The sequence below is a fragment of the Celerinatantimonas marina genome (assembly GCF_046054165.1).
In the GTDB taxonomy this organism is placed as follows: Bacteria; Pseudomonadota; Gammaproteobacteria; order Enterobacterales; family Celerinatantimonadaceae; genus Celerinatantimonas.
Map to the genome: position 1 here is coordinate 57,672 of NZ_JBFNXK010000003.1, position 57,671 is coordinate 115,342.

Consider the following 57,671-nt stretch of genomic DNA (forward strand, 5'->3'; position numbering starts at 1 on the left):
TATTTTTTATAATACAATCTATAGAAATTATTTTTTCAATTGGCAGTCACATTAACAGTCTATATTATATTTCAAATATTATTCTACTCGTTTGTGGAATTCAATTAACAAGTATTGGTGTTATTGGTGAATATATATGGAAAATATATAATGAATCAAGAAATCGCCCACGATACTTTATAAAAAATAAATGAGAACAACAATGAATTCTGATAAACAAAAGTATTATACTTATTCAACTATTATAGCACTTTGTTATTTCTTTGGATTTTTCACCAAAGATTTTTATTTCATGGATGATTTTTATCGAAGTGCTTCAGGCGTTTTTTTATGGAATCAAAATGGACGTCCCCTTACCGATTTTATTTTTAAATTATTATCGGGAGATAAAATCATCGATTTTTATCCCTTAACATTAATCGTTGGGATCGGTTCTATTATTATCGCTGCCGATAAGCTCCGAAATCAGTTGTTTGATGGTCAAATATGGCCTGGAGTCATTGCTACATTTTTGATTATTGCAAATCCTTATCTATTAGCAAATGCCTCTTTCAGATATGATTCATTAACCATGTTTTTGCCGATGGCTTTCGTCATCTGGGCCGTATCTATTCAATCATCTAAAATAATTTCATGGCAAAATGTCGGAGTCCTATTATTACTCCTATTAAGTTGGACAACTTATCAGCCGGCAATTAGTCTATTTATTGTTTTAGAATGTATTTACTTTATTCATCATCGCTTATTAAAACGTAATCAAACCTACTACATTCAATTTTTTAGTCATATTCTTGCTTTGATTATTAGTTATTTAATCTATAGTTTTTTTGTTCATCATCTCATAGCAGGACTTTATAGTCTAAAACACAGTCAGTTATTAGCATTGAATAGCCATGTATTTTCTGGATTCATGGATAATATATTTAGCTTTTTATATATTATTCATCTTTTATTTATGGGGCATTTTCGTTACATATTTTATTATCTATTTTTTGTGGTTTACATTGGGATTATTTATATTGATTTAATCCATATTCGGAATAAAAATAATCATATAAGTAAATTATATTCCTACATTTTCTTATTTTCTCCAGTTATCTTAACATTATTTTCTTTTCTTATATTTTGTATTCTAAAAGAGCCTGTACTTCGATATCGGGTAATGCTCGGATTTTCTGGTGTATTGCTATATGCCTTTTATATTTTATATAAAGTATTTGGTCGAAAAATAAGTATTTATCTCACACTCCCTATTTTATTAATTTTATTTATATATTCAAATAGTTATACAAAGGCTCAAGAAAATAGATATCAGCTATATATGAATGTAATTGCGAGTATTGGGCAAACTTTATCGGAACATCCATCACAAGAGAAGATACTCTATGTTGCAGGTGATATTCCTATTCAGAGCATTAATACTTCTATCACTCATGCCGTTCCTCTGATTGATCAGGTTATTAAACGCTATTTTATCCAGCAGTATACTCAGGAAACTCCATCCGGGATGTATAGCAGTAGCTTATATGTTTTCAAGCACAGCTTTTTAACTCATAATTACACTATAAAATTTGTGAAAAAATCAGAAATTTTAAATGCTAATAACTTTAGTGTTATATCACAGAATGAATATTACTCTTTAGGACAAAAAGGTTCTGCCTTCGCAGTTGTCTTTAGCGGAGAAGACTGATAACGATATTCCCTATCATAAGTTATATCTAATCTAATCCACCCAGTCATTTTCTAGGTGGATTTCATTAGTTCTAATGACTTAATCATTCCATTCATATTATATATATTTAAATTTACACATTTTTATATTTGTCAAAAAATGTAAATAATTCAAGTATTCCTAGAAATTACGACCAAGATGTAATCAACTTGGTCATAAAAATAGTTGAAATCCCCGAAAATCTGACCAATTAAGCCAATTATGACACCCCTATCTCATCTAGCCTAACCTTAATAACATAGTGATTAATAAAGGGGTTTGTATGGATCATATAATAGATTACAACGTTTTGTCTAACTATCATGGAAAAGATTCGCCTTATAATTTTTCGCATTACCCTATCATTGGTAGATCAAAATTAATCTCTCAACTTCGGCAAGAAATATCCCGCTTGAGTTCTTTAATATGCCCTATAGTCATTATTGGTGAAAAGGGTTGTGAAACAGGATCGATTGCACTCAAGATCCATGAATTAGATCACAGTAGAATTGGAACGTTTGCACGAATATCTCCCAATATTCATGATGCTCAAAAATATCGAGATAATGTTTTATATAGTATAGAAAATTGTATTAATGGAACTTTATATTTAGAAGATATTGATACTATCGGAATCGATAAGCAAGATCAGTTAACGACTTTATTTTCACTGTTTCACCTCTATCAAAAAATCCAGGATAATAATATTCGGATTATGCTTTCAACAAATTCAATAGATCCTTCTTTCTCTAATGAAAATCAATTTATTAACTATCTAACTAGCCAAGGGTTTTCTTACTCTACCTTATGGGTTCCTCCGCTACGAGACCGAATTGAAGACCTTCATGAACATGTTACTTATCATATCAGTAATTTAAGAAACTCTATTCATATTTCATCTGAAGCCTTGCAAATGCTCATGCAATATGACTGGCCTGGAAATATTAGAGAATTACAAAATTATCTCTTCGAATTTATTTCACATGCTGATGATATCATTGATAAAGAATTATTGATAATACATAAATTCCCCATTCAATCAGAAACAACCTCTTCTTTAGCAACTAAAATACTCAATAAAGACTTTGACTATTTTAACTGTTTTCATCCGGGGCTAGTTAAAGTAGTGCACTATATGAGTGACCATTATCACGAAGATTTAAATCTGATAAAACTTGGAGATATTTCATTTATTAGCCCTTCACATCTTTCATATTTATTTCGTTTCTACTTACATACGAATTTTAAATCTCTTTTAAATGAAATCAGAATTGTTTCGGCTCAACATCAATTAGAGCAATACCCAATGGCTAAGATTACCGATATTGCCTATAACGTTGGCTTTGGTGATTTAAGCCATTTTGAAAAAATGTTTAGGCGCTATGCTCGAGTTTCCCCACGTCAATTCAGAAAACAACAGCGTAATCAAAAATCTTTTGTGACGTCACCTCCCAGCACCCTGTAAAACACCGAAACATCCCTTAATTCGGCCAAGTTAGTCATATAACAACACTTCTAAAATAGGAACTATCAAAACAATGGAATGAACATTTGCTATGAATATCGATCGCAAACAACTTATCGAGAGGTTTTCACCCTCTTTATCCCGATCCATGTTGATTCATCAAGAATCACTTTCACTGGGACGTTCAGCTGAAAACGCGACGCAGGTACAGCAACAATTGCAAACCATTTTAATTACGAATACTGCGCTAGGTTCCGGTGTTATTTATGCCATCGCTGCTAAAGCAAGTAATTAATGAATTGCATGTTTTAAATAGCCGTTTCGCTATTTTGAGCACTGCAGTAATACCGTAAATAAGTAAGGAGTGGAGTTATGCCGATGAATGAAGTGGTTACGGACTCCGTAACCCAGGTCAATACCCAAGTAATTGGTGATACCCCTGCTATGGCCGAAGGCAATCTGTTCATGGCAACAAGTCAGGCACTGGGAATCACTGCGCTTAACAGTATTGGCGCAAACCAACAGGGAACAATCGTCCATCAGACGGCAACCGTTCAGGGGGTTAATTCCCTGTTTGCAACCAATGTTGCAATCCTGGGCCGAGGTGTCGAAGCCATTGATGGCAACCAGGCAAGTAAGAAGAAGTAAATAGCTAACTAGAGGAGAAAGACAATGCCAGTAAATGAACAAATTACTGATTCTGTCACACAGGTCAATACCAAAGTGGTGGGGGAAACTCCGGCAATGGCGATGGGCAACTTATTGATGTCCACCAGCCAGGCCTTGAGTAACGCTGCCCATAACGCAACCGCAGCTCAGCAACAGGCTCAAATTACCATGCAAGCGGCTACGGTTCAGGGTGTTAACTCATTGATGGCGATTGGATCATCAGTGATTGGCCGGGGTGCCGAAGGCATCATCGAAAAAGGCTAAGCATGTTTTAAAGCCGCTAACTAACTTTACGAAATCATAACAAAAGGAAATTACTATGCCAGTAAATGAACAAGTCACTGACTCTGTTACACAGGTCAATACCAAGGTTGTGGGTGAAACTCCGGCGATGGGTATGGGCAACTTGCTGATGTCAACCAGCCAAGCGCTGGGTACTGCCAGCCATAATGCGACAAGTGCCCAACAGCAGGCTCAAATCACCATGCAGGCTGCTACGGTTCAGGGAGTCAATGCGTTAATGTCTATCGGTAGTTCGGTGGTTGGTCGTAGCGCCGAAGGGATCATCGAAAAAGACGACTAGATCAGACTAAGCCTTTGTCCATGGCTATGGGCAAAGGCTTTTTCAGGAGAACAAGATGACTAAAATCCTTCAGCCTCCGGATCCAGAACGCTCAGCCTATTATTCGGCTCATCAATCAATTGCTCAGTCAACCGCACTCGCTCTGGCCGATGCAACCGACAATCTTCGGAACATCAATACCATCAGTACCACAGCGATCAGTGCCGCCCTCAGCCAACTGATTGAAACAGGCGATCTCCGTTATATCGATATGATCAATCATGCCCAGCAGCTCGTGGCTAATGGTGCGGATAACTTCGGAGCCGTCGGTGAAAAAATTGCTACCGTACTTTTTGATACATCAAATAAATAATTTCTGAGCAGGCTCAACGGCCTGCTCTTGTTTTTGCATTCCGGCCAAAAAGCCGTTTTTAACAGCAATCAGACCAAGTGAGAAAGGTATTTCCGCCCTAAGCTAAGGAATCAATCGTCTCCAGTGGAGCTTTAAAAATGAGTGATGAATCTAAGCAACATGTTGAAAACGGATCTCAATCGGCATCACTGCCTGAGCATTCATCCGATTATTATTCAACATTACAAGCGTTCTCAACGCAACCGACAACACTGCTTGAAACCACATTGTCAGACACATTAGGGCTATCCATGCATAACGCGATAACCAACCAGCAGCAATCGCAAATGACCACCTCGGCATCAGTGACCAATGCTTGCGCCCGGCTACTCAAGACCCCGATGTTAACCAATCATTCATCAGCTACAACGGCGAAAAATAGCGCCATCGTCCCAGATGAAGATGAGATCAATGCCAGCGATGAAATCGAGCAGCCTACCCCAAAAAGACTCAATCTATTTCGTTTTTTAAAGCGTAAAAAGAATTCACCGGCAGCAGAGAGTACGCCATCAAGTAAGGATAATGAGTCATGAAAAACACGCCAGAGCCGTTTGATAGCAGTGCCTCTTTAGATGTGATTGCAAAAAATGTTGAAAAACAGCAACAACAGGCCCAGTCGTTGATCGATGAAAATATGCAAAAACTGAAACAATTTAAAGGGTTTGAGCAAGCAGAACAGCTTGGAACCCAAGTCGGAGAGATGCTGGATAAAATCCAGCAACAACTCGAGCAGGATATTGGGAAAATTAACCAACAACTGACTCAATCAGCGTCTAATACTAACAACCAGGAATGAGGTTTCATATGGCCACAAAAACAGTGAATGAACAAATTACCGATTCCATTACCCAATCGGGAACACAAGTTCTGGGAAGTAACCCAGCCACAGCAATGGGAAATCTTTACACCGCGATCGGCTCAGCGTTATCGCTCATGAACCATAACGCGGCCTCAGCGCAGCAGCAGGCACAAATCACCATGCAATCGGCAACCGTTCAGGGGATCAATTCGCTCAACTCAATGGGCACCGCGGTGCTAGGTCGAGCAGCGGAAAGTGTGGTCGATAAAGACGATTAATGCCCCTATCCAGTTGGCTCGGTCCGGAGCCAACTTTCTATACCGGAGCCACTCCCATGTCCGATGATACCAAACAACTCACTCAGCAAACCAACGATCTCATCCAGCAACTTGCTGAAGCCGCGATGACCGATACCATGGGTCTACATATGCAAAACGCCGTCACGAATCAGCAAGGCACACAGACAATCAGCACGGCAATTACCTCTACGGCCTGTGCCTTGATCCTGAAACAGGGTTAGACAGGTTGGTTAAATGGCCAGTTCATCTGCTATCGAAAAAGCCAAACAATCGGTTGCCCAGTCCACGGCCATTGCCATTCAGGACTCCGTCGATAATTTACGTAATCTGAATACCATCAGTACCACTGCTATTGGGGTTGCGTTGTCTCAGCTCTTAGCAACCGGCGATCCTAAATATGTTCAAGTGATTGAACAGGCTCAAAAGATCATGTCTAAAGGAACAGAGAATTTTTCAGAATTAGGCAATAAAGCCGCTGAGATCGCCCAAAAATTTAGTTAACCTTCATCTCTATTTCATTCAATTAGCCCATCGAATATCACGCATTCTGATTGTTATTTAGTCATGTATCGAGTTAGAATATTAGTATTTTCTAATATTAATAAATGAGGTGTATCCATGTCTAAAAATTATCCCGAAATAACTAGCCGGCTGTCTAAAGAGCTGGCGGCGTTAGGAAAAGCATCTCCCGAAACCTTAAAAGGATTTCAATCTTTGATCGATACTACCAATGGTGATGGTGTATTAGATAACAAAACGAAAGAACTCATTGCGTTAGCCATTGGGATCACCCAACACTGCGATGGCTGCATCGGTTTCCATACCAAGAAATTCAAAGCTCTGGGAGGGACTTCACAAGAGCTGAGCGAAATGCTCAACGTCTGTATTTATATGGGCGGCGGTCCGGCCTTAATGTATGCCGCCGATGCTTTTGAAGCCTATCAGCAGTATTAAGACTGATCGTTCTCATTCACGATCACTATCGCAAATTTGAGCACTATTGGATCGAACCAATCCTATTGAGATCATTCGACCTTTATCGAATCTAAGAACAATGGTGCTCAATAATGCCAAAGCATCAACACCCACGTTAATTCGATGCTGTTTTTAACGCGGCCGTTAACTTATCAAAAATTTCTTTCTGACTCTGATCATGTAAAAAGGCTTTGGCTTTCGAGACATAAATATGTCCCTGAGTATCTAATGTCAGCAAGCGTACATTTCCGGTTCCGCCCCACAATGTATAAATTAGTCGCCGTTCATCACTGGAAAATTCGGCCAGTAGCGGGGTTCTAAACACAATAATTTGAGTTGAATACGCAGGGATTTCCGCCTGACTTCGATAATCATCCATCTTTAGAGGCAAATTTAGATAGTTAGACTGACCAAAATCAATTCGAAGCAATCCATCCATTTGCATCGAAGCACTCACACGGCCGACATTAGAGGCGACAACCATAATCTTAAAGTAGGAATACTCTTCATTTTGTTGGCGGGACAACGATGCCAAATGAGAGGCAATCGACTGAATATTGTTGCGTAATTTATTTAACTGACTATTTATATTTTGAATCGCATCCTGTAGATCTTCTTTTAAATCCTCCAATAGAAATGACAGTCCTTTACGATTAATCTTCGGCTCTCCGGATGCATGAAACGTCATCGATGGATAATCTCGAGTCAGCGCTAACACTTGGGTCTGATAATAGTCCACCTCTTCGCGATCCAAATAATCATCCAGATGCCACTCTTTTAACGTCAGAACCCGAAACTCGGTCAGCAGATAATGATGATTTTGAGGATCCAGATACGCATTAATCGTCGCAATATGTTCTTGCAGTTCAGCGATAATATTCGATTGATTAGCCAAGTGTCGCAGCGCTCCCCGATAGGCCTCCTGTAGCTCATCTAAGGTATAGAGCGGATAATCATCCAATTCGGTCGGTTCACTCAGGATCGCTTTCGAACCCGGCAGATAAGGCCCTAACAACTTCAGTGCATCACTGTTTAAAGCAAAACGATGATCCGGTTGATGTACAAGCTGAATACTACCAATCTCAGCTTTTACATCAGCCACATTCACATAATACACTTGCCACAGAGGAATGATTGCCGTCGCAAGTCCCCCAGCCAATCCGATGATGAGTCCTTTCAATTGAGGTTTAGATAGCCACTGCAACCATGCCGTACGCCCATGTCGATCCGTGTTTAGTTTCTTCTCCATACACAATCCTAAGCTAAGGCATAAATGCGATCAGACAAAAACGAGGCTGACCTGCGCGCTGAATATGGCTCAATCGAGCCACCTGACTACTGCCACTTAAGCGACTATCCAAGACGTAGCTAATCCGGACATTATTGTCAAAGGGCCGAAACAGCTGAATGTGTTCAGGTTGCAGGCTCCCCCAAAAACCGACCAGCAGTAATCCCTGATCCATTGGTAACTGCTGATGTAATCTTTCTACCCGCCGAAAATCCTGCTCCAATCGCCGAAAGGCACTCGCCAGCCCCAACTCATCCTGATGGAAGACCTGGACCTCCGTCCATACTGAATGCTGATGCCATTGCAGTTTGATATCGGCTTTGGAAGCATGATTTCTGTCACTGGTGCGGATGCCGAAAGGCTTCATCTGATAACGCCAGAACTGCTCATCATCCTGATAAGGCGCACTCAGCTCCAGAGCATCGACCTCCGAGTTTTGCCCCAACAGATAGCTCAGCGATAATGTGAGCCACGGTTTAAACAGCGCTTTATAACAGCTCTGCGCCAGGTATTTATTGGCTTCGGCAAATAAACCCGGATCAACCAACTGCCGAAGTAGCGATTGAACAAGCATAGGCAACCCTCCTTAAAACATCCCTATAGCCCCAAAAAAGTGACTGCATCCCTGCCATCACCCCAAGTGGGTTAAGTATTGTTGCAATTGCAACCAGGCATTTCTTAGCCTTGCCGGGAAGGACTGCCAGCGGAGATCATCCGGCTCCTGAAGCCAATCTCTCCGATAGCGAACCCCTAACCACATCAGCTGCACTTGAACTGTTCGGGAACAGTGTTCAATGAATTGGAGTAACAGCTGTCGACGAGATGGCTCACTTTGCCTTTGCGCCATAAGTTTGATCAACGCCGAATAGATCCGAGCTTGGGGATAGGATTGCTGTCGAATCGAGATAGGGCTGCAGGTATGCTCATTCCAGTAAAAAGGATCACCCCGATGTAAACAGTGAAACACCTGAAATAACAGTTGCCCACTGGCATCATTCAACGTCTCAAATACCGGCTGATTCAGGGCCATCAATTTTGCAAAAATAGCACACAGCAATAGATAAACATCCGGTTTTCCCCGATGGTAATATTGAATTTGCTGATGGATCAGTTGATTCAATTGCGCCTGATAGATCATCGACCAGTCCACCGAAACCGAATCAGAGGGCATAGAAAAAGACGGATCACATTTAAAAAATTGCTGATACCAGCGGCGATTCAACTGCCCGCCCCCCTGCCAATCGATATGACTGAGCGGATTCACCGGACGCCGTTTCTGGCGCTCATATTGGGAACTTGGCCGGGGTGTTGCTTCATCAGGGAATAACGGAGGCAGTCCACTCGCCTGCTCCGCCAGATAACTCATTTGATAGGCAAACTGCTGGCTATGCGGTGCATCCCACCCCGCCAGCAAACAGGCACAGAGGCAGGCATCATATAGATCTCCTGCCCTCATAAATCTCCTGCCTCAGGATCATTAAATCCATGACTGGAATCCGGGGCATTGAACCCATGGCCGGCCTCTGGAGGAGCGTTAAATTGACTATCGGAATCGGGTGCGTTAAAACTACCCGGATCACTACTTTGCCCCAAACGTTTCACCTCTGGTCCATTTTGATTCAGCTGCGTAATCAGCTCGGCAAAACGATTCAGGGCCTGCTGGGCCACTTTATCATCCACGTTTTTTTCAGCAATATAGTGATCTTCTTCACTACGGATATGACCGCCGTTCAACGCATCACGTTCCCGCTGCAAGACAATGGCATGGATGGCCTGACAAAAAGCAAAATGATCGGTTTTACTATAGATCCGATGTTGCTGAGCAATTTTCTGGCCCGTCAAATACCGCGGAGCGGCGTAAGAAACCATATAAGGCTGGGTAGTTGGATCATTACCAACCAATTGATCGCAGGAAAACAACACAAAATCCGTCGACCGATAGCGATCCATCATGTTATTACAGATAGGAAGATCGGCCTCAATTGCTAAGTTATAATCACAAAAAAAGACATCGACCCCGACGATCAATTGCGCAATCATGATATCAAACGCTTTCTGAACAGCTTCAGGCAGTTCCTCAGCTTCAGCCAACGCCTCAAACTCAACGGACTTCACCGAATAGGCTTGATACCAATGAGCTAATTGCTCGAGTCCATTCGAACGATCCCGATACTTGTACGCAATTTTATAACCACTATCAAACCGGTCTTCGACTTCCGGTTGATCCGTTAAAAACGCAAAATGTTGTCCGTCAGATGACTGACAAAGCCGAAAAAGCAGCTGTCGCATGAGTTTTCTCCAATCCAAGATTCACGCGTTCAGTGTAGAAAAAAGCCTCCGCTCCAACTTGGTGAGATCGCGTATCTTTAAGGATGAACCAAGCGAACCCTGATTTTCGCTTCAAGAAGACCGTTAAAATATAATGGATGGTAAAACCGTTGATGATCGTGAAGCATCACTCTCAAGGTGCGGCCGTTACCGATCATCAACGATGTTTAGACAGACTGGCTCTCAGGCAGGAAGGAACCCCTGGAAGTCGCCGTAAATGAGGTCCGGTAATCGCGGCCGAACGGGGTTTTAGAGTCTTGCTAACCACAGCAGGCTCTGGATCCGATGTCCGCTCAGGTTGAATCGGCTCAGCCGACGCTGCCGTCATCTGTTCAACAGCCGATGCTTCCGGGGGCTCGAAAGGCTCTGGGGGATTGGATCGGAACGTGGATCCTGTTTCGAAAGACTGAAGTGTCGCAGGGTGATAACTGTGCGGATACACTGGCGTTCCCATGCTCACGCTGGGAAAGCGTAATGTCGGAACAGATGAGAGTCTCTCATCACGTAACCTCGTCGTATTCGAATCAACTTGTGTATCAGAAACAATCGGCTGAGGAGACAATACGGGAGCTGGCTCCGTATCTCCACTCCGACACGTCCGCGAAATGGTGGTAGCCAACGAAGCTTCAGCCTTTTTCGAAGACAATACAGACCGTTCGCCGGCGTCCGCTCCGGGAGTTAGCGGGGTAGGTTCGGGGTCAAGACTCTCTTGTGATAAATTCACTGGTGTCGAGTCTGGTTCATCTACAGATAACCCCGCAGCCGATTCAGCGGCTTTCGTTTCGTCTTCCAAATCTGCTGCGGCCCAAAACACCTCTTTTGGCATATCGGTCAATAATTCGGGCAATCGCTGCACAAAATCCAAATAAGGATTCACCGTATTGGCCGGCCATTGAACCACCGGCCCCTGATTAACCGCCGGAGCGGAATCTGTGGCCGAAGCGGGACGATGAGATCCACTCCCCTGAACTTGCACATTTTTTTTCATCGTTTTTTTTCGGTGAGTGGTCGCATTCGCAGTAGAGCGATGGTGAATGCGTCTTCGACGCCGGATAATCATGAGCATGAATAAGCCCCCTGAACTTCCCACACCCGGTGCGGGAAGTCGATCTTAAAGAGCCATTTTAACTAACAAGCCAAACGCCTCATTGACGATTTTCTGGACTTCAACTTTGCCAGCGATCGCCTGAGTCAACAATTCCGCCTCCGCGATCTGCTTCTCCCGCTCAAGTTCGACCTGAAACTCTTCGGCACTCAGTTCACCGTTGTTTTTAGCCTCAACCAGCATCGATAAATTCTCACCCTGTTGATTCAGACACTGTCCCAGCCCTTCACAGAGCGCCTGTTTTACGGGGGAATCCGCCAGCCCATCACTCACTGTATTCAAAATTTGTTCTATTGGAAGTGCCATCATTTAAGCTCCCTGATGAGGTTTAAGTGATTCACCTTTCATCAGGGTCGATAGCATCCGCTGATACTGAGACTGACGAAGACGAATGATTACGTTCGATAAAGTGCCTTTACTCTGATGTTCTTGCCGACCACTCTGCCATAAATTTTCCAGGATCTGTGATTGCTTCAACGTTTCACTATTATTTTTTCTGAACATTTGCAGCCGAACCAAGCTACGGATCTGGACCTGAATATCCAAATATTGACTGGCAAATTGTGAATAGTTTCGGTGATCCTGCGGTTTGGCACTCATCGATAAATAAAGTTTATCGATGGAGCGGTCAATTTGCTGCATCAACTGAAATGATGATGGATCATACGTGGCAACCTGAATGACATTACACCCTACGAGTGAAAATCCGACCAGGCAGAGGATCACGCCCATCAGATGCCGATATGCCCTGCTAAAAACGGCCATAGTCTCTCCTTGATGAATTGAAAACATAATGAGTGTAATGGTCACAACATCATAGAACTGCGCATTATCGCGGCATTTTTGCTGCATTTAACGCGTTATTCATCCTCAAGGTGACTTATGGTGATGAAGCTCACTCAACGATAACGGAGTGTCATATGAGCGATCTGAGCCAAGCCTTAAAAGCGGTTCGCAAAGCACTGGCCCCGCAACCGCAAAAACCCAAGTTGACACCTAAACAGTTTATTCAAAAACAAAAAATTTCGGCACGGGTCCAACAAGTTCTCAAGAACCAACGCCCCCTCAGTACGTTGATCAAACCGGTACTCAAATTTAATCAGTCACGGCTTAAAAGCATTACGGATGAAATTCAAAAAAATCTGCAACAAAAACCGAAAAAGTAACAGCGAGTGGGTCTAGGCAGAACACGGGAATTTAATTATTGGTATCACCGGAGGTATTCCGGCGAATGCTTTCTATAATCTTATCTAAAATAGCAAACAGGACCTCAATGCTGTACCCGGCAATGAACGCGATGGCCATTGGCGAAAGCTGAGCCGCACCACTAATCATATCCGGTTTTAACACCCAGCCGGTGATCATGCCCGCCAGCGATCCTAACGTCAGTCGCAACCGATAACCGATCTCCCGCCCCGGGGTATATGTTAAGTCATGAATTTGTTGCAGCAGACTACGCAATACAAAAATAAACGCGCCTAACAGGCCATATAGCAACGGCAACACATAACTCTGGAGCATATTCAGTGCTGATTTGGCCGCAATAATATCCGCATAATAATCCAGCATATCCTGAGAACGCAGCAGCGCGTGACTTCCTGATAACTGGTTTTTGACATGTTGGGGCAATTCCATATGAAAATGTTGACCCAACATCCAGACCGCATTCCAGCCTTGTAATAACCGGTAATTGGCATCCCGTTCCAGCAACGCATCATCGTAATTCCCAGAATGGACGGCCGTTTCCACCGCAGGACTGGATTGTTTTTGCGTGAGGCTATGGGTGATTTCAGAACCAAAGATGTAAAACATCTGCACTAAGAGCAGACAAAATAAAGTCGCGACAGTATAACGGCGATACCAACAGATAATTTTCCCAGCCTGAGGCGAACTGAGCGTTCCTGTTTCAGCATCCGGGATCACCGCTTTAATACTCTCAACCGTCACCGGATAAACTTGCCGTGCCAGTTCATCAAAGCAGCTCAATAAGGCCACTTCGTCATCGCTATTCCAGTATTTAGAACCGTAGCGCTCACAAGTTTTACTGAAACTTTCGACCAGTTGCTGATCCAGCTTTAAGTTTCCATGACGGGCGACATAATGCAGCAGCCGCATCCCATCCTGAATAATCTGTTCGGTCGGAGCTTTAGGTTCCAAAGCCGTTGCGGCCGGAATAGCACCATTTCGATGAATATTAAACATAGCGATCCATCACTCCGAAACTGAATTTTCCGTCAGATTAAACCGATATCAATAGGCTCGTACTGCTGTTATCGAAGCAGAACTCAACGCCCAAGCGCTATTTCTGTAACGGGCCAGCCCAAAGGCTGGCCGAAAAAGCGTTTCTAATACTGATACGAGACAACAGTTTGGCCTTGTCTGTTGAGCAATACGCCACAGTCACCATGATTATTCCAGACGGCGGTTGGGCTATCAAAGCTAAACTCATCGGGGCCACAGTCTGGTTTATTGGTATACACTCGTATCGAGTGATAGGGCCTGACAATACTCTGTTCGGGGAAAACAAATTGCTTCTTATTTCGCTCGGATAACACACTCCAGCCACCGAGATCTAACACCGCGGCACTTATATTGACCAGTTCAATAAACTCATCGCCCTCGGATCGAAACTCCTGACCATCATAGTGAATATGTGAGATGCATAGCGAATTCTCGGCGGTGCCGTTATAACGATATTCGCTGCAAACCTCACCGTCAGGATCGATCAGTTGAGCCACATCACCGTTGTTATTCCAGATAGGCCGCTTATGATCAAAACTCAATTCGCCCTCCCTTGGCGCCGTATAAATACGGGCACGACTTTGAGCCGTTAACAAATAACCTTTCGGGAAAATGAAAACCTGATTCGGATCGCCGGCATCAATTTTCCAGCCACTTAAATCAACGATCAGTTCACTTTCATTAACGACTTCAACGAATTCATCGGCCAGTTGATCATTGCCCTGATAATTCAGATAGCCAATCATGAGCTGAGTGTGGATCTGTAATTCATTCAATTGATGCCACAAAGCCTGCAAGGGTTCAGGATCCATCTGCCGTTCATCTATCCGAACGGAATAAACAATGCGCTGTATGGCGTCTAACACTTCATAAGGTTTCATCACTTTCACTATGGGGCTCCTTGAGGATTAATTATGAACCAAACCACTCCAATTTCGACTATCAATATAGCCTTGTTTTAAATAGTTTCATCCTTTAAATACAGCCACTTATCTTATAAGGTTTCACATCAAGCTGAATGGTGTTCATACGCATTTTTTAACTTTTCGTCATAATGATTTTGCGCATAGTCCGGACCATTATAATGTTTGGCAAAAGTAGCCCAATCGCACTGGGCCAACGCTTCTTTCATCGCTGTATTTGAATCAATAAAATGTGTAAAAGCTTTCAGATGATTGGCTTCACTGACAAACATATCACGGACAAAGCTAAAGACATCCTCATATCCTGCCAACTCATAATTAAAGCCCATAATTTGATAACGGCCATAAGAAGCAGAACTTAGCGCGGCAGAGCTATTCAAGGCCATCGCTTTTTGCAGACGCTGGTATTCTCCGTCACCGCCGACATATAAACTGCGATCCCAATGTAGCGACGAAATATCCGGATGCGATTCATCATATTGGTGATCGGTTAAGCGGGAGAACTGCTGCGCTTCAAATAACAGACAAGGTAAACCGGATTCGAAAAAGCCTGCCCCGGAAGACTCCACATCAGAGACCGCTTGAATCGCTGCCACTTCACATCCCAACAGCGCCGCGGCCTGCGAAAAATCATCCTCACTAAGACCTTGTTCGGGAGTCAGCCCTATCAGAAAATACCAAGGGATCATCTGCTGTGCCGGGGATGGCAACGTTTTTAGCGTCTGGCAAATTGAGTCGTAGGTTTTACCCGGATAACTAATACACATATCAGGGTTTTGAAAATGTAGAATTTTCTGCTGATAAAGCGCGATCGCGGCACACGTTTTGGACTGAGCCGGATCATCCCCAAGACAGCCATCTTCGGTCAATTTTGGCTCAAGCCCAATCAGAGAGGCCAGTTGATTCAGCGCTTGCTGCACCGCCTTCACATCATCCGCATGATTCTCACCCCCAATGCCAACCGATGCTTGCAATGTCAGAGTACCCATAAAATTGCTCCTTAATCGTAAATGCTCTTTTAAGATTAAGGAGTATTGCTCAATTGCGATGGGGGAATTTCAGCAAAATATGTGACAAACTGCGGATAAAATCGGTCTTTATCATGATAAAAACCTATCGTCTGCGCCTTGATTAACTCTTTAGATGCATCACTGTTATGCATCGATTTTTCATCGATGTGGCCACACAATCCAGTACAATATTCAACACAGCGAAAAAACGTTCTGCATCAGAGCTGCTTCAGAACACACAATGATATCAGCTCAATCCGTTCGCGTTTTTGTAAACAATGTTGATGATGGGAGTATCGTTTGTGCTTCATAGCTATCAATACCGCCCCCGTTTCACCGTATTTTGTTTCAAACTCGTCACGAGACACCCAATCGGAGACCATCATGGAAAATTTTAGTTTTCATAATCCAACTCAGATCGATTTTGGAAAAGAAAAAGAGAAGTTAATTGGCGAGCATCTAGCCAAACATGGAATTAAAAAAGTTCTGCTATGTTTCGGTAGTGATCGGATCAAACGTGATGGTTTATTCGATACCGTAGCCGACAGTTTGGCTCAATTTAACATCAGCTATGTGGAATGTGGGGGAATCGTCAGCAATCCGATCATGGCCAAAGTCTATGAAGGGGTACAGCTGGCTAAAACCGAAAAAGTTGATGCCATCTTAAGTGTCGGCGGCGGCTCCGTTCTGGACAGTTCAAAAGCCATTGCCGCCGGAGCCTTATATGAAGGGGATACCTGGGATCTTTTCATCAGAAAAGGAACCATCGAAGCGGCTTTGCCTATTTTTGACATTTTGACGATGGCGGCCACCGGCAGCGAAATGAATTGTGGCGCGGTCGTGACTAATGAAAAAACCCAACAAAAATATTCAATCAACTCTCAACATACGTATCCGATTGTATCGATCATCAACCCGGTATTGATGCAGTCTGTTTCTAATGATTATTTGGTTTATTCGGCCGCTGATATTATTGCTCATTCTATCGAAGGTTATTTCACGGCATCGATTCATCCGCACTTCCAATCACGGCTGGTGGAATCCATCATTAAAACCGTTATGGAAACCACTGAGATCCTACTCCGCGATCCCAAAGACTATACGGCACGTGCCGAATTTGCCTGGGCATCCACACAAGCCTTAAACGGCCTAACCTATTCAGGAACAGCAGGATCGAGTTATCCGAATCACATGATCGAACATTCACTATCCGCTATCTATAATGTGCCTCACGGTGGAGGGTTATCGGTGATTATTCCCGCTTGGATGAAATGGTATCATCCTCAAAACCCTGAACAGTTTGCCCGTTTTGCGAAAGAAATCTTCAATCTGGAAACAGCTGAAGAAGGCATTGCAGCATTAGAAAACTGGTTTAACAAGGTTGGAACCCCAACTCGATTAGGTCAGTTCGCTATTCCGGCAAGTGACTTGGAAAAAATCACCCGCAATGTATTGGGGAACGCCGAATACTTCGGCATTGGCACAATCTATACCGAGGATGTGATTACGACCATATTAAACAACGCATTCTAAGGTCTGTTGATCTGTTAGGATTGAATTGGCTTCAAATTAAACCTTATTTGGACCAAGGGCGGCCATGTGACGTGTAGCATACTCCATCAATCATGGCCTAGCCTTACTATCGTGACAACCAAGTCACCAGATCGCTTAGCTCTGCGGCACTCACCTGATGCCCCATTCCTGGGTAATAACAACTCTCGACCGTGACGGACTGTTGTTGCAGACAAGTCACCGCCTGATGGGCATATTGCACATCAATCACCGGATCCTGTTGTCCATGCAAAAATAAAAAACGGGGTGGATGAACCAGCGTTTGGGGTAACGCGGCAAAACGCCCAGATAGTGACACAATACGACCGGCCAACGCAGTAGTCTGCTGTTTGGCTGACTCCAGTGCCATAATAGCACCTTGAGAAAAGCCAATCAGCGTGGTTTGGGATGCGTCCACCTGAGTCTGTTGCTGCCAATATTGGATCATCTGTTCAAATCGACCCATTGTAGCCGCAATGCGTGCCGGTCGATTCGCCTCGGTGACCCCTTGCACCGAAAACCACTGAAAACCACTCCCCAAATCACAGGGATCAGGACTATTCACGGCGATTACGGCTGAGTCTGGAAATTCGTGAGCTAAATACTCACCAATTTCCTGCATACCACGAGCGTTGGCACCAACACCATGCAAAAGCAGGATTAACCCGGAAGCCACTACGGGCTGCTGAACAACTATCGATTGTGTCATCGTTTATTTCCGTAAACTCATTGAATGAAAATATCGTAACACGCCCCATCAGCCAGACCTGCTCTCTTCTGTTAAACACTGATTTAAATAAATCGACATTCGCCCATACGCTGAGCATAAAAAAACGCCGTAAAACGGCGTTTAGTTACTAAAAGCCATGCCCATAGGGAAACTATGGATTACTGTTTCCCATTGAATCAGAACCGTTGTCTGATGATGCCGGCGCGGCTGAGTTATCCATACCTGAATCCGATGAATGTTCCGTTTCTGATGAAGCCGCAGGAGCCGGCTGACTGCTACTCTGTGCTGATGTTTGTGGATCTGCATCTTTATCATTACATGCAGCCAGCGATAAAGCAGCCACGATCGCAATAGCAGGTAATGCCAGTTTTTTCATGTTCATGATATTCCCCTGAAATAACGGATTTGAACGCTGTAACAATTTTGCACACCATCCGGCACTCGCCAGAGCGTGCAATAGCGAGCACTCACGATACCGGATTATGGCAATCACACAATATCGACTTAAACCAATCCGCTATAGACAAACCACCATAGGCTAAGAAAATAGTTTTTGTCACCTGAACAAATCTCTATAGAAATAGCCCGAGTCTTGGTCTAGAACATAAACATAATGAATTGATAATATTATAATTTTTTAAATAAATATAAAATTCTGTAGGAGGATTTTCCGCGGCTGCCAGATAAAACAACCGTCTCAGGACTCTCTAAGCGCATCATTTCAATCGAAATTATCCTACGTCGCTCTCGTTTTTTATTGGATCATTACCCCTCATTTATCTGCCAACAAGATACGTCATCACACATCGATGCAACACGTTAATAAATAAAAAGATCTGATACGGGAATTTTTTTAAGCAAAATGGGACTAATAAAGTAATAACCATTGCCGATAATAACTAAGTCTGAGGACTTTTAGACTAAACTGATTCCTAGAAGTTATCGATCTGTGTAGATTGAATTTTGTTCAATACCCTATGTTGAACAAGATACTAATTCACCCGAACATCGATCAACAGCCCTAGCTGATTCATGATTTTGTCATATTAGATCGGCATACTGCGGTGCAAAAACCGTCTCGGAGGAGAGCCTATTGATGTCTCACGTAAGGAATACGACACTCATTATTGAACACCAACAATGGACTGATGCAGATCAACATCATTGGCAACAATTACAGAATAAGGCAAAAGCTTGTCAAATCCAGCTCGATGGCCTGTGGTTAAGCTCTTGCGGATTGACGCCTCTTCAAGGCTCCCAACCCACCATCACCTTAAGCTCGCGCAGTGATGCCAACGGGATCTGGCATTTTGCCATCCGCTCGGCACTCACAGAACAGCTGATTCTAATTTCAGAGACGATGACGTTAGATGATGGCGCATTATGGGAATTTATTCAGGCCCCTAGTACGGCCAGCTATACGCTGCCAGGGGATCCCCACCATAATGGCCCGATTCCCCGTATCACTCAATCGTTACTCCAGGGAAATTATCAGCCAATATTGCGTCGTTATGCCCTGTTTCGGGTGAATCGATATTGGCTCAATCACAGCCAAATGCAGCAACCCGCATTGCAAGCTTCCAATAACTGGTATGGTCGCCTTAAATCCGGCTGGGACTACTGTTCAACGGCACTCAATCATTTCTTTTAACCCTGCTATAGCAGGGTTATTTCCCTCGGGAAAACACAATTTAACGTTTGGGAAGGCCCCGCCCCATAGACTTCGATTTTGTGGTTATTGAAGAGTCCCAATTTAGCCATCAAAACCACGCATTTGATCGCCAAAAAACACCTAAAATTGTTCAATATGTGAGCTATTTCTCGATAAAACAACCGTCCCCATCTATGCTTATGGCTAAATCTGTCTGAAATGGGAGCGCAAATGCTACAGGTTCCTAAAATAGTCACCGATAACGCGATCATTACTATTTTAAAACCTGATCGGGCTGATTTAGTGCTAGATTTTTACTCCCGTAATCAGGACTTCTTCAAACCCTGGTCGCCGATTCGTGAAGATAAATTTTTTACGCTACCTTACTGGCAGCAGCGTATGGAGCAAGCCTATCAACAATTTTTAGATGATCAGGCCCTTTATTTCGTCGCACTGACCCCGGATGAATCCAGCATCGCTGCCATTGCAAATTTCTCAGCGATCATCGAGGGGGCTTTTAAAGGCTGCTATCTGCGTTTTGCTATCGATAAAAATCGAGAAGGGCAAGGTCTGATGCAGGAGGTCTTATGCCATACTCTCAATTATGTTTTCTGCGAACTAGACCTACACCGGGTGATGGCCAACTATCCACCAACGAATATCCGGGCCCAAAAACTGCTGACCCGATTGGGGTTTAAACCAGAGGGACTCGCGCGATCTTATATGAAAATCAACGGCACATGGCAAGATCACCATTTAAGTTCACTGACCAATCCACTCCATATTCACGACTGAGCCGTTTTCCATAATCGCGCCAAATTCTCCGCACATATTTTCAAATCTGCTTCGGCAGATTGCAAAACATTCGCTAAAGAATCGACCCGATTGATACAGCTAAAAACCGCACTGATCCCCTGCTCATATAACTTCTCATAATCCTTACCCAGCGATCCCCCAATGGCTATCACGGCAATGCCTTGTTGACGAGCCCGCCGAGCCACGCCTATTGGCGTTTTACCCGCAACGGATTGACCATCCAGTCGCCCTTCACCCGTAATGATCAGTTGAGCCCCCTGGATCCGTGAATCAAAATCCATGGCATCCATCACCAAATCAATACCCGTTTTCATTCTGGCATTGAGGACTCCACTCAATGCCGCCCCAAGACCTCCGGCAGCGCCCCCTCCCGGAATAGACAATAACTCAATCCCATGTTGCTGCTGCATACATTTGGCATAATGTAATAGTGCTTGATCCAGCTCGACGATCATCTGATGATCGGCCCCTTTTTGTGGACCAAAGACCGCACTCGCTCCTTGCGGCCCACACAATAAATTATCCACATCACAGGCGACTTCCAGCATCACCTGAGACAACCGAGGATCCAGCGAACTTAAATCAATATCGACGATGTCGATCAAAGCCGCTCCCCCTGCCGCAATCGGTTGGTGGTTGGCATCTAAAAACCGTGCCCCTAATGCTTGCAACATCCCAACCCCACCATCATTGGAAGCGCTTCCGCCCAAACCGATCAGGATCCGGGACACCTCATGATCCAAGGCTTGCAGAATTAATTCACCGACGCCATAACTGGTCGTCAATTTTGGATTTCTCAACGTCGGTGCCAGTTGCTCTAAACCGCAAGCTGCCGCCACTTCAATCACGGCCGTTTGGCCATCATCAATAAACCCTAAAAAGCTATCGACCAGCGTCATTCGAGAACCGTGCACCTGACAGCGAGCCACGGTTCCATGTGCCGAGGAAACTAGTGCGACAACCGTTCCTTCTCCCCCATCAGCCAACGGAACGGCCGAATAGTCCGCATCAGGAAAAATAACGGAAAAGCCGTCAATAATGGCTCGGGCCGCATGCATGGCAGATAAGCTTTCTTTAAATGAATCAGGGGCCACTACTATTTTCATATTCGCGCTTCCTTAGTCATCGATATCAATGGCATTCACCGTGTTCACCACTCTATCATCAGTTTGGCAAATTTTGCTTAAAAAGCGAACTTTCCGCCGGATATAAATCGAGTTTAAGTCACTGAAATTCTGTTTTTCCCAGATTATTTTTCTGTTATGTTATAACGACACAAAAACTAAGAATGATTCACCGCATGCGCATTTTTCTGATGCTGTTACTGTCGGCCTGGTCACTGACCCTTCAGGCCCATCCACATTCATGGATTGAACAGCAAACCACCCTCATCGGGGACGAACAGCATATAACTCAGCTAAAAATGCGCTGGTCATTCGATAAGATCACCACCGCCTATACCTTGGAAGGGGAAGATTTAAAAGGTGCACAACGGGCGAAAACCCTAAAAAAAGTAGCGGATCAGATTGCCGCCCACATGATGCCGGACCACTATTTTACCTATTTTTATCAAGACCAGACCCCTCTGCGTTACCATGTAGTCCGCCATGCGGATGCCGAACTCATCGATCATAAGCTGATCCTCGAGTTCACCATTACCCTATCTAAACCACAGCCTTATACGCAACACCCTCTCAAACTGATGATCTTCGATCCCAGTTATTATGTGGATATGTACTGGAACAACGCCGCCGATATCAAACTCACAGCGCCTGTAGCCAAACATTGCCAATCGCAGTTGCTCGAACCTCATCCCAGCCAGAAAGATATTAACTATGCCATGTCGATCCCAGCCGATGCCGATCCGGATTATCCACTGGGTCAACTATTTACCCAAAAACTGATATTACGGTGCCATCCATGAATACAGTACTGCTCAAACGAGCCGGAGCGCTTCTGGGATTACTACTATGCATTGCCATCGGTTGGCTAGTCTGGCCCCATCTACTGATCGCAGCCATGCAGGCCCAGCAAATACTCTATAGCCACTTTAATCAGTTACTTTTTTCAATCAACGAACATCAATGGCATGCCTTGAGTTCTTTAAGTCTACTCAGTTTTGCTTATGGTATTTTCCATGCTGTCGGTCCAGGTCACGGCAAAGTAGTCATGAGCAGCTATCTCGTCAGTCATCGGGAACAATTACGACGCAGTATTCTTTTGACCTTATTGGCCGCCATCGCTCAGGCGGTGTTTGCCATCACGGTCGTATCGCTGCTGCGTTTTGTCTATCTGCAAACCGCGCACCAAATCAATCAGAATGCCCTCACCCTCATCCATTTCAACAGTTTACTGATTATTGCTCTGGCACTCTGGTTTGGTTATAAAGCCTATAAAATAATCTACCCGCAGCCGATACACTATCGAACCTTTAAAGCCATCCCGCCCCAGCCGCTTTTAACCCGCCCTAGCTCAGGAACAACCTGTGGCTGTGGTCATCATCACTTTATCGATGACACCCACTTAAACTCGCTGCAACATTGGCGTGATTATCTGGCGTTAATTGCCAGTATCGGAGCCCGACCTTGCTCGGGGGCATTATTTTTACTCAGCGTTTGTGCCTTGCTCGGAATTTACTGGGTCGGGATCATCTGTACATTCATCATGGCTCTGGGAACCGGGATCACGACATCCGCGATCGCATCCCTGACGGTGAGTGCCCGGCAATGGTTTTTAAAGCTGTATCCCAATCATCGACCGAATCGCTATCTCCAAGCAGCGCCGATGATAGGCAGTGCCCTGCTATTGCTGGTGATTGGAATTGTGCTTTATCAGATCCCGGTATGGCAGGGGATGCCCCACTTTCTTCGCCATTAATTCAACTTTATCGACGTTTGATGTTTTTTGCGCAAATAAGACGGCTTTCTGCTAGACTTCCCGCTTTGATGACCTGGGTGAGTCTACGGAGCCATAATGAGCGACAATATCAGTAATTTTTATCAACAAAGCAGTGAAGTCCGTTATCAACTAACGGTAGCAGCCATCCGCCGGACCGGTATGCTCTGGACCCTCAAAGATGAACAGGGCTGTATTATGGTCGCCAGTGATGAAGAATCATGTCTGCCGATCTTCCCGGATGAAGCGATTGCTCAAGCTTGGGCTACAGAAGAACACGCCCACTGCGAACCTCTGGCTATTGATATCGCAGCCTTTCTAGGCCGTTGGGTTCCCGGAATGACCCAAGATGGCTATCACCTGGCGGTTGGCCCCAGTCTGGATGCTGAAAGTTTAGTCGAGCATCCGGAAGATTTTGCCGAGATCCTAAATCAACGTAAATAGTTTAAAGCGAAGGAGACCGACATGGCCATTCAATGGTACCCGGGACATATGCATAAGGCTCAAAAGCAGATCCGAGAGGTGATGCCCAATGTGGATCTGGTGATCGAAGTGCTCGATGCCCGCATTCCTTATAGCAGTAATAATCCACTGGTCGAGGATCTCCGGGCGGGAAAACCCTGTTTAAAAATTCTAAATAAGAGTGATCTAGCCGATCCGCAGCGCACAGCCATTTGGGTGGATTATTTAGAGCAAACCCATGGGGTTCGGGCTCTGCCGATGTCCCAGCAAAAAGCAGCACAAATCCAAACCTTGCTGGAGCTTGCTCGCACCATGGTACCAGGGCGAGGAACAGCGGATAAACCAATCACCACTTTAATCTGTGGTATTCCCAATGTGGGCAAATCCACGCTTATTAATACGCTGGCCGGACGCATCATTGCCAAAACCGGGAATGAACCGGCCGTCACCAAAGCCCAACAGAAGATCCGGCTGGAAGGCTATATTACTCTGCTCGATACTCCCGGAATTCTCTGGCCCAAATTCGATAATGAAAACAGCGGCTATCGCTTAGCCGCAACCGGAGCCGTTAAAGATACGGCCATGAGCTATGATGATGTCGCGGCATTTACAGCAGAATATTTACTCGCTGAATATCCACAGTTACTACATGAACGCTATGGCTGGGAAACGCTCCCCCGAGATGAAATTGAATTGCTGGAAATGCTCGGTCAGCAGCGTGGCTGTCTGGTACGTGGCGGACATGTCGATTTTACCAAAGTCGCCACAATCTTACTCAATGAGCTCCGTGACGGCACGTTGGGGTTAATCACGCTGGAAATGCCCGAACAAGTCGCTGAAGAAGAGCAACATTTTGCAGCGCTTCAGGCCGAAAAAGAAGCCCGCAAAAAAACGCAGGAGCAACAACGTCAGGCGAAAGCCCGTAAACGCCGCAAATAATGTCATTCCCATACATGTTTAGACGAGCCAACCTCTGAAATATTTCTGTCATATTCACTGGTTATCCTTGCGCTCTATAAGGGGCTGTTGATCTTTCGTGATTACTTTTGCAGCAATTGAGCTTGATTGAAACAAAGCCATCGTTATGCCGTAGAGTCATTCTCCACCAACGATGTCTAACGCTAATCATTCAAGCCCAGATTGCCCCGCAAGTTCATTTAAATGCGTCTTGAGCTTTGTTGCGCCCTGTTGGCTTAACTCATTAAGTGTCGCAGATCGCATCGGGTTCAAAAAGCGTTTAAATTGCACAAAATTCAACCATGAACGTTCAACATTCCCAAGGAGCCGAAATTGGCAAAACTGGATATGTAGGGAAGTGGTTAATGTCCATCAAATATAAATTGGTAATTGCTGTCATTATTGTTCTGGCAGGGCTGTCGGTACTTCAGACCTATCTCCAATATCAGAGTTTTAACCGCAACGTTCGCCTGTCACTCATCACCCAATCGAAACAATTGTCTGCAACGGCAGCAACCCAGATGTCCATCTGGCTTCAAGATAAACTCACGACACTGGAATCGGTCACCCATCAGGATCCCACCGGACCTAGTTTTCAAAAAGAACTCTACCAAGCCCAAACGGCCGGAGGATTCTCCAGCGCTTATTACGGTAATGACGACGGTAAAATAGTCGTCGGGAATCCTGATGAAACGCTCCCTTACGGTTATGATCCTCGCAACCGGATCTGGTATGTCGGAGCGCAACAGGAAAGCCCTTATTTTTCAGATCCCTATATGGCCACTGATGGCCATTTGGTCATGACACTGGCGGTTAAAGCCGAAAATGGTGTGTTCTCGACCAATCTACCTTTGACCAGTTTGAAGACTCAGATGGATTCACTGAGCACGCACAATATTACCGCATTTATCGTCTCGAATGATGGCGTTATTTTGGTCTATCCCGATCCGGAAATGGTTGAACATACCATCGATGAGCTTAGCCCACAGCTGAGCGATGAAATCATTCAAAAGCATAGCCAATTATTTGCAGCCAATTTAGCTAAAGTGCCATCACTCGTTAGCTTTTACCCTATTCCACACACCAACTGGTCACTGGGGCTAAGTTTTAATAAAGAAGCCGCATTTGCGAGTGTCCATGAAAATTTAGTCGATGGATTAATCTATAATGGCGTCATGTTTTTAGTGGTCGTGATCGTGATCTATTTACTGATCATGAGCTCATTTCGTCCGCTGAAATCATTGCAACAAGCCATTGATGTGCTCGGTCAAGGAGATGCTGATCTCACCCAGCGCTTAAACATTAAACGCAAAGATGAAATTGGCCGTTTGAGCCGTAGTGTTGATATCTTTCTGGAACGCTTGCAACAATTACTGATCCAAGTTCGGCATCAGTCTGAAACGTTACTCACCCATACTTCGGCCGTGAATGCCAGCGCCGGTGACTCTTCCCATGCGGCTTCCAGCCAACAGCAACAAATTGAGCAAATGGCTCATGCCTTTACCGAAATCACTGAAGGCGCAGAACATGTGGCCGAACATGCCAATCAAACCAGCAGTGCCGTAGCAACTTCATTACAAGCTTGTCAGGCCGGGAAAAATATCATTGAACGGAACCAGCAACAAATATTAGATCTGGTCGAAAGACTTGAATCGACGGCCGATGGCGTGAGTGAAATCGAACGCAGCAGCGGACAGATTACCGACATTCTGGAAACCATTCAGGCCATTGCCGAACAGACGAATCTGTTGGCACTCAATGCCGCCATTGAAGCCGCCCGGGCTGGTGAGCATGGTCGAGGGTTTGCGGTCGTAGCCGATGAAGTCCGGAACCTCTCCTCTCGCACCCAGCAATCAACCGAGCAGATCCGTGAAGTCCTCATGACCTTAGTAGATAAAACCAATAAAACCGTACATTCAATGACCGATAGTCGAACTCAGGCGAACCAGAGTGTTAGTGAAGCCAGAGAAGCAACCGATGCCTTAGAGCATATCGAACAAACGATTACCAGTATTCAACAGATGTCACTACAGATAGCCAGCACAACCGAGCAACAACGCGTTTCGACCGTGAAACTGCGCGATCATACCCATGTGATTGAAAACGACTGTAGCAATCTGCATCGCCATGCCAATGACACCATTGATCAGGTCCGGACCCTACGACAAATTGCTCAGCACCTCGACCACGAAATGCAACAATTTATTTTATAAAACAGGTCATATCGTCTGCTACTTAGCTATATTGACCATATTTAGAGAACAACCCGATAGATTGATACAATTTCTTACAAGAAATCACTCAATTATAAAGCTGCATTGGCGATATCCTTAGTCACCAAATCACGTTAATAACTTTTTTATTATTAACGTGATACCAAACATTACTCATTCTTCTATTCATTTTTGAGCATCGACTAAGGATATGTTTCATATGTCCCTCAAACAAAAATTAACGCTCACGGTTATTATCGTGCTTGCGATTTTATCCACGGCACAAATCGCTGTAGAGACTCAGACCCAGCGCCAAAATGCGGTTCAGGCTCTAAATCAATCCTCACAGCGTATCGGACGAACCACCGCATTACAGCTGTCGAACTGGCTTGAGAACAAAATTCGGATCTTAAATACAGTCTCAACACTGGAACAAGATAACCATTTTGCCAAAGCCTTGTATCAAGGGCAGCGTTCCGGAGGATTCAGCCTAGTCTATTTTGGTCGAAATGATGGGGCTATGATCACCGGAGATCCAAACTACCATAAACCTGATGGATATGATCCCAGAGCTCGCCCTTGGTACCAACAAGCACTCACCCAGAATTTATATATCTCAACCCCGTACCATGATGCCGCCAGTGGCGACCTAGTACTGACATTATCCAAACGGATCAAAAATGGAGTGATAGCGACCGATTTATCCATATCTAGCATGGTCGAACAAATCCAATCACTCAGCAACACCGATCTACAAGCCTTCTTGGTGGATAATCAAGGGCAGATATTGGTTTATCCCGATGCCAGCTATGTCGGAAAACAACTCGGTCAGCTCAGTCCTCAACTTTCACTGCAAAATCTGACGGACGGCCAACTCACCGATGCCACCATGTCAGGCAACGCCGCAATGGTCCGTTTCATCTCCATTAAAAACTCGCCTTGGTACCTTGGCCTAAACTATAGCCAAAAAGCCGTATTAGCCGATGTGGATAAAAGTTACTGGCATTCGATTTTCTATGGCGTCTTCAGTTTTATCATCATCGCCCTGATCCTGTACGGGAGTATTTATCGAGCCTTTTTACCACTGGCTCGTTTAAATCGACGCATTCTGACATTGGGGGAAGGGACAGCCGATTTAACCCAACGATTAACCGATAAACGCACCGATGAAATCGGACAACTTTCCCAAGGATTTGACCGCGTGTTAGAGCGGCTGCATCACATGCTGCTGGCTATCCGGGAGAATACACAGCAGCTTGTCCAGACAGCCGACAGCAGCGCCCAGATGGCAGAACAATCACACCGCTCACTGAATCAGCAGCAGCAGGATGTAACCCAAGTAGCCACAGCACTACATGAAATGTCCGTCACCGCCAACGAAGTAGCGGCGCACGCCGAACAAACGGCACAAGCGGCCCAACGTTCATCAGAAAACAGTCTGCAAGGACGCGAACTGATGCAAAACAACCAGCAACAAATTACGAAACTGGCGGATTTACTGGAACATACCGCTCAGGGCGTCAAACAGCTGGATGATGATAGCCAAGCGATGACCAATATTCTGGCAACGATTCAGGATATCGCAGAACAAACCAACTTGTTGGCACTGAATGCAGCCATTGAAGCGGCCCGAGCCGGTGATCAAGGCCGAGGCTTTGCCGTCGTAGCCGATGAAGTTCGAACTCTCTCACAGCGGACTCAACAATCTACCGAAGCCATCCAACAAATGCTCAATCAGTTGGAACAAAATACGGAGCAAACCGTTACCACCATGCAGGAAAGCCGGAAACAAGCACAACAGAGTATTGAACAGGCTCGGCAAGCGACCCAAGCTTTAGATCAGATGACCCAATCGATCACCGAAATTAGTGATATGTCGACCCAAATTGCCAGTGCCGCCGAAGAGCAACGAGCTGTGACCGATGAAATCAGTCGCAATACTCAAGGCATTTCTGATGTTTCCGATGCACTCCAACAACAGTCGAATCAGGGATCCAGTCAGGCGCAGCAGCTTCACCAAATTGCCGCACAACTCCAACAACAGATTGGACAATTTATTCTTTAAAACAACTGGCTAGAGCCTGTTGATCTTGCATGGCTGAATGTTGTTTAAATGAACCCGTAGAGCCGCCTCTCTACGGGTTCTATCGGGCTCAGCTCTCTCAAGGCTCAATCTTGTCATCGATATATTTTCTGCGCTTAACGCCATTTCTTGTCTATATTGATAAGCATGTCTTTGTAATCGATTTCAAATTGCAATTGAATTAAAAATGAATGCTTTTCAGTAGATTAAATCTACAGAAACACCATATTGATCATTTTATAGATATGTGACCTAGATTCACTCGCTTTTCATGAAAACGCTTACAATAAAATGAAACAGGGCTGAACACAGGAACGACAGCATGACAGACATAGAGCAAGGTTTAAGTTTTATCGACATAATGGTCTTTGCCATTTATGTTGCAATTATTATCGGTGTAGGTCTCTGGGTATCCCGAGATAAAAAAGGGACTCAAAAAAGTACGGAAGATTATTTTCTGGCCGGGAAATCACTGCCCTGGTGGGCGGTGGGAGCTTCACTAATCGCCGCGAATATTTCGGCGGAACAATTTATCGGGATGTCCGGTTCGGGCTTTTCAATCGGCCTTGCCATCGCTTCTTATGAATGGATGGCCGCGCTGACGTTAATTATCGTGGGGAAATACTTTCTTCCCATCTTCATTCAAAAAGGCATCTATACCATTCCAGAGTTTGTCGAAAAACGCTTTAATAAACAATTGAAAACGATCTTAGCCGTATTCTGGATTGCGCTATACATTTTCGTCAACTTGACTTCCGTGTTGTATCTGGGTGGATTAGCACTGGAAACCATTCTGGGCGTTCCTCTCATGTATGCCGTGATTGGACTTGCATTATTCGCGCTGGTCTATTCCATCTATGGCGGTCTCTCCGCAGTTGTGTGGACTGACGTGATTCAGGTTTTCTTTTTGGTTCTTGGAGGATTCCTGACCACCTATCTGGCGGTAGGTTATATCGGTGGAGACAGTGGTTGGTTTGCGGGCTTATCCAAAATGATCGCAGCCGCTCCCGATCATTTCGTCATGATTCTTGACCAAAATAATCCGCAATATATGAATCTCCCCGGGATTGCCGTTCTCATCGGAGGGTTGTGGGTGGCAAACCTTTATTACTGGGGCTTTAACCAATATATCATCCAACGCACCCTTGCTGCCAAATCGGTTCCCGAAGCCCAGAAAGGCATTGTATTTGCCGCTTTTCTGAAAATGATTGTGCCCTTCTTAGTCGTTCTACCGGGGATTGCGGCTTACGTGATTACCAACGATCCGGATTTGATGGGTCACTTAAGTCATGTGGCAATGAATAATATGCCGAGTATTGCTCATGCGGATAAAGCCTACCCGTGGCTGACACAATTTTTGCCCGTCGGAGTTAAAGGCTTGGTATTTGCGGCATTAGCCGCTGCCATTGTCTCCTCTCTGGCCTCGATGCTCAACTCAACCGCGACCATCTTCACGATGGATATCTACAAAGAATACATCGCACCTAAATCCGGCGATTACAAACTGGTTAACGTTGGTCGTATCGCCGCAATCGTAGCGTTAATTATCGCCTGTTTCATCGCCCCATTATTGGGGAACATCGGTCAGGCATTCCAGTATATTCAAGAATACACCGGGTTAGTCAGCCCAGGGATTCTGGCGGTATTTTTACTGGGTTTATTCTGGAAAAAAACAACCAGCAAAGGGGCTATTATTGGCGTCATCGCGTCCATTCCATTTGCATTGTTCCTGAAATTTATGCCCCTGCATATGCCGTTTATGGACCAAATGCTCTACACCTTGTTGTTTACGCTGGCCGTCATTGCATTTACAAGCTTAAGCTCTTCTAAATACGATGATGACCCACATGGTATTGCATTAACGAATGAAGTCTTCGCTACCGAACGAGGATTCAATTTCGCCTCTTATGCCATTCTAATCGTGCTGGCCGTCCTATATGCACTCTTCTGGTAACTTATAACATCCTATATAAAAAGCCCGCAATGGGCTTTTTAAGGTCAGGAGGAGAATGAAATGAATGACACTTTACTTCCAAATGTCACCTCGTTTCTAAAATCAATATCCCCTTTTAATCAACTTCCGGATGAAGTCCTGGACGCCATCGCCTCAGAAGCCAGCATTCTTTATCTGGCCGCCCAAGATAGCCTGCCTATCGAACCAGAATCAAAACACTATCTTTATATTTTACGTTCGGGAGAAGTGGAACAACGCAACCCAGATGGAAGCCTGCGTTCTCGTTTAGGGACAAAAGACATTTTTGGCTTTAGTTTGCATCAATCCCAAGATCACCCGAGTTATCGGGTCAATGCCTTAAAAAATAGTTTGTTATATCGTTTTAATTATACTGAATTATTACGTGCAGTAGCGGACTACCCTCGCGTCAGTGAGCAACTTGCACTCAGTGCCAACCAACGTTTGAATTCATCTATAAACGTAAAATTTTCTGGCGAGAAAAGCCTGTTCTTTCAAAAAATCAGTACAGTAGCTAGCCACAATATTGTGGTTGCACCATCAGCGATGTCCATCAAAGAGGTGGCTTATCAGATGCGCCATGAGCACGCCTGTTCCTGTTGTGTCATTGTAGATCAGGAGCAATTGCAAGGCATGGTAACCGACAAAGATATGACCAAACGGGTCGTTGCCCTCGGGGTCGATACATCACAGCCCATTAGCACAATTATGACCCGGAGTCCGCATACGATTGCCCAGGATGAACTGGTGTTGTCCGCTATGCAGATGATGATGCAATATCAGATTCAGAACATCCCGGTATTAAACGATCAGCAACAAGTCATGGGAGTCATCACACCTCAACAATTAGTGCATAAGCATAGTATTCAGGCAGTATTTTTAATTGAAAAAATCACCCATTGTCAGTCACTGGACGAACTTGAAAAACAAGCGGTTGAACGACAGGCTATTTTTGAAGCTATGGCAGAAAGTGATCTCCCCGGTCAGGTTATCGGTCAGGTCATGAGCCTCATTTATGATACGTTTACACAGCAGTTATTAGGGATGGCAGAAACGGTTTTCGGGAAACCACCCTGTGACTACGTGTGGATTGCCGCCGGATCGCATGCCCGAAAAGAAATTCACTTAGCCTCTGATCAGGATAATGCCCTGATCTTGGATGATACCGCAACCGAGTCCGATCAGATGTTTTTCCACCACGTAGCGATGTATGTCTGCAAAGGGTTAGATCAATGTGGCTATGCGGTTTGTTCCGGACGCTTCATGGCAACCGTTGCACGCTGGTGTCAGCGCGTTGAAATTTGGCAGCATTACTATCGAAAGTGGGCGAAGAATCCAGAGTATGAAATGTTACTAAATCTGACGGTTTATCTCGATATCAGGCCCATCTACGGAAATCAGGCCCTATTTGAAAAAGTGGATCAATATCGTCTCCAGCAAGTCACTCACAATCATAAGCTGATGGCGGCACTCGTCCGTAACACGCTCCGAACTCGTCCTCCGCTTGGCATTTTTAATCATGTCGTTTTAGAAAAAAATGGCGCCAATCAGAACAAATTAAACATTAAGCGTTCGGCGATAGGATGTTTGGTGGATCTCGCCCGGATCTACACCCTGTATGAAGGTGGCGATCCACTCAATACCGAAGAACGGATCCAGTTTGCCAAAGATCAAGGCGTCATCAACGAGCAATCCGCCCTAGATTTATTAGGAACTTATCAATTTATCAATCAGTTACGTTATTCCCATCATTTGAAATGTTTACGCAATGGCGAGCCTGTTTCCAACTATTTAGATCCGAATCAATTTGGGAGTTTTGATCGTCAACACCTCAAAGATGCCTTTCGAATTATCAGTGGATTTCAGGATGCCATTAAAATGAAATTTGGATGCTGAGCATGCATTTCTGGCACAAGAGACAGATAAAAGCTCTCATAAAAAACCGACAGCAGTGGGCGACTCGCGAATTTCCCCGAGATCTACAAATATTGTTGAGTGAACCCCAGCTAACCCCAAAAACGAACATCAAGTCATTCGATATTCTGGCCTTGGATTTTGAAACGACAGGCTTCGATCCTGATAAAAATCATGTTATTAGCATGGGATGGGTCATCCTTCATCAAGGCATCATTGAACTCCAATTGGCACGTCATCTTCTCATTAACGAAACCTCTGAACCGGTTAATGAATCAGTTAAAATTCACCATTTGCTTCCACAAGAGCTGCATAATAAAGGCATTCATATTGCTTACGCCTACCAGCAACTTTTTAAAGCAATGGCCGGAAAACTCATCCTTGCACACGGTTCCGTGATTGAAAATGGCTATATTCAGCACTACATTCAACAACATTATGGAGTGTCTTCCTTTCCCATGCTCTGGCTCGATACGCTGAAAATAGAACAGTCTAAAGTTCAGCTATTTTCTCCCCCTCAAGATAAAAAAGACTGGCGATTAGCTGTCATCCGCGAACGGTACGGACTGCCCTCTTATCCCGCACATCATGCCTTAGTCGATGCCATCGCAACAGCTGAACTATTTCTGGCTCAAATGAAAGTGATGTTTGGAAACTGTGATATCTGTTTAGCCGATGTTCTGTCTTTATCAAACTAGCGTGAAGCCATTCAGCTCAACACCGAACCTTGCCCATGCCTCTAACTCTCGACAAAATAGGCGCAACAATTGCATTAATTGCCTTAGAGGATGGGACGGTCAATCAATTGAATAATTTATTCTTTAAATAACAAAAGAGTAAATAAAAGATGTTACATTAAATGTTCAAACGCTAGTGCCGATACCCAAAAGATCGGAATGAATAATAATAACCTCAAACAGAACAAGGCCTCAGACACAACTTTACCATGCGGATCATATTCGTCATGGCATTTGTCGGCATCTTAAAGAGTCATTAAAGGAATAGTGCATATGTCAATCAAACAAAAGCTTGTCTTGACTGTCGTGCTTGTACTCGCGGTATTAACCGCGATACAAATCACTACGGAGACATTTAACTTACGGCAAAATTTACAAAACACGCTCCAACGCCACACCATACAACTTGGCCACACCACTGCCAATCAGCTCAACAGCTGGTTACAGGAAAAAGTTCATATTCTTAAAACCATCAGTCAGTTTCCGCATGATGATCAGTTAAAGGCCAAACTGCGTCAGGCTCAGTTAACCGGGCAACTCACCCTAACCTACTATGCCTCCGAACAGGGAGAAATGCTGGTCGGTGACGATAGCTATAAGATCCCGGAAGGCTATGATCCCCGAGTTCGCCCTTGGTACCAGGATGTTCGGAAACAACCGATGCAAGGGATCTACTATCCAATGCCTTATGTCGATGCCAGTACCCATGAACTGGTGATGACCATCGGTCGAAAAGTTCCCAATGGGGTCTTCGCCATTGATCTATCCCTAGACAAAATGGTTCAGCTCATCAATGCACTCAGTAATGACACCACTCAGGCCTTTTTAGTCGATAAAACAGGGACGCTACTAGTTTATCCAGACCTTAAATTTGTTCTGAAACCCATCAGTCAAATCAGTCCTCAACTGAATGCAGAACACTTAGCACAGAGTACACAGCTTCAGGACGTGAATATTCAGGGCAAACCAAGTCTAGTGAGTTTCATCCCAGTTCCGGGAACAGAATGGTATTTGGGATTAAGCATCAACCGGCAATTAGCCTATGCCGAAGCCAACAGTCGTTTAATCCAATCCATTACCTTAGGCGTCATTAGCTTTCTTATCGTCGTTCTGGTTCTATACGGTGCCATTCAATTTGCATTTAAACCACTGAAAAAACTCCAACAAGCGGTTGATGATCTCGGGAGCGGAAACGCAGATCTCACCAAACGGATCCAACTGGAGCAAAATGATGAAATCGGCAAACTAGCCCAAAGCTTCAATGTGTTCATTGAACGGATCCATCAAATGCTCAAGGCGATCTATGGCGATGCCGAACAGTTAAATGAAAACGCCCGGCAAACAGCACAATCAATCGATCACTCACAAGAAGCGCTCACCCATCAGCAACAGGAAGTCACCCAGGTCGCTACCGCATTGCATCAAATGAGTGCAACGGCCAGTGATGTCGCAGCCAATGCGGAACAGGCCGCCCATGCGGCCCATGATTCAACTCAAGCGAGCGAGAAAGGCCGAGAGGTGATCCGAGCCAATCAACAACAGATTAAAACGCTGGCCGAACAGTTGGATATCACCGCACAGGGTGTACAACAGTTGGATGATGATAGTCAGGAGATTGCGACGATTCTCGGGACGATTCAAGATATTGCTGAACAAACCAACCTACTAGCTCTGAATGCTGCCATTGAAGCGGCCCGAGCCGGAGAACAGGGCCGTGGTTTTGCGGTCGTTGCCGATGAAGTGCGAAACCTGTCACAACGAACCCAGCACTCCACGGAAGAGATCCGGGAGATGTTGAAGAAACTAGCCACAAATACGCAATCGACCGTACAAACGATGCGCCAAAGCCGAGAAAAAGCCCAACACAGTGTCGACGATGCCCAAACAGCCGCCACCATGCTGGATGATATAACCCAATCCATTTTACAAATTAACGATATGGTCACCCAGATCTCCAGTGCCGCTGAAGAACAGCGAGCCGTTACCGAAGAGATCAGCCGTAATACTCAGGGGATTTCAGATGTATCCGATAACCTGCAACAACAGGCCACCGAAAGTACCGGGCAAGCACGTCAACTAGACGCCATTGCCAAACGACTGCATGACCAACTAAGTCAATTCATTCTGTAATTGGTATTCTTAAAGCTCCTTGCTAAAATGCTCAGCCATTAGCAAGGAGCTCCTAGCGTGAAATTAAATCCAGCCCAACAACAAGCCGTTGAATTTGTAACCGGCCCATGTCTGGTTTTAGCCGGTGCCGGGAGTGGCAAAACTCGGGTGATTACCCAAAAAATTGCACATCTCATTGAACGCTGTGGCTATTCTGGTCGCCATATTGCGGCGGTGACGTTTACCAACAAAGCCGCTCGGGAAATGGCTGAACGTGTTCGGCAAACACTAGGCCGACAAAAAGCTCGGGGCTTAACGATTTCCACCTTTCATACATTGGGCTTGGAAATCATCAAACGCGAACATCAAGCCCTGAATCTGAAGCCTAATTTCTCGTTATTTGATGATCATGACCAGATGGCTTTGCTCAAAGAACTCAGTGAAACACAGCTACAGGGCGATAAAGATCTCCTACGCCAGTTGCAGCAGCAAATTAGCCGTTGGAAAAACGACCTACGTCTTCCAGAACAACTGCCTGCGCAGGGCAGCGAGAAAGAACAGCTCTTTGCCGAATTATATCGTCGTTATCAGCGTCAACTTACGGCCTACAATGCGCTCGACTTTGATGATCTGATCCTGATGCCAACCCTGCTCTTACGCCTGAATGAACAGGTTCGGCAACGCTGGCAAAATAAGATCCGTTACCTGTTGGTCGACGAATATCAAGACACCAATACCAGTCAATATCAGCTTATCCGATTATTAGTCGGAGAACGGGCCTTTTTCACGGTCGTGGGAGATGATGATCAATCCATCTACTCCTGGCGAGGAGCTAATCCGCAAAACCTATCTCTTCTGCAACAGGATTTTCCCCAGCTACGAGTGATCAAACTGGAGCAGAACTATCGTTCAACCCAGCGGATTTTAAAATGTGCCAATATTTTAATTGAGAATAACGAGCATCTATTTGATAAACGGCTTTTTTCAGAATTGAACCACGGCGAACCACTCAAAGTATTGATCGCCAAAAATGAGGAACAGGAAGCGGAACGCGTCATTGCCGAACTGATGGGTCACCGCTTTATCAATCGAACTCAATACCGAGACTATGCCGTTTTATACCGAGGGAATCATCAATCTCGATTACTTGAAAAAGCCTTGATGACCAATCGGATCCCCTACCGAATCAGTGGTGGGCAGTCCTTTTTCTCACGCGCAGAAATCAAGGATTTGATGGCCTATTTAAGACTGCTGGTCAATCCAGATGACGATAGCGCCCTGCTGCGGATCATTAATGTTCCCCGCCGGGAAATCGGTCCGGTCACGCTAGAAAAAATCGGTCATTTTGCCAATGAACGTCATATCAGCCTGTATCAGGCCGCCTGTGATGAAAACCTGCAACAACAGTTAAGTGGCCGGGGCAAACAAGCCGTCGAATTCTTTTTCCGCTGGCTAGTCGAACTCTCGGATCGTGCGATGCGAGGCAATACGCAAGAAGCCGTCCGCGATCTGATTCGAGATATCCATTATGAAGACTGGCTTTATGAAACCAGCCCAAGCGCCAAAGCGGCCGAAATGCGGATGCAGAATATATCTCAATTATTTAAATGGGTCAGCGATATGCTCGAAGGGGATGCGGATCAAGATCCCATGACTTTAACTGAAGTCGTCAACCGACTGATCCTGCGGGATATGATGGAACGGGGTGAAGATGACGCTGATACCGATCAGGTCCAGCTGATGACACTGCATGCCTCCAAAGGACTTGAATTTCCCTATGTCTATCTTATCGGTATGGAAGAGGGTCTACTCCCCCATCAAACTTCCATTGATGAAGACAATATCGAAGAAGAACGGCGTCTGGCCTATGTGGGTATTACCCGGGCCCAGCAGGAACTCACGTTTACACTCACCCGAGAACGTCGCCAGTTTGGAGAAGTGACCCGACCGGAACCCAGTCGCTTTTTGATGGAACTGCCTCAGGATGACCTTCAGTGGGGCAACCGCCCTAACGAACAAACGCCCCAACAGCGTCAACAAAAAGGATTGGCCGGTGTGGCCGCCCTCCGCGAAATGCTGGCTAAAAAAGAATAACGGGCTATCACTGACTGGGATAGCCCCCTAAATATGTGTAAGATAGGGTTCCAATGGAGATGGCATTCCTCCATAACCGCCTTTTCGGCTGATGATGCCTGCCTACTGTCGCGCACTAACGCGATCGGTCTTCGAATAAAAATGATCCAGAGGTCTTATGTTATCGACATTGATTGCCGTCTTCATTGGCGGCGGCTGCGGCAGTATGCTGCGTTGGTTTATCAGCCTGAAACTTAATCCAGTCACTGGAACCCTGCCATTGGGCACCCTCGCCGTCAATATGCTGGGGGCCTTTATCATCGCGATTGGGATGACATTTTTCGCTAAAATGCCACAGCTAGATCCGGCCTGGAAACTGATGATCACTACCGGTTTTTGCGGGGGCTTAACGACTTTTTCCACCTTTACGGCAGAAACGTTATCTTTAATTCAACTCGGGAAAATGATGGCGGCCATCAGTAATATCTTGCTGAACCTAGCCGGTTCGATGGTGATGGCTTCATTAGCTTTCGGTTTAATGGCTTGGCTAATGGCCAAATAACCTTCTCAAAGCAGCAACTCATCCTGGTGCTGCGTTTTAGGTTTCGAGCTCAAAAAGCTGAAGAGTGGCCATAAAAAACGCACTGATTCGGCAAAATCAGTGCGTAAAACTATAGTCACTATAGTGGAGCTTTAAGAGCCAATCAATTTAAATTATCACGATCACACATCGTGGTCGCTCAGATATTTCTAACCTGAGCCACGGGTTTATTATATCCATGAGCAGGGGCGGATATCTGTGAGCAACCACTTACTTTTGTGGCTTAAAATCGTGACCGAATGCGATCATTTTGCGGAATTTTGGCAATAATATCAGCCCACGGCAGGCTCTGATCGCCAATACCGATGAAATCTGGATTCAACAGCGATTCATGGCGATTAAAACTCATCGGCTGCAGATTCAGATCTAGCAAAACGCCGCCCGCTTCCCGTAGAATCACCTGAGGAGCACCGATATCCCATTCTCCGGTAGGCCCTAACCGAATGTAGCAGTCGGCTTGCCCTTCGGCCACTAGGCAACTTTTTAAACTGGCACTTCCCAAAGGGATCAATGAATAATTAAAATCTGGATTAAGGATCCGTCTTAATTTCTGTTCTTTCTGAACCCGGCTCACGGCAATCGAAATCAGATCAGGTGCTCGCTGATAATGAGTACAAGAAATCGGCTGTGCGCTTGCCATTCCCTGTCGTTTATAAGCCCCTTGGCCTTTGATTGCAAAGTAACAAACATCCGAAACCGGAGCATAAACCAGCCCTAAGACAGGTTCCCCCTGATCAATCAGGGCAATCATCGTTGAAAAATCACCAGTTCCAGAAACAAATTCCTGAGTTCCATCCATGGGATCCACCAGCCAGTACCGCTGCCACTGCTGGCGCTCCTGCAAGTGAATATCCGCCTGTTCTTCCGACAATACCGGGTATTCTGGCGTCAACTGTTGCAGTTGCTGCATAATAATCTGGTGAGCCGCATAATCAGCACTGGTCACGGGAGTATCATCAGCTTTGATCTCAGACTGATAACAACCACTTTGATACAATTCTAAAATAGCCTGACCGGCCTGGCGGGCAATCTTTTCGACCTGAGGCTGTAATAAATCCAACTGCTGCATGCCTTACCTCTGTTGTTGCCACCACTGATGAAAAAGAAATAACGCGGCAATGGTCCGGGCTTCACTAAACTGGGGCTGCTCCAATAATTCAAACGATTGCGCAATGGGGATACGTTCCACTTGCAACGGCTCCGGCTCATCTCCCTCCAATCGCGATGGATAAAGCCCCTGAGCGACAAAAATCTGCATTGAGCCACAAAAATAGCTGGGAGCGACCGTCAATTCCTTCAACAACGAGAGCTGCTGAGCCGCCATGCCGATCTCTTCCTGAAGTTCACGGTTGGCCGCCTGCGCTGTCGTTTCACCTGAATCAACAATGCCTTTAGGAAAGCTTAGCTCATAACGCTCACTGGCAGCCGCATATTCGCTCACCAAAAGTAGTTCATCGTTTTCTGTCACGGGAACCATCATCACGGCTCCCGAATTTCCCCCCAGCAAACGTTCATAAACACGCTGACTACCATTGGCAAATTCCAAATGCAGCGCTTCAACTGTAAAAAAACGACTCCGGGCAGAAATCTCTTTCCCCAGCAATTTAGGCAGGGTAGCCATATCACCTCATCACGCGATTATCATTCACTCTATGCTAACGCGTCCCATGTTTTTTTAAAGTAAAAGTTCACAAGGTTCGGTACGCATCCATCAATGTTAGCTATCGCTGGGACAGGGCTATGGGGTTAATTTCCCTGAACGTTCAAGATGATAGAAACCATCCTTACTCACCCGGAAATATTGTTTTACAACAGCCAGATAACTTTGAGGAAACTGAGCCGTAGGTTTGAAGTTCATCTGCCACTGCCAGCGATCCGGCGATAACCGCACGTTCCCATCAGCCGAAAACAACACCCCCCGATGCGTTAACTGAAATCGAGGCTCAGCGTTATCACATGTCAATTGTCCCTGCAGAGGGGATGGCTTTAAAGCCCCCAATGCCGATTGCAGCTGTGGGTCCTGCCAGCGAATTTGCCCCGTCAGTTTTCGACAGCCGGGCTCACTGGGCTGAAACTGAACATTTTGCAGCTGAATGATACCGCTTAATTGTACCGGCGGCTCATCTCTAAACAAATGTGACAGCAGCGCTGCAGCGGCTATTTGTGTGTTTACCTGCCGTATTTGCCAGCCCCAAGGCGTCAATACCCCTTGAGCCTGTCCTGACAGATCCCCATGAAAGGATAGATCAAACACAGCTCGACCACTGAGTAAAGCCCAGGGATGCAGCCGCCAGTGAACCTGCTCCAGGTGCCAATTCTGCCATTGCAATTGAGCCATTTGCCCCTGCATTAAAGAACCTTGGGGCCCTGAGATCCGAACCGATTCAGGAACAAACCAATGGACAAGTCGACTGCTGGGAGTATGTATTAGCAGTGTCAGCAGATAAACAACCACCGCAATTCCCCCGATCCCAAACTGCTTTTTCATATTCATCGCCCAAAACGCAGCCGAGAGACCTGCACGATACCACTCTCTTTATCCGCCTGAATATTAATCGTTTCGACTCGATATCCATGCTGTTGCTCCATCTGCGCCAGCCAGCTTAACAATGGATCAAAAGCAACCGGGGCGATCCAAACATTATAATGATCCTGTTGCTGCTGCAGTCGGGTCAGTGAAATGCCAAAATCTGTCGCACTCTGATTGGCCGTCTGCGAAAAAGTTGCGGTCGGCTGGGATGGTGCGCCATTCGACGCCACAACCTGATCCAGTCGATTTCCCTGCTGCTGAGCCCAAATCAAGATTTGTTGCTGCTGATCGATCGCTCGCCGAGCTTGCTGATCCAAATTCTGCAAGCGCTGCCATCCCTGCTGGTAAACGATCAAAATTAAAACCAATCCCCCTGCAATCCCTAAAATCCAGCGTTCCCGAAGTGAACGACCCTGCCACCACTGCTTCATGGTCTCTCCTTAATCGTTAACGTTGCATTCACATGATCGCCCTGACGGCTTTGAGCCCCACTTTGCACCAGCATCGGTCGGGCCGCTTTTGTAAACTGTTCAAAACTAGCGAATGATGGCGCGCTCACCTGTAACGTCATCGTATGACTGCTATCGTCATAATTCAGGCCATTGATTTTTAAATCCGGAAATTGTGAGAACACCGGTGTTAAGTGAGCCAACATCGATAACAGCCCATGCGAAACCCCCGAACTCCGGGAATGACGCATCGCCTGTCGCAAAGCTTGTTGGACATAAGCGGCCGCTGGCGGCTGCCGGTGATACACGCGTTGGTAAAGACTCGCTAACTGCTGCTCACCAGTCTTAACTTGCTGCTGCAACTGCCAGCTATGAGCCAACAGCTGAGCAACCGCTAAGACCACCACAAAAACAGCACTGGCCATAAACCAACGCCAGCGACGCCAGGAAAAACCACTGGCATGTTCCTGACGGTATGCCCCATGCAACAAATTGACTCGACTTTGCAACGCCCCGGTGACAAGGCTCTGTAATGGCAACTCAACGTCCATCGCTTGACGCTGCCATGAGGGATCAATCCGTTCTGCCGGAATATCACTGACCAACACCATCGAAGGTTCCCAGCTCATTTCCGAAAGAACTTTTTCCAGCCAGTGATCATCAATATATCCGCTCACACCATGCTGCTGGCGGATCAACCAACCGCCCCGATAGTGTAACAATGACACGGTCGATGGATCAGAATTGGGGAGAGCCAGATAATCTGGAAGCCAGCGCCCGGGCGCAATCCCTGCTTGTGAAAACTGCTGCAACCAACTTTCCATCCAGGAATGATCCACAATGGCGGCACTAAAAATGCCATCTTGGTAATCCAGCGATGTGATGTGAACCTGCTCCGGATCGCAGGCTAACTGATCTTCGAACAGATAGGTTAAATGAGACTGGATCTGCCGGTATTGAGTTCGAGTTAATGGAACCTGTAGCACACTGACCCGTTGCCCCGGAAGCAACACGATCACCTGCCGCTGCCGGGCCATTTCCTGCAAATGCACCAGTTGCTGTGCGTTTTCCAGCACACCGCTCCCCACCGTCTGCATCGTATCAGGAGACCAGCATAACCAATCCATCTCAGCCGAGAGGTCTGTCCCTAAATGAATAAGCAATACTTCCTTCAATCCCAATCTCCTAACGTGCGACGCACCACATGCATATTGGACACGCCGCGCCGGACGACCAGTGAATTCAATGAACTCACTTGTCCGTCTTCCGTCTGTGCCTGTAATTTCACTAAAAAATAACGACTGGTTGTCGTCATTGTTCTTAATACACCTTGCTCTAAACGCACTTTAGCCAGCTCAGGGCTCGCCATCATTTGTAGCACCCGCTGATATCCTTGATGAGGACGACGACGAATGACGGCCAGTGCGGCATGATGGTTGACATAACCATAAAACAACATTTCTAGTAGCGGTGCCTGCGCCTCTTGAATCGTATTAATATCAATCAGTAACCGTTCGGATGGCAAGACACACAGCAAGGGACTCACATTTCGATAGATCTCGGCACTGACCCCTTGCACTTCCCGCCACTGGGATTTACTCACCAAAGGGGCATCACTGGTTCGATAATGAGCATCGTGATAAGCCCGATCCTCAGCACCATAACTGATGGTATCTTGATCGCTATCCACCCAGTCCCGCGTCGCGGCAGCAATATCACGCGCTTGACTGGATGAAACCCCCTGGATCATCAGTAAGCGGGTAAACAACATCTGAACCATCGACTGGGCTCCCCGATTATTGGGCTGAGCCAGTGCATTTAAATTAAAACAGGTTCGCTGATCCACAATCTGGCCACGGAGCATACCGCCACTGACAGGCAACTGAATATGCTGACTGGCCCAATCCTGCGCCAACGACAATTCAGTCGAACGCTCCATATCATAACGCAGCACTCCAACCGCTAAGGCTTCCCCACTGAGCAATCGCTGCCAGTTATCTGATTGAGCCTGAACCTGGCTGACACGTTCAATATCCACACTTAAACGGTTACTCAACCGGCTCGTGATCAGGATCATCATCACGATGATCAACATCACGACCAATAATGCGACCCCTTGCTGCCGGGCGCGCCTATTCCAGCGTACTCGTCTCATCTTCCTGAGCCTGCATCATTTTTTCAACCGCCTGATAATCGGGAGTCAGTAAAAAGCTCCGTCGTAATTTGCCCACCCCTTTGATACTAAAAGTCACTTCAATAGCCTGAGGAAGCTGGTCATTACGATGCCAACGAGTTAACCATCCCCCCCCTTTTTCAAAAAAACGGAACTGCAACTGACTAACATCCGTCAATAACCGTTGCTGTTGCGGTAACTGGCCACTCACCGGATTCAAATGACGATAAAACTGGCGAATTAAAACACCATCTTCAACGATATACCCGACTCTTAAAACACCGGAGCGCTGCTCTTTCGCCTGAACATTTTTCCATCCCAGCCGAATCAGAGAAATGCCGCCCTGGTCACTTCCTAGCCACCCAGGGCCACCGGCAACACCTTGCAGCTTCATGCCTCGCAACGAAAGCATCGTGGCTTGATGAAAATCAGCCCCCATCAGTGCAAATGTGCGTTCCAATGCGGCCAATTGATCACTATGTCGACGGCTGACTAAAGCCGTATTGGTCAACCCTCTCAACATCTGGTACCCGCCCAGACTCAACATGGCAAAAACAACTAAAGCAATCAGCATTTCCAGCAAGGTAAAACCATGCTGCCGCGCCCTCGCACGACTCATGACTCAGAGCGTCCTAAATAGCTGACCCGGGTAATGATCGGATTCTGATCGGGTGACAATCGGATTTCCACCTGAAATGGAATCAACCAACGATTGGGCTGCCCGAGTACAATTCGCCAGTACCAAACACGTCCGGCCATCGTTACCTGTCCCTGAGACGCTTCTAACTTCGATTTCAACCGAGCATCAACCAGCACATTATCAGCGACCCAATCAGCAACCGCATTCCGCTCTAAATGACTTACATGCCCCAGATGCGCATTTCCAGCCTGAATCAGCGATAATCCGGCAATGGCCAACACCGCCATTGCGACAATCACTTCCAGCAGCGTAAATCCCCGATTATGCCTCATGAAGCGAGCCCGCGTTCTACAACCAGTTGCTGACGATCATCGACTGCAATCATCCAACGAACCCCTTGGATCACAACACTCAATTGGAAATCCGGCCAGATCCCATCCCCGTTGAAAAACAGCTGCATAGGCGGCATTGGGGGGTGTTTTACCTCAGACTTGAGCATCCCGGTTCCATCGCCCTCGGCGATTCGTTTCGTCGGTTTAGGCGGCGTCAGATCAATGGCTTTCCCATCAATTTGTAATGACAGTTGCAGCGGTCCATGCACAGGCTGAAAATGACCTTGTAACAATTGCCAACGCTGGTTGCGGTAGTCATAAAAACGATAGCCGTTATCCGTCAGATTCAACCCCAAAGGCTGCTGATTCAAAACGGCCTGATCCCGGGCAAAGCGCAGTTGTTCCGCCAGAAAACGAACCTTCTGTTCACTGGCTTGCTGAGTACTATTGGGCCCCATAGAATAAATAACGACCGAACTGCCGATCCCGATCAAGGCAATCACCAGTAATAATTCCAGCAATGTAAAACCGCGCTGAGAATGCATTATTTAATATTCCAATTCCCAATATCATCCTGCGTGCCTTCCTGACGATCCGGACCATCAGAAAAAACATCGATCGAGCCATGCTCACCGGGCGAATGCAACTGATAAGCCTGACCCCAAGGATCTTCCGGTAACCGACGAATATAACCTCCCTGCCGATAATTTTGCGGCAACGGCTCGATCTGAGGTTGAGTAACTAACGCCTGTAATCCTTGCTCGGTGGTGGGATACACATTGTTATCCAATTTATACATATCCAGTGCATTCTCCAGAGCCACAATATCGGCCAGTGCTTTTTTTTGGTCGGCTTTTTCTTTATTGCCCATCAGATTAGGGACGACCAGTGTCGCCATCAATCCGATGATCACAATCACGACCATTACTTCTAACAACGTAAATCCCCGACTACGACGATGTTGTTGTCTGCGCATCACTGATATTCCTCCATCGATCCATTAACCGATCATGTTGTTTAAAGCTAAGATAGGCTGAATAATCGCCATCACAATAAAGAGAACGATGGCGGCCATCGTTACAATCAACACTGGTTCAAAAATAGCCAGTGCAATAGAAACTCGATAACTGAATTCCCGATCCTGAAAATCAGCCGCACGTTCCAACATCTGTTCCAATTCGCCGGTTTGTTCCCCACTGGCAATCATCTGCAATAACATGGGAGAGAATAATCCGGTTTCGGAGAAAGTACTGAGCAGCGGATTCCCTTTCCGAACCGATTCGCTGGCAAAGATCAGTTTGGAACGGGCATACAGATTCGATAACACCTGACTGGCAATTTGCATCGCTTCAACGAGCGGCACGGCGCTAGCGGTTAAAATACTTAAAGTACGGGCAAAACGAGCCGTCTGCAATTCAGAAATCACACGCCCCATCACCGGCAAAGACAGACTCTGCCGATGCCAGCGCATGCGAATCGCCTCTTTTTTTAATGCACTGCGCACGGCCATAATCACAACCACAATCAACAGCGCCATCCACCAACCATTATTCCGAATACCATCACTCAGAATAATCAGGATCCGGGTCGAAAGCGGCAGTTCCTGCCCCATATGCACAAACTGCGCAATAATCTGCGGCACCACCGCGCTGAGCAGGATCACAATCACCGCCACCGAGACCACCACCAATACCGCTGGATAGATCATCGCCTGTAGGGTTTTCATTCGGATCTGTTGCCGTTGCTCAGTGTAATCAGCCAGACGATTCAACACTAAATCCAGATTCCCGGTCCGCTCACCCGCCGCCACCATCGCACGATACAAATCATCAAAAACCCGAGGAAAGCCGCTCATACTCTCCGAGAGTGAATATCCTTGAGCCACCTGGCTACGCAGCTCAAATAGTAAACCTTTCACATTATTTTTATTGGTCTGCTTTGCGACCGCCCGCAGCGCTTCTTCGACGGGTAATGCCGCAGCAATCAGCGTCGCCAGTTGCCGGGTTAACAAGGTTAAATCAGCACTTTTAATCCGCCGAACTCGTTTCCCTTGCTTTTGTTCGGTCGCTACTTTGGCTGAACTCGCCGCTTCAATAACCAGCGGCGTTAATCCTTGACTCCGTAGCTGAACTCGCACGGCTCGGGCTGATTCACCATCAACAACGCCTTTCTTTTTCCGACCCTGAGCATCAACCGCCTGATATTGATATGCCGCCATCAACGATCCTCGCGCGTCACGCGCAGCACTTCTGACAAACTGGTTTCACCGGCTAGGATCTTGGCCGTGCCATCACTAATAATCGGGGGATAATGACGACGAGCGATCTCCAGCATCTCCTGTTCACTCGCCCCTTCGTGGATCAACTCCCGCAATTTTTCATTCATCACAATCAGTTCATAGAGCCCCGTCCGTCCTTTAAAGCCCGTCTGATTACAATGCTCACATCCCCCCGCATCATAAACCTCATGGTGATGATATTCAGTGGCATCCAAATCCAGTGCTCGGCACTCTTTTTTAGTCAACTGATGAGGGACCCGGCAATGAGGACAAAGTACCCGCACCAATCGCTGAGCCAATACGGCCACCAATGACGACGCCAGTAGAAAAGGCTCAATTCCCATATCTCGTAGCCGAGTCACCGCCCCAATCGCCGTATTCGTATGCAAGGTAGAGAGCACTAAATGTCCGGTCAAACTGGCCTGAACCGCAATCTCTGCCGTTTCAAAATCTCGGATTTCACCAATCATGACCACGTCCGGATCCTGTCGCAAAATGGCGCGTAATCCCCGGGCAAACGTCATATCGACTTTACTGTTCACCTGAGTCTGACCAATCCCTTCAATGTTGTATTCAACCGGATCTTCGACGGTCAGAATATTGCGCTCCCGGGTATTAATGGCATGGATCCCCGCATACAGAGTGGTACTTTTCCCCGACCCGGTTGGTCCGGTCACCAAAATAATGCCATGCGGTTTGTGCAAGAGATCGAGTAGTTCTCGATACTGCTTGTCTTTCATCCCCAACGACTGCATGTCCAGCCGAGCCTGCTGTTTATCCAACAAACGCAAGACAACCCGTTCCCCAAAACTCGAAGGCATGGTCGAAACCCGTAAATCCACGGCTCGCCCGGCAATTCGAAGCGAAATACGGCCATCTTGAGGTAACCGTTTTTCCGCGATATCCAAACGCGCCATCACCTTAACCCGAGCGGTCAACAATGCCGCTAATTGCCGATTGGGCCGTAAAATTTCCCGCAACACGCCATCGATACGAAACCGAATCGACAAGGTTTTTTCGAAGGTTTCAATATGGATATCACTGGCCCCCTCTTTAATTGCTTCGCCCAACATGGCATTCAACAACCGGATAATCGGCGCATCATCATCGGATTCCAGCAGATCTTCATCATCATGAAACTCACCGGCCAGAGTGTAGAAATCCATTTCACTACCGAGATTCTCCATCAGTTGCCGGGCCTGTGAGGAGTCATTTTGATATAGCCGGGTCAGATGTTGTTCGAAAACATCTTGTGCGACCGTTTCCAGATGAAATGCTCCGCAGATTCGTTGTACTTCAGACAAAACACTGAAAGGGACCTTCGCTAAGGCAAAGAGCTGACCAGAGAGTGGATCAAAGACCGCCCCCATGTTTTTTGCAAAACCATAGGGGAGCCGTTGGGGCACTGTTGCCGCTTCTGCTGTCAATGAATCCGTCATAAAGACTTCCTATTCCTTCGCCGCCGGTGCCGTAGTCGTCACAGTCGATGAGTTCGAGTGATCATGCTTCATCTGATCTAAATATTTTTTCACCTCCGGCGGTAGCATTTCATCAGACAAATCCGTATTAAATGCAGGTAATGCCGGCGTTTTTTCATTAGGCATTAAATGAATCCCCATCTCCTGACGGTACAACTCCAATGCTCTGATTTGTGAGTATTTACGCGAACTCAAATCCTGCATGCTCGAACTATCACGAATAATCGACGGTTTAATGAAAATCATCAGATTTCGTTTCACCTGACTACTGGATGATGAGCGGAATAAAGCTCCCAGATAGGGGATATCACCCAGTAATGGGACTTTACTGACACTCTGTTCCACTTCATTATCAATCAAACCACTTAAAACAACCGTCTGACCACTATCCACCAACACCGTTGTATCTAACTGCCGTTTCGAAAATGTGACATCAACAGAGGTCTGTCCATTCACACCGGAAACTTCTTGCTGGATCTTAAGTTGTACGGCATTGCCCTCATTAATCTGTGGTGTCACCGTCAGCTTAATTCCCACTTCCTTACGCTCAACGGTCGTAAATGGATTGGAATTATCCGAGCTGGCAGTTGAACCGGTAATAATGGGCACTTCCTCACCCACCAAAAACGAAGCCTGCTGATTATCCAAAGTGGTAATCGACGGAGTCGCCAAAATATTATTTTTGGTATTGGTCCGGGATGCCTGAAACAAAGCTCCCCATCCCTGGTTATAAAAACCGACCAAAGCGCCCGATGCACTCGACAACGTATTGGCTAAATCACTGACATCTCCATCCGATGAAGTCGAGGTTGACGTTCCTGACGAAGAATAATCCGTCGAGGTCGTACTCTGGGCATTATAAATGCCTGCCGCGATACTACTAATCGAGATATTTGAACCGTTGGTATATTGAGTACCACCGGCAGGCGTCAACCACTGGATCCCAAGATTAGCTCCATCGTTATCGGCGACTTCAATAATCATCGCTTCGACGTGCACCTGAGCACGCCGGATATCCAATTGCTGGATCACTTTCGATAGCGAACGCATCGTCTCCGGTTTCGCCGTAATCACCAACGAATTAGTATCATCAAATGATTCGATAGAAAAATTCTGTCCCGATGCTCCCGATTGAGTCGTCCCTTTCGCTTTATTATCCTGCTGAACCAAGGTTTTACTCACACCCTGTAACACTTTCACCAAATCTTTAGCATGGGCATATTTCAGATAAAAAACCCGGGTATTGCCGTACGATTGCAACTCACTATCCAGCTGATTGACCAACCGGGCAATTCGTCCTCGAGCTTTAGGATTACCCGATACCAAAATACTATTGGTACGTTCATCGGCAACCACCGCCGGGATCAAGGCCTGAGGCTGATCTTTTTGATCGGTTTTATTGATAACCGAGTTCACCACCCGCACCATTTCATTGGCCGACGCATATTTCAGCCGCACAATGTCGATCTGCTTGTCATCCGCCTGATCGACTTGCCGAATAATATCAACCATTCGATTCACGACAGCGGCCCGCCCCGTAATCATCATCACGTTCGAAGGCGCATAATGAATGACGTTACCGCCTCCGTTACTATCATTCAGCTGACGTAAAATCGGCGTTAATTCTTTCACTGAGACATTATTCACCGGCACAATCCGCGTCACCATTTCATCCCCTTCTCCGGGATGTTTGGCCGAAGCTAAGTGAATCGCCGATGTTTTCGCATTCTGAACCGGAACAACCTTAATCACGCCATCCGGCATATCCACCGTAGCCAGCCCATACACCTCCAGCACATTCAGGAAAAACTGATAGTACTGGTGTTCATCGAGCATGTTATAGCTACGGACATTTACCTGACCATGAATCGAAGGATCGATAATGATCGTCTTATTGAGATTTCTCCCAATGGTATTAATAAACTCAGTGATCTCAGTTCCTTTGAAATTAGCAGAATATTCAGCGGCAAATACTGACATACTGCACAATAACCCAAACCCAACGGCAGCGGCGCGAAGGAACGATGTAATTCCCTTTGATTTCATTAAGATGGATTCTCCTCGGATGCAGGAGCGGGAAGGTTTACATTCACCGTCAGATGCACTCCCTGTCTGATTAATTCGACCTGATAACTGCTGTTTGCAGAAAAGTGACGATAAATTTTCACAATCTCACGAGTATCATTTAATGAATGACCATTGATTGCGATCGCCAAATCTCCTGGCTTAAACCCTAACTGATTAAATAACTGCGGATGAGGCCCAGGCTGTAGTTGATATCCTAATAGCCGTCCCTGATCCCGTTTTGGAATAATCTGAATAAATTGATTAAACTGCCCCGGATCGGCCAACAGCTGAGCCAGTTGCTGTGACACGAGCGGAGGATAACTCGATGTTGGCGTCGATATTCGGGGCAAAGCAGCCTGCCGATCCAGCTGGCTCTGTGGTAATTCCAGCCGTTCCTGATGTCCATCGCGTTGCAATACAATATAATAAGGATAAATGTGCAGAATTTTAGCCTGCGTCCCGTCGATGGTCTCTCCAACCCCATAGATATATTGCTGGCTGGCCCGGCTAATCACAGCCAGCGCTTTGTGTTCATCGGAACTATACATCACGCCAGTCAAACGAATCGGTAATTGGGTCGTGGGAGCATCAGCCTGCGCGCTAGCCGCTGATTGTGCTTTTCCAAACAGGTGCAGCTTTTTCAGCACGCTCAAATCAGGGGACGACGGTCCAGTCGCCGCAGGTACGGTTGCAACAGGCAGGGGATCGGATGCATCTGGCCACAGTTGCCAGGTGAGCAATGCCAGCTGATAACAACCGACCAACAGCAAAACTGTGGCCAACGAATGGCATACTACTGGCGGGACCGACGTGACCCTCTGCGAGATCGCCACTAATCTTTGACTAAATTCATTCATGAGTTTATCACGGGTACAACGCTTCCAGCGTTGGCTAAACGGAAAAATGGGCTTGTATCAACATAAAAGCTCATCTATTGATAGTTAAATTATTATCTATAATAAGCACTGCCGGAGTAATGTACAGCTAGACAACACGCTAATTATGTTGCCGATCCCACTTTTTTTATAGATTTTTTCTCGTGTCATAAGTTCCATTCATGCTGTAAAAAGCTGATATAATTACCCCTTGGCACATAATGACCAACTTAACATGACGCAACAATCCAACGTTCGTTTAGATAAATGGCTGTGGGCCGCTCGTTTTTTCAAAACCCGGGCGCTTGCCAGAGAGATGATTGCCGGAGGCAAAGTCCACTACAATCAACAACGTTGTAAGCCCAGTAAGATCGTCGAAGCCGGCGCGCTAATCAGCTTATGGCAAGGCAATGTACCAAGAGAAGTATTAGTCGTCCAGTTAAGTGATAAACGAGGTAGTGCACCTGTGGCTCAGACATTGTATCAGGAAACAGATGCAAGTCTGGCCAAGCGGACACTGATGGCTGAACAACAACGGCTGCAACCTAAACCGCTGGCTCCCGAACGTCGCCCAGATAAAAAACAGCGACGACAAATCCTCCAATTTAAACACCAACGATCAGGTGACTAATTCATGGCACAAAGTGATACTTTATACCGCTACCTGTTTGAAAACTATCAGGTTCGGGGTGAACTTGTTCAACTAGACCAAACGCTACAAACTATTTTAAATCAACAACACTACCCATCCCGGATCCGACAACTCCTCGCTGAAATGCTGGCCGCAACCAGCTTGCTCACAGCGACGCTAAAATTTGAAGGGGATATCACCGTTCAAATGCAGGGCCAAGGTCCGCTGCATTACATCGCTATTAACGGCAATCATCGCCAGCAAATGCGTGGGGTAGCGCGCTGGGATGAAACCCGCTTTGACGAGCATGCCTCTTTGGCCGATCTGATCGGAGAACAGGCTCGTTTGGTCATCACCATCACTCCGGCTAACGGTGAACGCTATCAGGGAATGGTCGCCTTAGATCCCTCTGGAATTGCGGCAAGTCTGGAACATTATTTTGCACAGTCAGAACAGTTACCCACTCGCATCTGGCTTTTTTATCAAGAAGATAAAACCCAGCCTTGCTGTGGCGGCATGCTGGTGCAACAACTGCCGGCCAATGGCAGTCAGGTGGTCGATGATTTTCAGCATGTTTGCGAATTAACGCATACCATGACCCATCAGGAATTTTTCACACTCCCGACCGAAGAATTGTTATATCGACTTTATCATCAGGAACAGGTGCAACTGTTTGAACCGCAACCGATCAGTTTCTCCTGTACTTGTTCCAAAGAGCGCTGCCAGTCCGCTCTATTTTCAATGGATGAAGAAGAACTGTTACAAATTTGTGAAGAACAAGGGGCTATCTCCATGCATTGTGAATTCTGCGGAACTCATTATCATTTTAATAAAGCCGATATCACCCGCTTATTTCATGGCTCACAATCGGACCCAATAGTACACTAGGTAATATTTGTAAAAAAAAGTGGGATAGATTTCCCACTTTTTTTACTTTTGTTCAAATTAATAACAGTTATTTGACATCTATCGCATCGATACTATCCGACTTAGCTACTCTATAAGAAACATATAGGACGTACCCAATATTTGCCTCCAAGCTAATGAGGAGACCTCTATGCTAGATATCACAAGGCCTGAAACTCCACTTGCCGAAGATCTTCGATCCTATGGCATTCATCATCCAACCGAAATCGTCCGAAACCCAAGCTTTGAGCAACTCTTTGTCGAAGAACTCAAACCTGATTTAGAAGGCTTTGAACGAGGTCGACTCACGGATACCGGTGCCGTGACGGTTGATACCGGCATCTTTACCGGACGCACACCTAAAGATAAATATCTCGTTAAAGATGCCACAACCGAAAACACAATGTGGTGGAACAATGATCGTTCTCCCAACGATAACAAACCCATCACCCAACAAATTTGGGATGAACTCAAACAGACCACACTTCAGGAGCTAGAAGGGCGTCGTTTATTTGTGATCGATACCTATTGTGGCGCTAATCCGGATTCACGGATGAAAGTCCGCTTTGTTACCGAAGTCGCCTGGCAGGCTCATTTTGTGACTAACATGTTTATTCGTCCGGATGCGTCGGAATTAGAAGAGTATCAACCTGATTTTGTGGTGCTCAATGCTTCTAAAGCCACCAACCCGAACTGGCAACGGCAGGGCCTTCATTCAGAAAACTATACCGTATTTAATCTGACCGAACGGATGCAGCTCATCGGCGGAACCTGGTATGGCGGCGAAATGAAAAAGGGGATTTTCGCCATCATGAACTACTATCTGCCCCAGCAAAATATTGCCGCGATGCATTGCAGTGCCAATGTCGGAGAAGACGGCGATGTAGCGATCTTTTTTGGCCTTTCCGGCACCGGGAAAACCACCCTCTCTACCGACCCCAAACGAGCCTTGATCGGGGATGACGAACATGGTTGGGACGACGATGGGGTCTTTAATTTTGAAGGGGGATGCTACGCCAAAACGATTCATCTTCGAGAAGAAGCCGAACCGGATATCTATCATGCCATCCGCAAAGATGCGCTGTTAGAAAATGTGGTCGTCGATGAAAATGGGCATATTGACTATGACGATGCTTCCAAAACCGAAAACACCCGGGTTTCCTACCCTATTTATCATATTGATAATATTGTAAAACCCATTTCAAAAGCCGGTCATGCAACCAAAGTAATCTTCTTAACTGCCGATGCCTTTGGAGTGCTGCCGCCGGTGGCTAAACTCACTCGGGAACAAGCGCAATATCACTTTTTGTCCGGTTTTACTGCCAAAGTCGCGGGTACAGAGTTAGGGGTAAAAGAACCGACACCGACTTTCTCAGCCTGTTTTGGCGCGGCATTTTTGACATTGCACCCAACCCAATACGCACAAGTTCTGGCTTATCGGATGGATCTTAGTCATGCGACCGCCTATCTGGTCAATACCGGCTGGAATGGATCTGGAAAACGTATTTCCATTGCGGATACCCGCGCCATTATTGATGCTATTTTAAATGGCGAAGTCGATCACTGTGACACTACTGAGTTACCCATATTCAATCTAGCGATGCCAACAGCGATCACCGGTATTAAAGATCCCCGAATTCTGGATCCACGGGCAACTTATGCTGATCCCGCACAATGGCAAACCAAAGCACTGGACTTAGCCGATCGGTTTATTAGAAATTTCGAACAATATACCGATACCGTCGCCGGCAAAGAACTGGAAAAAGCGGGTCCATCACGTTAAAAAATTTTATCAGCCCTCACAAAACCGCCGTATAAACGGCGGTTTTTCACATATGAACAAACGTTATGACCAGATATCCTGCTTATAGTGTCCGGCTACTTTTTCAAGTGAAGTCGCATCAAATTCCGGCTGTTTAATTCCTTGCTTACGTTGCGCTTCGTAATCCCGTAACACCATAAAGGCCACGGGAGCGAGGAAAATAATTGCGATTAAGTTCGTGGTTGCCATCAAGCCCATCGCAAAATCAGCAAACTCCCAAATAAAGGATAAGTTAGCCACCGAACCGGCCATCACCATCACTAATACAGCCATCCGTAGAATAAAAATCGCTGCTCGAGGATGCCCTTTAAACAGATAACCGATGTTAATTTCACCATAAGCGTAATTACCAATAATAGAGGTAAAGGCAAACAGGAAAATCGCCACGGCAATAAAATCAGAGCCAAACCAACCCAGATGCTCAGTCATGGCCTGTTGAGTCAGCACAATCCCTTCTACCGTTTGGCCACTGGCCATCAATTGTTCATACACGCCAGAAAGTAAAATGACCACAGCGGTACAAGTACAGATCACCAAGGTATCGACAAAGACCCCAAAGGCCTGAACCAACCCTTGAGCCGCCGGATGTTTCACGGTAGCAGTTGCAGCCACGTTAGGGGCTGACCCCATCCCGGCTTCGTTAGAAAACAGACCCCGTTTGATTCCATTTTCCATTGCGACTTTGACGGTAAAGCCGACGGTTCCGCCAATCGCGGGACCGAAACCGAATGCACTTTTAAAGATCAATGCAAACATAGCGGGAACCTGAGGTAAATTCACCAACAAAATATATAACGCAACTAACAGATAGGCTCCGGCCATAATCGGCACTACTTTTTCTGCCGTCCGAGCAACGGAGCGTACGCCTCCGCAGATAATAAGCGCCGTTAGGATCACCAAGACGACCCCAGTCACCCAAGTAGGAATACTAAATGCCGATAACATGCCCTGAGCGATGGTATTCGCCTGAGCCCCATTAAAGGCCAGCCCGTAGGCAAATAATAAGAAAATCGCAAATACAATACTCATCCAGCGATGACCTAAACCTCGCTCGATGTAATAGGCTGGACCACCACGAAATGATCCATCCTGATGGGGCTCTTTATAGACCTGAGCCAAGGTGGACTCAATAAATGCTGTGGCCAACCCCACTAATGCCGTCATCCACATCCAGAACACGGCGCCGGGGCCACCAACCCACAATGCGATAGCCACCCCAGCCAAATTGCCGGTCCCAACTCGGGAAGCCAACGAGGTAGCGAACGCCTGAAAGGCACTAATGCCTTTTTCACCAGCGGCACGTTTGCTGAACGTAATCCGCATCATATGACCCAGCAAACGAAACTGCATGAATCGAGTAAAACAAGTAAAGAGCAGTCCTGCACCCAACAACAGGTAAATTAAAATATAGCTCCAAATAAAATGACTGATCGGATCCATCACCACATGGATGGCACTCTCGATCTGTGAAACAAAATCCATACTTCTCCCTTATTTACTGCGTACCTGCTGTTACTTCTAGCTATTGAACTGGCTATGACAGGTTTTTTATATTCGATGTTATGTGGCATGCAAATACCTTTTCGGGGGGGAAGTTTACACGAAGAACCACCAAAACGTATAAAATTTAGGGAAATTATTCAAAATCAGATCATGTAAATTGCTATCAAATCCGTTAAAAATCTTTAAATAACAGGGGAAAAGGTGTAAATACCCGCCAAATAAACCAATTTGCACCAAAATGGCAGAATATCTCAAAATGGCTATTTTTTAGCCTAAAAATTCGGTTTCGCTCTCATAAAACGCAGCATTTTTAATCGCATGGCTATTTCTTAGACATAAAATACTCACTTTACTCAAACTTTTATCCACTCGACTCTTTTTAAAGCGCTAAAGTGCCAAATCTACACCTTTGTGCTGAATTTTTGACCGTTGGTTTTTACTGTCCCGAGTTGGAGTATCGAAAGAAGGGAAAACGAAATAGCGGTACATCATTGTGACCCAAAACCGATCAGTCACGCCTCCGCGTCAGGGATGAAGCGGAGGAGCCCCATGGAGGGGATACGTGTGATTTAAATATTCATAAAACCGGGGCAGACGTCAGTCGGCCCCTCGAAATGATAAAGCACTAAATAGACAAATGGGATGCACCGGCATTTTGAGTCAACCAGCTATCCAGATTTTGCGGTTCATGAAGCTGATAACTATAGGGGACCGACCAAGATAAGTTAGAGGTCGGCAGACTACAACCAGACAGATCTAAAGCCGATCCATTGAACGTCGAACCACTGTCAGAAAATGAGCTGTTATCTTTTTTAACCGAAACCACTTTGCACTGTTTCGAGGTTTTTAAATGGTCAATCATAAACGCATTATTTTCCGAACGGATCGACCCTTCGTAACCCAGCCCGAATGAATACATATAACGGTAAGTGGGATCCTTGTAGTCTCCTTTAAACACATTATTAAATGCGTGAACTTTACCAAAACGGACCCGCGGTGTGCGCTGCACGATATGATCAAAAATATTATCCACCAATGTGACTCGTAAATGACCGGCATCTTCACCACTATTACTTTGGCTATGGCCAATCAACATGGTTTTATTGTGATTTTTAAAGACTGAAAAGGATACAGTCACAAAGTCACTACCATGTTTGATATCCAATTCACCATCATGTTGAACATATTCTTCACCATTGACAGTTGAGTAATCGGCATCAGTAAATGAACCATCATCAAATGTCACATGGTCTACCCAGATATTTTTAGAATAGGTGACACTCATGCTATCCCATTCAGCATTCCAGCCATCACCTTCTTCATATTTAGGTGCAACATCCACCGGAGTTTCTATTTTAATATTACGAATAATCACATTATTGACATGTGACATAACCAATGAACCATTAATAAAGCCGGCATTGCTATCGACACCG

The 57,671-nt window shown here is 45.9% G+C and carries 62 protein-coding genes and 1 riboswitch (2 of these 63 cut by a window edge); of the genes, 33 read left to right on the forward strand and 29 right to left on the reverse strand.

The window, feature by feature from the left end:
* The 14 genes from ABUE20_RS04145 to ABUE20_RS04210 all read left to right on the forward strand — a co-directional run.
* Positions 1–194, forward strand: partial view of a glycosyltransferase family 2 protein gene (locus ABUE20_RS04145; protein WP_408618578.1) — the 3' end only. Its footprint begins 727 nt before the window's first position; 194 of the gene's 921 nt are visible here — the last part of the coding sequence; its start codon lies beyond the left edge, outside the window; it ends in the stop codon at positions 192–194.
* An 8-nt stretch (positions 195–202) separates the two neighbouring features.
* Positions 203–1,690 (forward strand): glucosyltransferase domain-containing protein, encoded by a 1,488-nt coding sequence (locus ABUE20_RS04150; protein ID WP_408618579.1) that lies wholly within the window; start codon positions 203–205, stop codon positions 1,688–1,690.
* A gap of 304 nt (positions 1,691–1,994) precedes the next feature.
* On the forward strand, positions 1,995–3,176 hold the full coding sequence (locus ABUE20_RS04155; protein ID WP_408618580.1) for a helix-turn-helix domain-containing protein: 1,182 nt from the start codon (positions 1,995–1,997) through the stop codon (positions 3,174–3,176).
* Positions 3,177–3,267: 91 nt separating this feature from the next.
* A complete protein-coding gene (locus ABUE20_RS04160) occupies positions 3,268–3,471 on the forward strand; it encodes a RebB family R body protein (RefSeq protein ID WP_408618581.1) in 204 nt (67 codons plus the stop codon).
* Positions 3,472–3,548: 77 nt separating this feature from the next.
* The gene (locus tag ABUE20_RS04165; protein WP_408618582.1) at positions 3,549–3,824 is read left to right on the forward strand and encodes a RebB family R body protein; all 276 of its coding nucleotides are present in this window, start codon (positions 3,549–3,551) and stop codon (positions 3,822–3,824) included.
* A gap of 24 nt (positions 3,825–3,848) precedes the next feature.
* Complete coding sequence (locus ABUE20_RS04170) at positions 3,849–4,109, forward strand: RebB family R body protein (protein WP_408618583.1); 261 nt, start codon at positions 3,849–3,851, stop codon at positions 4,107–4,109.
* Positions 4,110–4,164: 55 nt separating this feature from the next.
* Positions 4,165–4,428 (forward strand): RebB family R body protein, encoded by a 264-nt coding sequence (locus ABUE20_RS04175; RefSeq protein ID WP_408618584.1) that lies wholly within the window; start codon positions 4,165–4,167, stop codon positions 4,426–4,428.
* A gap of 55 nt (positions 4,429–4,483) precedes the next feature.
* Entirely contained in the window at positions 4,484–4,780 is a 297-nt protein-coding gene (locus tag ABUE20_RS04180) for a hypothetical protein (protein WP_408618585.1), read from the forward strand.
* 137 nt (positions 4,781–4,917) lie between these two features.
* Positions 4,918–5,352: a RebB family R body protein gene (locus ABUE20_RS04185; RefSeq protein ID WP_408618586.1), complete on the forward strand. Its 435-nt coding sequence runs from the start codon at positions 4,918–4,920 to the stop codon at positions 5,350–5,352.
* Positions 5,349–5,615 carry a hypothetical protein gene (locus ABUE20_RS04190; RefSeq protein ID WP_408618587.1) on the forward strand — a complete coding sequence of 89 codons (267 nt, stop codon included), beginning with the start codon at positions 5,349–5,351 and terminating at the stop codon, positions 5,613–5,615. Before ABUE20_RS04185 ends, ABUE20_RS04190 begins: the two co-directional genes overlap by 4 nt.
* Positions 5,616–5,623: 8 nt before the next feature.
* Complete coding sequence (locus ABUE20_RS04195) at positions 5,624–5,896, forward strand: RebB family R body protein (RefSeq protein WP_408618588.1); 273 nt, start codon at positions 5,624–5,626, stop codon at positions 5,894–5,896.
* Complete coding sequence (locus tag ABUE20_RS04200) at positions 5,896–6,138, forward strand: RebB family R body protein (RefSeq protein ID WP_408618589.1); 243 nt, start codon at positions 5,896–5,898, stop codon at positions 6,136–6,138. The genes ABUE20_RS04195 and ABUE20_RS04200 overlap by 1 nt, the downstream gene beginning before the upstream one ends.
* A gap of 13 nt (positions 6,139–6,151) precedes the next feature.
* A complete protein-coding gene (locus ABUE20_RS04205; protein ID WP_408618590.1) occupies positions 6,152–6,418 on the forward strand; it encodes a hypothetical protein in 267 nt (88 codons plus the stop codon).
* A gap of 117 nt (positions 6,419–6,535) precedes the next feature.
* Positions 6,536–6,871, forward strand: coding sequence for a carboxymuconolactone decarboxylase family protein (locus ABUE20_RS04210; RefSeq protein ID WP_408618591.1), 336 nt, complete (start codon positions 6,536–6,538; stop codon positions 6,869–6,871).
* Positions 6,872–7,007: 136 nt separating this feature from the next.
* Here the strand turns inward: ABUE20_RS04210 and ABUE20_RS04215 are convergent, their stop codons facing one another.
* The 7 genes from ABUE20_RS04215 to ABUE20_RS04245 all read right to left on the reverse strand — a co-directional run bounded on the left by ABUE20_RS04215 (position 7,008) and on the right by ABUE20_RS04245 (position 12,378).
* Complete coding sequence (locus ABUE20_RS04215; protein WP_408618592.1) at positions 7,008–8,141, reverse strand: hypothetical protein; 1,134 nt, start codon at positions 8,139–8,141, stop codon at positions 7,008–7,010.
* Between the two features lie 13 nt (positions 8,142–8,154).
* Positions 8,155–8,754: a hypothetical protein gene (locus ABUE20_RS04220; protein WP_408618593.1), complete on the reverse strand. Its 600-nt coding sequence runs from the start codon at positions 8,752–8,754 to the stop codon at positions 8,155–8,157.
* Between the two features lie 57 nt (positions 8,755–8,811).
* Positions 8,812–9,636 carry a hypothetical protein gene (locus tag ABUE20_RS04225; RefSeq protein ID WP_408618594.1) on the reverse strand — a complete coding sequence of 275 codons (825 nt, stop codon included), beginning with the start codon at positions 9,634–9,636 and terminating at the stop codon, positions 8,812–8,814.
* Positions 9,633–10,469, reverse strand: coding sequence for a hypothetical protein (locus ABUE20_RS04230; protein WP_408618595.1), 837 nt, complete (start codon positions 10,467–10,469; stop codon positions 9,633–9,635). Before ABUE20_RS04230 ends, ABUE20_RS04225 begins: the two co-directional genes overlap by 4 nt.
* A 196-nt stretch (positions 10,470–10,665) precedes the next feature.
* Positions 10,666–11,574, reverse strand: a complete 909-nt coding sequence (locus ABUE20_RS04235; protein ID WP_408618596.1) for a hypothetical protein — start codon at positions 11,572–11,574, stop codon at positions 10,666–10,668.
* A gap of 45 nt (positions 11,575–11,619) precedes the next feature.
* Positions 11,620–11,922 carry a hypothetical protein gene (locus ABUE20_RS04240; protein WP_408618597.1) on the reverse strand — a complete coding sequence of 101 codons (303 nt, stop codon included), beginning with the start codon at positions 11,920–11,922 and terminating at the stop codon, positions 11,620–11,622.
* Positions 11,923–12,378: a hypothetical protein gene (locus ABUE20_RS04245; protein ID WP_408618598.1), complete on the reverse strand. Its 456-nt coding sequence runs from the start codon at positions 12,376–12,378 to the stop codon at positions 11,923–11,925.
* Positions 12,379–12,533: 155 nt separating this feature from the next.
* Between ABUE20_RS04245 and ABUE20_RS04250 the strand changes: the two genes are divergently transcribed.
* Positions 12,534–12,779: a hypothetical protein gene (locus ABUE20_RS04250; RefSeq protein WP_408618599.1), complete on the forward strand. Its 246-nt coding sequence runs from the start codon at positions 12,534–12,536 to the stop codon at positions 12,777–12,779.
* Between the two features lie 31 nt (positions 12,780–12,810).
* Here ABUE20_RS04250 and ABUE20_RS04255 read toward each other — a convergent pair whose 3' ends face one another.
* The 3 genes from ABUE20_RS04255 to ABUE20_RS04265 form a co-directional block, all read right to left on the reverse strand.
* The gene (locus tag ABUE20_RS04255) at positions 12,811–13,815 is read right to left on the reverse strand and encodes a hypothetical protein (RefSeq protein WP_408618600.1); all 1,005 of its coding nucleotides are present in this window, start codon (positions 13,813–13,815) and stop codon (positions 12,811–12,813) included.
* A gap of 143 nt (positions 13,816–13,958) precedes the next feature.
* On the reverse strand, positions 13,959–14,735 hold the full coding sequence (locus tag ABUE20_RS04260; protein ID WP_408618809.1) for a lamin tail domain-containing protein: 777 nt from the start codon (positions 14,733–14,735) through the stop codon (positions 13,959–13,961).
* A 128-nt stretch (positions 14,736–14,863) separates the two neighbouring features.
* On the reverse strand, positions 14,864–15,766 hold the full coding sequence (locus ABUE20_RS04265; RefSeq protein WP_408618601.1) for an N-acetylmuramidase family protein: 903 nt from the start codon (positions 15,764–15,766) through the stop codon (positions 14,864–14,866).
* A gap of 405 nt (positions 15,767–16,171) precedes the next feature.
* Between ABUE20_RS04265 and ABUE20_RS04270 the strand changes: the two genes are divergently transcribed.
* Complete coding sequence (locus tag ABUE20_RS04270; RefSeq protein ID WP_408618603.1) at positions 16,172–17,320, forward strand: iron-containing alcohol dehydrogenase; 1,149 nt, start codon at positions 16,172–16,174, stop codon at positions 17,318–17,320.
* A 106-nt stretch (positions 17,321–17,426) separates the two neighbouring features.
* Here the strand turns inward: ABUE20_RS04270 and ypfH are convergent, their stop codons facing one another.
* Complete coding sequence (ypfH, locus tag ABUE20_RS04275) at positions 17,427–18,047, reverse strand: esterase (protein WP_408618605.1); 621 nt, start codon at positions 18,045–18,047, stop codon at positions 17,427–17,429.
* A 172-nt stretch (positions 18,048–18,219) separates the two neighbouring features.
* Complete coding sequence (locus tag ABUE20_RS04280; protein WP_408618606.1) at positions 18,220–18,561, reverse strand: hypothetical protein; 342 nt, start codon at positions 18,559–18,561, stop codon at positions 18,220–18,222.
* A 603-nt stretch (positions 18,562–19,164) separates the two neighbouring features.
* Between ABUE20_RS04280 and ABUE20_RS04285 the strand changes: the two genes are divergently transcribed.
* Together ABUE20_RS04285 and ABUE20_RS04290 are read left to right on the forward strand one after the other, a co-directional pair.
* Positions 19,165–19,719, forward strand: coding sequence for a hypothetical protein (locus tag ABUE20_RS04285; protein ID WP_408618608.1), 555 nt, complete (start codon positions 19,165–19,167; stop codon positions 19,717–19,719).
* Between the two features lie 231 nt (positions 19,720–19,950).
* Positions 19,951–20,514 (forward strand): GNAT family N-acetyltransferase, encoded by a 564-nt coding sequence (locus tag ABUE20_RS04290; RefSeq protein WP_408618610.1) that lies wholly within the window; start codon positions 19,951–19,953, stop codon positions 20,512–20,514.
* On the opposite strand, the gene ABUE20_RS04295 is transcribed toward ABUE20_RS04290, so the two are convergent.
* Entirely contained in the window at positions 20,505–21,641 is a 1,137-nt protein-coding gene (locus ABUE20_RS04295; protein WP_408618611.1) for a glycerate kinase, read from the reverse strand. The genes ABUE20_RS04290 and ABUE20_RS04295 overlap by 10 nt on opposite strands.
* 194 nt (positions 21,642–21,835) lie before the next feature.
* Here ABUE20_RS04295 and ABUE20_RS04300 point away from each other — a divergent pair, with 194 nt between their 5' ends.
* The 12 genes from ABUE20_RS04300 to crcB all read left to right on the forward strand — a co-directional run bounded on the left by ABUE20_RS04300 (position 21,836) and on the right by crcB (position 38,512).
* Positions 21,836–22,459: a DUF1007 family protein gene (locus ABUE20_RS04300; RefSeq protein ID WP_408618612.1), complete on the forward strand. Its 624-nt coding sequence runs from the start codon at positions 21,836–21,838 to the stop codon at positions 22,457–22,459.
* Positions 22,456–23,412, forward strand: coding sequence for a nickel/cobalt transporter (locus tag ABUE20_RS04305; RefSeq protein ID WP_408618613.1), 957 nt, complete (start codon positions 22,456–22,458; stop codon positions 23,410–23,412). The genes ABUE20_RS04300 and ABUE20_RS04305 overlap by 4 nt, the downstream gene beginning before the upstream one ends.
* A 96-nt stretch (positions 23,413–23,508) precedes the next feature.
* Positions 23,509–23,874, forward strand: coding sequence for a DUF2750 domain-containing protein (locus tag ABUE20_RS04310; protein ID WP_408618614.1), 366 nt, complete (start codon positions 23,509–23,511; stop codon positions 23,872–23,874).
* Positions 23,875–23,895: 21 nt separating this feature from the next.
* Positions 23,896–24,831 (forward strand): ribosome biogenesis GTPase YlqF, encoded by a 936-nt coding sequence (ylqF, locus tag ABUE20_RS04315; protein ID WP_408618615.1) that lies wholly within the window; start codon positions 23,896–23,898, stop codon positions 24,829–24,831.
* A gap of 383 nt (positions 24,832–25,214) precedes the next feature.
* Positions 25,215–27,062 (forward strand): methyl-accepting chemotaxis protein, encoded by a 1,848-nt coding sequence (locus ABUE20_RS04320; RefSeq protein WP_408618616.1) that lies wholly within the window; start codon positions 25,215–25,217, stop codon positions 27,060–27,062.
* Between the two features lie 220 nt (positions 27,063–27,282).
* Positions 27,283–29,127: a methyl-accepting chemotaxis protein gene (locus tag ABUE20_RS04325; RefSeq protein ID WP_408618617.1), complete on the forward strand. Its 1,845-nt coding sequence runs from the start codon at positions 27,283–27,285 to the stop codon at positions 29,125–29,127.
* A 340-nt stretch (positions 29,128–29,467) separates the two neighbouring features.
* Positions 29,468–31,099: a sodium/sugar symporter gene (locus tag ABUE20_RS04330; protein ID WP_408618618.1), complete on the forward strand. Its 1,632-nt coding sequence runs from the start codon at positions 29,468–29,470 to the stop codon at positions 31,097–31,099.
* A 60-nt stretch (positions 31,100–31,159) separates the two neighbouring features.
* The gene (locus ABUE20_RS04335) at positions 31,160–33,013 is read left to right on the forward strand and encodes a putative nucleotidyltransferase substrate binding domain-containing protein (RefSeq protein WP_408618619.1); all 1,854 of its coding nucleotides are present in this window, start codon (positions 31,160–31,162) and stop codon (positions 33,011–33,013) included.
* Entirely contained in the window at positions 33,007–33,729 is a 723-nt protein-coding gene (locus tag ABUE20_RS04340) for a 3'-5' exonuclease (RefSeq protein ID WP_408618620.1), read from the forward strand. The genes ABUE20_RS04335 and ABUE20_RS04340 overlap by 7 nt, the downstream gene beginning before the upstream one ends.
* A gap of 312 nt (positions 33,730–34,041) precedes the next feature.
* Positions 34,042–35,898 carry a methyl-accepting chemotaxis protein gene (locus tag ABUE20_RS04345; RefSeq protein WP_408618621.1) on the forward strand — a complete coding sequence of 619 codons (1,857 nt, stop codon included), beginning with the start codon at positions 34,042–34,044 and terminating at the stop codon, positions 35,896–35,898.
* A 57-nt stretch (positions 35,899–35,955) separates the two neighbouring features.
* A complete protein-coding gene (gene rep / locus ABUE20_RS04350) occupies positions 35,956–37,971 on the forward strand; it encodes a DNA helicase Rep (protein ID WP_408618622.1) in 2,016 nt (671 codons plus the stop codon).
* Positions 37,972–38,017: 46 nt separating this feature from the next.
* Positions 38,018–38,079, forward strand: a riboswitch (Fluoride riboswitch).
* Positions 38,080–38,128: 49 nt separating this feature from the next.
* Positions 38,129–38,512, forward strand: a complete 384-nt coding sequence (crcB, locus tag ABUE20_RS04355) for a fluoride efflux transporter CrcB (RefSeq protein ID WP_408618623.1) — start codon at positions 38,129–38,131, stop codon at positions 38,510–38,512.
* 262 nt (positions 38,513–38,774) lie between these two features.
* Here crcB and cysQ read toward each other — a convergent pair whose 3' ends face one another.
* From cysQ to gspC, 14 genes are all read right to left on the reverse strand, one after another.
* On the reverse strand, positions 38,775–39,620 hold the full coding sequence (gene cysQ / locus ABUE20_RS04360; RefSeq protein WP_408618624.1) for a 3'(2'),5'-bisphosphate nucleotidase CysQ: 846 nt from the start codon (positions 39,618–39,620) through the stop codon (positions 38,775–38,777).
* 3 nt (positions 39,621–39,623) lie between these two features.
* Positions 39,624–40,172: an ADP compounds hydrolase NudE gene (nudE, locus tag ABUE20_RS04365; RefSeq protein ID WP_408618625.1), complete on the reverse strand. Its 549-nt coding sequence runs from the start codon at positions 40,170–40,172 to the stop codon at positions 39,624–39,626.
* Between the two features lie 117 nt (positions 40,173–40,289).
* Positions 40,290–41,039: a type II secretion system protein N gene (locus ABUE20_RS04370; RefSeq protein WP_408618626.1), complete on the reverse strand. Its 750-nt coding sequence runs from the start codon at positions 41,037–41,039 to the stop codon at positions 40,290–40,292.
* A 2-nt stretch (positions 41,040–41,041) separates the two neighbouring features.
* Positions 41,042–41,512, reverse strand: coding sequence for a type II secretion system protein M (locus tag ABUE20_RS04375; protein ID WP_408618627.1), 471 nt, complete (start codon positions 41,510–41,512; stop codon positions 41,042–41,044).
* Positions 41,509–42,705 (reverse strand): type II secretion system protein GspL, encoded by a 1,197-nt coding sequence (gene gspL, locus ABUE20_RS04380; RefSeq protein ID WP_408618628.1) that lies wholly within the window; start codon positions 42,703–42,705, stop codon positions 41,509–41,511. Before gspL ends, ABUE20_RS04375 begins: the two co-directional genes overlap by 4 nt.
* Positions 42,702–43,685, reverse strand: a complete 984-nt coding sequence (gene gspK / locus ABUE20_RS04385; protein WP_408618629.1) for a type II secretion system minor pseudopilin GspK — start codon at positions 43,683–43,685, stop codon at positions 42,702–42,704. The genes gspL and gspK overlap by 4 nt, the downstream gene beginning before the upstream one ends.
* Complete coding sequence (gene gspJ / locus ABUE20_RS04390) at positions 43,663–44,322, reverse strand: type II secretion system minor pseudopilin GspJ (protein ID WP_408618630.1); 660 nt, start codon at positions 44,320–44,322, stop codon at positions 43,663–43,665. The genes gspK and gspJ overlap by 23 nt, the downstream gene beginning before the upstream one ends.
* The gene (gspI, locus tag ABUE20_RS04395) at positions 44,319–44,675 is read right to left on the reverse strand and encodes a type II secretion system minor pseudopilin GspI (protein ID WP_408618631.1); all 357 of its coding nucleotides are present in this window, start codon (positions 44,673–44,675) and stop codon (positions 44,319–44,321) included. Before gspI ends, gspJ begins: the two co-directional genes overlap by 4 nt.
* A complete protein-coding gene (gene gspH, locus ABUE20_RS04400) occupies positions 44,672–45,220 on the reverse strand; it encodes a type II secretion system minor pseudopilin GspH (protein WP_408618632.1) in 549 nt (182 codons plus the stop codon). Before gspH ends, gspI begins: the two co-directional genes overlap by 4 nt.
* Positions 45,220–45,651, reverse strand: a complete 432-nt coding sequence (gspG, locus tag ABUE20_RS04405) for a type II secretion system major pseudopilin GspG (protein ID WP_408618633.1) — start codon at positions 45,649–45,651, stop codon at positions 45,220–45,222. The genes gspH and gspG overlap by 1 nt, the downstream gene beginning before the upstream one ends.
* 24 nt (positions 45,652–45,675) lie before the next feature.
* Complete coding sequence (gspF, locus tag ABUE20_RS04410) at positions 45,676–46,893, reverse strand: type II secretion system inner membrane protein GspF (RefSeq protein WP_408618634.1); 1,218 nt, start codon at positions 46,891–46,893, stop codon at positions 45,676–45,678.
* The gene (gene gspE / locus ABUE20_RS04415; protein ID WP_408618635.1) at positions 46,893–48,392 is read right to left on the reverse strand and encodes a type II secretion system ATPase GspE; all 1,500 of its coding nucleotides are present in this window, start codon (positions 48,390–48,392) and stop codon (positions 46,893–46,895) included. Before gspE ends, gspF begins: the two co-directional genes overlap by 1 nt.
* Before the next feature lie 9 nt (positions 48,393–48,401).
* Positions 48,402–50,477: a type II secretion system secretin GspD gene (gene gspD / locus ABUE20_RS04420; RefSeq protein WP_408618636.1), complete on the reverse strand. Its 2,076-nt coding sequence runs from the start codon at positions 50,475–50,477 to the stop codon at positions 48,402–48,404.
* Complete coding sequence (gene gspC / locus ABUE20_RS04425; protein ID WP_408618637.1) at positions 50,477–51,355, reverse strand: type II secretion system protein GspC; 879 nt, start codon at positions 51,353–51,355, stop codon at positions 50,477–50,479. The genes gspD and gspC overlap by 1 nt, the downstream gene beginning before the upstream one ends.
* Before the next feature lie 253 nt (positions 51,356–51,608).
* On the opposite strand from gspC, the gene hslR reads away from it, so the two are divergent.
* The 3 genes from hslR (at position 51,609) to pckA (ending at position 54,693) form a co-directional block, all read left to right on the forward strand.
* Positions 51,609–52,004: a ribosome-associated heat shock protein Hsp15 gene (hslR, locus tag ABUE20_RS04430; RefSeq protein ID WP_408618638.1), complete on the forward strand. Its 396-nt coding sequence runs from the start codon at positions 51,609–51,611 to the stop codon at positions 52,002–52,004.
* A 3-nt stretch (positions 52,005–52,007) separates the two neighbouring features.
* The gene (hslO, locus tag ABUE20_RS04435) at positions 52,008–52,892 is read left to right on the forward strand and encodes an Hsp33 family molecular chaperone HslO (RefSeq protein WP_408618639.1); all 885 of its coding nucleotides are present in this window, start codon (positions 52,008–52,010) and stop codon (positions 52,890–52,892) included.
* A 169-nt stretch (positions 52,893–53,061) separates the two neighbouring features.
* Positions 53,062–54,693: a phosphoenolpyruvate carboxykinase (ATP) gene (pckA, locus tag ABUE20_RS04440; protein ID WP_408618640.1), complete on the forward strand. Its 1,632-nt coding sequence runs from the start codon at positions 53,062–53,064 to the stop codon at positions 54,691–54,693.
* Positions 54,694–54,756: 63 nt separating this feature from the next.
* Here the strand turns inward: pckA and ABUE20_RS04445 are convergent, their stop codons facing one another.
* A complete protein-coding gene (locus ABUE20_RS04445) occupies positions 54,757–56,214 on the reverse strand; it encodes an alanine/glycine:cation symporter family protein (RefSeq protein WP_408618641.1) in 1,458 nt (485 codons plus the stop codon).
* A 646-nt stretch (positions 56,215–56,860) separates the two neighbouring features.
* Positions 56,861–57,671: the 3' portion of a pectate lyase family protein gene (locus tag ABUE20_RS04450; RefSeq protein ID WP_408618642.1), read on the reverse strand. It continues 365 nt past the right edge of the window; only the last 811 of its 1,176 coding nucleotides appear in the window; the start codon falls outside the window, past its right edge; the stop codon is at positions 56,861–56,863.

Coding starts and splice junctions, on each gene's coding strand:
- ABUE20_RS04325 (WP_408618617.1), top strand. CDS start 27,283: ATGTCCCTCAAACAAAAATTAACGCTCACGGTTATTATCGTGCTTGCG.
- ABUE20_RS04375 (WP_408618627.1), bottom strand. CDS start 41,512: ATGAAGCAGTGGTGGCAGGGTCGTTCACTTCGGGAACGCTGGATTTTA.
- gspJ (WP_408618630.1), bottom strand. CDS start 44,322: ATGAGTCGTGCGAGGGCGCGGCAGCATGGTTTTACCTTGCTGGAAATG.
- ABUE20_RS04310 (WP_408618614.1), top strand. CDS start 23,509: ATGAGCGACAATATCAGTAATTTTTATCAACAAAGCAGTGAAGTCCGT.
- ABUE20_RS04345 (WP_408618621.1), top strand. CDS start 34,042: ATGTCAATCAAACAAAAGCTTGTCTTGACTGTCGTGCTTGTACTCGCG.
- ABUE20_RS04160 (WP_408618581.1), top strand. CDS start 3,268: ATGAATATCGATCGCAAACAACTTATCGAGAGGTTTTCACCCTCTTTA.
- ABUE20_RS04150 (WP_408618579.1), top strand. CDS start 203: ATGAATTCTGATAAACAAAAGTATTATACTTATTCAACTATTATAGCA.
- ABUE20_RS04245 (WP_408618598.1), bottom strand. CDS start 12,378: ATGGCCGTTTTTAGCAGGGCATATCGGCATCTGATGGGCGTGATCCTC.
- ABUE20_RS04265 (WP_408618601.1), bottom strand. CDS start 15,766: ATGGGTACTCTGACATTGCAAGCATCGGTTGGCATTGGGGGTGAGAAT.
- gspI (WP_408618631.1), bottom strand. CDS start 44,675: ATGAGGCATAATCGGGGATTTACGCTGCTGGAAGTGATTGTCGCAATG.
- cysQ (WP_408618624.1), bottom strand. CDS start 39,620: ATGCAGCAGTTGGATTTATTACAGCCTCAGGTCGAAAAGATTGCCCGC.
- gspC (WP_408618637.1), bottom strand. CDS start 51,355: ATGAATGAATTTAGTCAAAGATTAGTGGCGATCTCGCAGAGGGTCACG.
- ABUE20_RS04370 (WP_408618626.1), bottom strand. CDS start 41,039: ATGAAAAAGCAGTTTGGGATCGGGGGAATTGCGGTGGTTGTTTATCTG.
- ABUE20_RS04205 (WP_408618590.1), top strand. CDS start 6,152: ATGGCCAGTTCATCTGCTATCGAAAAAGCCAAACAATCGGTTGCCCAG.
- ABUE20_RS04180 (WP_408618585.1), top strand. CDS start 4,484: ATGACTAAAATCCTTCAGCCTCCGGATCCAGAACGCTCAGCCTATTAT.
- gspK (WP_408618629.1), bottom strand. CDS start 43,685: ATGAGACGAGTACGCTGGAATAGGCGCGCCCGGCAGCAAGGGGTCGCA.
- gspD (WP_408618636.1), bottom strand. CDS start 50,477: ATGAAATCAAAGGGAATTACATCGTTCCTTCGCGCCGCTGCCGTTGGG.
- crcB (WP_408618623.1), top strand. CDS start 38,129: ATGTTATCGACATTGATTGCCGTCTTCATTGGCGGCGGCTGCGGCAGT.
- ABUE20_RS04230 (WP_408618595.1), bottom strand. CDS start 10,469: ATGCGACAGCTGCTTTTTCGGCTTTGTCAGTCATCTGACGGACAACAT.
- ABUE20_RS04290 (WP_408618610.1), top strand. CDS start 19,951: ATGCTACAGGTTCCTAAAATAGTCACCGATAACGCGATCATTACTATT.
- ABUE20_RS04200 (WP_408618589.1), top strand. CDS start 5,896: ATGCCCCTATCCAGTTGGCTCGGTCCGGAGCCAACTTTCTATACCGGA.
- pckA (WP_408618640.1), top strand. CDS start 53,062: ATGCTAGATATCACAAGGCCTGAAACTCCACTTGCCGAAGATCTTCGA.
- gspG (WP_408618633.1), bottom strand. CDS start 45,651: ATGCGCAGACAACAACATCGTCGTAGTCGGGGATTTACGTTGTTAGAA.
- ABUE20_RS04270 (WP_408618603.1), top strand. CDS start 16,172: ATGGAAAATTTTAGTTTTCATAATCCAACTCAGATCGATTTTGGAAAA.
- ABUE20_RS04210 (WP_408618591.1), top strand. CDS start 6,536: ATGTCTAAAAATTATCCCGAAATAACTAGCCGGCTGTCTAAAGAGCTG.
- ABUE20_RS04305 (WP_408618613.1), top strand. CDS start 22,456: ATGAATACAGTACTGCTCAAACGAGCCGGAGCGCTTCTGGGATTACTA.
- ABUE20_RS04225 (WP_408618594.1), bottom strand. CDS start 9,636: ATGAGGGCAGGAGATCTATATGATGCCTGCCTCTGTGCCTGTTTGCTG.
- ypfH (WP_408618605.1), bottom strand. CDS start 18,047: ATGACACAATCGATAGTTGTTCAGCAGCCCGTAGTGGCTTCCGGGTTA.
- ABUE20_RS04445 (WP_408618641.1), bottom strand. CDS start 56,214: ATGGATTTTGTTTCACAGATCGAGAGTGCCATCCATGTGGTGATGGAT.
- ylqF (WP_408618615.1), top strand. CDS start 23,896: ATGGCCATTCAATGGTACCCGGGACATATGCATAAGGCTCAAAAGCAG.
- hslR (WP_408618638.1), top strand. CDS start 51,609: ATGACGCAACAATCCAACGTTCGTTTAGATAAATGGCTGTGGGCCGCT.
- ABUE20_RS04300 (WP_408618612.1), top strand. CDS start 21,836: ATGCGCATTTTTCTGATGCTGTTACTGTCGGCCTGGTCACTGACCCTT.
- ABUE20_RS04240 (WP_408618597.1), bottom strand. CDS start 11,922: ATGATGGCACTTCCAATAGAACAAATTTTGAATACAGTGAGTGATGGG.
- ABUE20_RS04285 (WP_408618608.1), top strand. CDS start 19,165: ATGTCTCACGTAAGGAATACGACACTCATTATTGAACACCAACAATGG.
- ABUE20_RS04195 (WP_408618588.1), top strand. CDS start 5,624: ATGGCCACAAAAACAGTGAATGAACAAATTACCGATTCCATTACCCAA.
- ABUE20_RS04185 (WP_408618586.1), top strand. CDS start 4,918: ATGAGTGATGAATCTAAGCAACATGTTGAAAACGGATCTCAATCGGCA.
- ABUE20_RS04190 (WP_408618587.1), top strand. CDS start 5,349: ATGAAAAACACGCCAGAGCCGTTTGATAGCAGTGCCTCTTTAGATGTG.
- ABUE20_RS04170 (WP_408618583.1), top strand. CDS start 3,849: ATGCCAGTAAATGAACAAATTACTGATTCTGTCACACAGGTCAATACC.
- ABUE20_RS04255 (WP_408618600.1), bottom strand. CDS start 13,815: ATGTTTAATATTCATCGAAATGGTGCTATTCCGGCCGCAACGGCTTTG.
- gspE (WP_408618635.1), bottom strand. CDS start 48,392: ATGACGGATTCATTGACAGCAGAAGCGGCAACAGTGCCCCAACGGCTC.
- ABUE20_RS04260 (WP_408618809.1), bottom strand. CDS start 14,735: ATGAAACCTTATGAAGTGTTAGACGCCATACAGCGCATTGTTTATTCC.
- ABUE20_RS04295 (WP_408618611.1), bottom strand. CDS start 21,641: ATGAAAATAGTAGTGGCCCCTGATTCATTTAAAGAAAGCTTATCTGCC.
- gspH (WP_408618632.1), bottom strand. CDS start 45,220: ATGCATTCTCAGCGCGGTTTTACATTGCTGGAATTATTACTGGTGATT.
- ABUE20_RS04250 (WP_408618599.1), top strand. CDS start 12,534: ATGAGCGATCTGAGCCAAGCCTTAAAAGCGGTTCGCAAAGCACTGGCC.
- ABUE20_RS04175 (WP_408618584.1), top strand. CDS start 4,165: ATGCCAGTAAATGAACAAGTCACTGACTCTGTTACACAGGTCAATACC.
- ABUE20_RS04220 (WP_408618593.1), bottom strand. CDS start 8,754: ATGCTTGTTCAATCGCTACTTCGGCAGTTGGTTGATCCGGGTTTATTT.
- ABUE20_RS04235 (WP_408618596.1), bottom strand. CDS start 11,574: ATGCTCATGATTATCCGGCGTCGAAGACGCATTCACCATCGCTCTACT.
- ABUE20_RS04215 (WP_408618592.1), bottom strand. CDS start 8,141: ATGGAGAAGAAACTAAACACGGATCGACATGGGCGTACGGCATGGTTG.
- gspF (WP_408618634.1), bottom strand. CDS start 46,893: ATGGCGGCATATCAATATCAGGCGGTTGATGCTCAGGGTCGGAAAAAG.
- ABUE20_RS04155 (WP_408618580.1), top strand. CDS start 1,995: ATGGATCATATAATAGATTACAACGTTTTGTCTAACTATCATGGAAAA.
- hslO (WP_408618639.1), top strand. CDS start 52,008: ATGGCACAAAGTGATACTTTATACCGCTACCTGTTTGAAAACTATCAG.
- ABUE20_RS04330 (WP_408618618.1), top strand. CDS start 29,468: ATGACAGACATAGAGCAAGGTTTAAGTTTTATCGACATAATGGTCTTT.
- ABUE20_RS04340 (WP_408618620.1), top strand. CDS start 33,007: ATGCTGAGCATGCATTTCTGGCACAAGAGACAGATAAAAGCTCTCATA.
- nudE (WP_408618625.1), bottom strand. CDS start 40,172: ATGGCTACCCTGCCTAAATTGCTGGGGAAAGAGATTTCTGCCCGGAGT.
- ABUE20_RS04165 (WP_408618582.1), top strand. CDS start 3,549: ATGCCGATGAATGAAGTGGTTACGGACTCCGTAACCCAGGTCAATACC.
- ABUE20_RS04335 (WP_408618619.1), top strand. CDS start 31,160: ATGAATGACACTTTACTTCCAAATGTCACCTCGTTTCTAAAATCAATA.
- ABUE20_RS04320 (WP_408618616.1), top strand. CDS start 25,215: ATGTCCATCAAATATAAATTGGTAATTGCTGTCATTATTGTTCTGGCA.